This is a genomic window from Rhodoblastus acidophilus, assembly GCF_009720655.1.
GTDB lineage: Bacteria > Pseudomonadota > Alphaproteobacteria > Rhizobiales > Beijerinckiaceae > Rhodoblastus > Rhodoblastus acidophilus_A.
Genome location: NZ_WNKS01000010.1, coordinates 55,141 through 111,091, shown reverse-complemented (window position 1 = coordinate 111,091; position 55,951 = coordinate 55,141). Strand labels below are relative to the sequence as shown.

The following is a 55,951-nucleotide window of genomic DNA, read 5'->3' as shown; positions in this document are numbered from 1 at the left end:
CAATGAAGGTGTATGCTTCGCCGCCGTCGCCCCCTACCGCCTTCTGCACAAGTGCTTGCCGGAATTTCAAGCGATCCTTCGATCTGGCAAACCAAATGACATAATCACTTACGTTAGAAATGTATGTCTCAGTCGAACCTGAGGTTTTCTCGATTGTTAGCTGGGAAACAAAGTTTTCATCACCAAAAACCTCATCCATCAGCGCCCGAACGCGATGCACATTCTCGTCGCCGATCTGAACAAAAATCGAGCCGGAGTCCGTGAGCAGGTCGCGCGCCACGGTGAGACGGTCGCGCAAATACGTCAGGTAGGAATGGATGCCGTCGCGCCAGGTGTCGCGAAAGGCGCGGACCTGTTCCGGCTCGCGCGTGACATGGCTTTTATCCCCGTCCTTCACGTCGCGCGAGGTGGTGGACCACTGAAAATTGGAATTGAACTTGATGCCATAGGGGGGGTCGAAATAGATGCATTGCACTTTTCCGCGCAGCCCCTCGCGTTCCGCCAACGAGGCCATCACCGACAGCGAGTCACCGCAGATCATGCGGTTCGACCAATGCTGGTCGTGGGCATAGAATTCGGTGCGCGCCTCCAGATCAGACAGGCCGTTGAAATCGGCGAACAGGTCCACCGGCGCCGCCTCCTGCGCGCGCTGCACGGAGGCGCGCTTGAGGTCGTCGATCAGAACCTTGGGGTGGACCTTCTCCTGAATGTAGAGCGGCGGCGCCGAGACAATCAGATCGGACCAGTCGGCGACATCCTTGCCGCGCCAAACCAGTTGCGGATCAAGATCGCGATTGCGCCGCTCATAGGCGATGCGCAAAGGCGACTTGTCCTCCTCGCGCATGAGGCTCTCGAATTCCGCGGTCGGAATGTTCTTGCGCGTCGCCTTGTCGTGGACGAGGGTTTCGACCTGAAGGGGCGTCTTGGCCATCAGATGCTTCCCCGCTTGATCAGCCTTACCAGATAGGCGTAAGGCGCGGTTTCCTCGACCCGCACCTTGTCGCCAGGCACAGCATCGTTGTCGGCAAAAAATCGCTTGACCCAAGCGCGCTTGCGGAAAAATTGCTTCTTGCCGTCGATGTCGGTTTCCGCCGGCTCTGGACCTCCCCAATCGATGATCGCGCTCATTGGCGCCTGGTCGCGTTTGTTGCCGCCACCGATCAGGTTGGCAGGAAACCGTCCGATGAACCCGCTCATATAGAAGTGGCTGTTGTCGAGATTGGTCTGATTCAGTTCGGTGTCGCCGACCAGAGTGGATCGGGACGAGGCGGCAGGTGATCGGGGAGCCGGTGACTTCACCGCATTTTCCTTTTGGCCGATAGAGTGACCGGATGGAGATTGAACAGAGTCGTTTTCTTCGAGAGCGACGGCAGAGGTTATATCGCTCGACGGCGGCGAGGCGGCTTCGAACTGCCGGTTTATGGCCATGCCCACTAAATCATCCAGCAAAACCCAGGTAACCGCACCAAGCTTGTGCCGGTAAGGTACGGGCGGCGCTAGTCGCTTCACCTCACCGAACTTCCAAGGTGTAGTCCATTTTGCGCCCGCGCCGTCGGCTATGTGGCGTTCGGGTATGCCGTGCTTGTCGATCGTGGCCAGCATTTCATGCCGCGACAGCGTGGGGCCGCAATCATCGAGACGCGCCAGACCAACTACCTGTCCGCTACCCTTGCGGATCAGCCCGATCCAGCCCCGCTGGCTGGTGGCGCGGGAGCGCATCTCCCAAGTCTTCTTGCCCGCAAGGATCTGGTCAATCCAAGGCGTGTCGATGACAAGGCCCTTGGTGACCATCATGCATCGATCCTTGTCTGAAATTGCTTGACCAAGGTATCGAATTCCGACGCTATCTCAAATACCTCGGTAAACTCAGCAAAGGCCCAGCGGCCATATTTCTGCAGGTTGTTGACGCCAGGTACCCAATAGGCCCGCATCGTGTTGGCCTTCTCCTTGGCGTCTTCACCCCTGAAACCCTTGATCTCGATGATGAGGTTGAGCGGATCCTCTTGGCCGTCGTTGATCTGCACGACGAAGTCCGGCCGGTAACGGCGCGGGGTCGAGCCCATCAAATACGGGACTTCAAGCCCGAGACCCTGGTTCTTGACATAGGCCATGACCGCAGGATGGTCCTCGGCCACGCGGCAGAATTCCGCCTCCCAGTCGCTGTCGCAAACCACCCAATTGACGTGGCACCTGCCTGGATTGGTCTGCCAGCGCGTCCGCTTGGACGTGTTGAAGTTGACGTATGAGGTGGAGCCGACGGGATTGTAGGGATCGAGGATGGCCTTGACCGGATTGTCGCCGACCAGTGTCAGGGTGATGGCCGACTTGATCCGCTCGGCGGCCATGTCGGCGATTTCCTTGTAGCGCACCTGCGCCGGATACGTTCCGCCCGAGCACTTGAGATAGCCGCCATCGAGCCATTGGCGAACGATGCGCTTCATCTGGCCGAAGAGGTGCATCTTCGGCAACTCGCCCGGGTCACGGTACTTGTTCAGAAGCAAATGCGAGGTGAGGTCGTAAAGGATGGTGGAGGCGCGGGTGTCCTGCAGGTGCTCGACGGTGAGATTGACGCTTTCGCCGATGATGCCGCTGTTCTTGGTCACCGAAGGGCCGACGAGTTGCGGCGTTAGTTCGAGCACATGGTCCGGCCCGAAGGTCGCGGATATCTTTTCGCGAGGCAGCTCAACGCGATATCCTTCGACGCGCGGGAACCGGATTTCCAGCGCGTCGCGATCGGGCCGGACGGCATGGACACGGACCGTCTCGACTGGCGCCGAAGGCGGCGCGACGACAGGTTTGGCCGTGAAGTCGAAGGGAATGCCAAGCACGTCGGCATATTCGACCTTGAACAGGCCCGTTTCCTCATTGAGCCGGTAGGACTGGCGCCGCAAGGCACGACCGATGACTTGCTCGCAGAGCAGCTGCGTGCCGAAGGCGCGCACACCAAGGATGTGGGTCACGGTGTTCGCGTCCCAGCCCTCGGTCAGCATCGAAACCGAAACCACGCAGCGGATCTGTTCGCCAAGCTTTCCCTGCTTGCCGACGGTGTTCATCACCTCGCGCAACAGGTCGGAGGAGCTCAGGTTTCTGCCGGCTTCGGCGTCCTGCGTGCGTTCCACGATCTCGCGGCGGAAGCGTTCGATCTCGTCCGCGGCAAGTTCCTCAAAATCCTTGGCCAAGGCATCGCCCGACTCAAGCTGCATGGAGTCGATGAGGATGGTGTTGGGGCGACCGTACCGATTGCCGTACTCGTCGAAGTTGTGAAACAGCTCCAGGCGGCCGGGCACGAACTTTTCCGATCCATCGTCCGCTGGCTGGAAGAAGCCCGAGATGTATTTGTAGACCAGCTCCGACGTCGAGGTGTTGTTGCAGACCACGATGAAAACCGGCGGCACGCCAATCCCCGCCTCCCGCCAGAGGTCGTAGGTCTTGCGGTAATGCCCATACAGCGCCTCAAGCGCGGTCAGCAGTTCCGTCGGCAGGCTGAGCGGATCAAGCGCCTTGCCGCCGGAGCCGCGACCCTTCTTCGGCATCTTCTTGCCGATGTGATCCCACAGATTGCGAAAACGGGGCGTATCTCCGCCCGGCACGTCATCGGCGACGGGCACGCGCGGCAATTTGACGATGCCGCACTCGATTGCGTCCATCAGCGAGAAATCGCTCATGGTCCAAGGGAAAAGCGAGCCTTCGCGATAACCTGAGCCGCGCAGGAAGAACGGTGTCGCGGACAGGTCGTAGACCAGGGAAATGCCAAGATTGCGCTGGATGGCCTCAAGGCCGGTGATCCAGAGCCGCGCGGCTTCGTTGTTCTCCTTGGCCTCCTCCTTCTCGTCGCCCTTCAGGTCGTCGGCGGTTTCGCCGTCGGCATCCTGCACGCGTTCGCGATAACAATGATGGGCCTCGTCGTTGATGACGACAATGTTTTTCAAGCCCATCAGCTCGCCGATGACGCGCTGAAGCATCTGCCCTTCGGTCTCGGCGGTCTGAAGTTTTTCGCCGCGCCAGCCTTCCAAAGCGGAGCGCGTGCCCTTGGCGATGTCGATCCGTTCCCGGATCTTGAAGGCGTGGTAATTGGTGATGACGATCTTCGCCCGATCGATGTCAGCGAGCATGTCCGACGGCACGAGATCGCGGTGCTTGTAATAGCTTTCGGGGTCGTTGGGCAGCAAAACGCGCAGGCGTTCACGGATCGTGATGCCTGGCGCGACGATCAGGAATCCGCGCGAAAAAGTTTTGCTGTTCTTGTACCGGACAGCGTTGACGGTTTGCCATGCGATTAGCATGGCCATGACCGTCGTTTTGCCGGCGCCTGTTGCGAGTTTGAGCGCCAATCGAAGCAGTTCGGGGTTGGCTTCCCCGTTGGCGCCCTTGATGTGAGCCCAAAACTTCGCGCAGCGAGCGCCCATCTTCGGCGCAACTTCGGTCAACCAGATGGCCGTCTCCACCGCCTCTATCTGGCAGAAGAAGGGGCGAACGCCCTGGAATTCGTGGTGGCGCCAGTGTTTGAGCAGACGGGCCGACTCGGGCGTCACCATCCATTGGTCAGAATTGGGCAGGTTCCGCCATTGCTCAACGTAGGTCCGCACCTCGTTGATGATGGGCGTAGGGTTGTATTCCTGGCCATCAGCCGAGACGTCTTCGCCAGACGAAAAGGCCATTGATGCCTGCGCGGCGCTCTGGCGGCGCTTTTTCGGTTTGGGAACAGGCGTAATCAGATCCGAGCGACGCCTTGTCTCAGTGATCCTGTTGGTCGGTTGCCCGTCGTTGTCGAGTTCCCAATGCCGCCCAGGAAAACCGTAGGGGCTGTTTAAAATGGGGCTCTCGAAAAAGGACGCGGACATAGGCAACCACGCGAATCAAAGGGTTCATCGTTTGTGCCATGCTCGTTTTTTATGCGCCAGCGGCAATTGGACGTTTTCAAACGTCAAGTTTCCGCCTGGGAGTGCTTCGCCTCGATCCAGAGCTCGACCTCCTCCACCGTGAAATCCGGATTCATCCGCTCAATGTCCAGGCGAATGCTTGCCGATAGGAGGGCCGTCAGGTTGCTGTCGTCGTCTTGTTGTGCGATGCAGCGATCAATCATGATCTTCCGGACGATCTCTGTTTCGCTAGAAGCTGGCCGCGCAGCCGTGAGTGCGATCAAATCGCGCATTGCAATCCGAATGCCTGCCAAACACGCAGCGCTGACGGCGTGCGCCGACGCTTCGGCTTCGGCTTTGGCGCAAGTGAACGCGATGGCCAGCAGGGCGTCAAAGACATCCGAAAACTGGACGGCGCGCGTTCCGAGCCGCTCGAAAAATCCAACTTCGAGAGGCGAAAGCCGGAAGTCGTTGTTCCGAAGCGCATCAAGCTTGAGAAGCGGAATTGTATAGCTAATCAGTGGTTTCGGCATGAGATTGCTCCATTATGAAAACAATTAAGCCCGCGCGACCTACGTCGGCGGGCTGAATTGCAGATGGCTGTACGCGGTGGGGTCAGATCGGCGGGCGTCGCCCGAGTGGCAGCGGGGCCGTGCGTGATCAGGCGCATCCGTTGCCCTGGTCGCGCGCCAGCGCCGCCTCGAGGCCATCTTGGCTAGCTTTAAGGGCTTCTGGCGTCAGCCGATTGTGGAAGCTTTCGCGCAGAAGAAACAAGCGGTAAGTCGCCGCGACGTCACCCGCGCAATATCTGCCGATTGCAGCGAAATCGCCAGATGCCGCGAGATCGCCTACCCGCGCGCCGTTCATGCCGGCGACCTTGCCCTCGACGCCGAGAATGCGGCAGATCTCGTCGAGTTTGACTCTGTTGCGGTTGTTGAAGCTGGCGAAATCGTCACACAAGTCGATATGGTTTTCGCTGAACCGATGAAAATAGTTGCTTACGAGCGTCAAGTGCAGCCCTTGCAACCGATGAAGCATCGCGCGGCTACGAACGGCAGGAAGGTCGAAGCTTGAGCCGTTATATGTGACCAGAATCGGGCCGGTGAAGCTGACAAGCTCAAAGAAGCTCTCGAGAATCTGGCCTTCGGTCAGAATTCCGGCGTGAAACGTCCTGGTCTCCTGCACCTTCCACGCGCGATCATCATCGTAGACCGCCAACAGCGCAGAGATACAGACGAGAGCGTGATAGGGCGGAGGAGGAAATTCCTCGCCGATGATCGCCTTGGCGCCGACGACATCATTTTCATCAAGGCGGTGGGCGCGGGCGACGGCCGCGTGATCGAGGACGGTCTCGCAGTCGAATACGAGAATGGGCTTAGGCATTTTCGGGTCCTGATAGTGAAAAAGCCGGCGTGCGGCGCCGGCTAGGTGGAGTCTTTGGGAGCGGATAGGTGGACGCGCCAGTCCGCGGGAAGAAGGCGGCTCTATAATCAGTCCGCAGCGCATTGCTCGCGCAGGCGCCTGATCCAGTTCTCCGCCGCCTCGCGGTCGAAGTGCGGGAAGATGAGCCGCACGTCGGTATGAATCGACGCCAACAGCGCCCAATAGAGAGCGGATCGCCCGTTTTCGACGAGGTCGGCGACAAGAATTTTCTGTGTAAGCTCGAATTGGTTGCCGGCCTGGCGGGCGGCGAGCAGGGCAAGGGTGGCGTCAATAGTGCGCCGGACTCCGAGCCGACACTTGGCGCTGAACTTGTCTTTCTGGGCAGATACGATGCCCAGATGACCGGTGAGCGTGATCAAGCTCGTCAGCAGGTCCGACGTCGTCACGTCAGGCGCGCAACCGATCTCCTCGTAAACCTTTGCTATGCGAGGTGTGATATCCGGGCGTCCCCGAGTCGGCAGCGCTCCGACGCGTGCTATGATTATGCCCTTAGCCTTGTGCGGATATTCCATCGAATTTTCCTTCGTTGTGACCAAAAAAAGGCGCGCGGAAATGGTTTTCCGCGCGCGCCAGACGTGATTTGGATTGGATTGAGCACCCCGATCGAGGGGTCAGGTTCAGATCGGTTTGCGCTTCAGGCCGTAATGCGCGGCGATGATGCTCTCGACGATGCAGAGCGCCCGGTCGGCCCCCGAGTAAATCGAGAACGCGACGAGCTCCGTCGCAGGCATGCGCTTCCAGCCGGGATATTCAGTGTGGCGCAGCACCGCGTCGCGCGCGACACCAACCGCCGCGCAATGTGCGCTGCCTTCCGGCGTCATTGCCCATAGATCAATAGCGCCCGATCGCATCTGCGCATCGAACCGCGCGTCGAATTCCTCCGGCTCCATTTCTTTCGGCAGGCGGACGACCAGCCCGCGCGGCTCCACGCGCACCGGGCTGCATTCGGACAGACGCTGCATCGGGAAGATGTGGCTCGGGAACCACCGTGTGAAGCCGGGATCCTTACGCCAGTTGTCGCCTTCTCGCGCCACGGCGGCGTGTGCATCGGCGTTGAGCTGCAGCATGCGCCGTTCCAGACCGTCCGGCGGGCAAGTTGAAGCTTTGTAAATTGGCATGCCCAGCGGAATCGCTAGCACGCGGGCGAGCCCAGTGGTCGCGCCGAAATAGATGCGGCGCTCACGATCTGAATCACGCGCAACATCTTTGTATTCGTCTGTCAAGAAGATATTGCTCGGGCCGATCTGAAGGTCTACGGGGCCAATCTCAGGCCAATCGAACGGATAGTGCTTCGACTTGCGAGACTGGCGAGGCGAAGCCGCCTCTTCTTCATCTCTGTAATCATTCATTTTCTTTACCTTTTCCGGGGTCCTCCAATTTGGAAAACCCACAAAGACTTCATCCAATCCGAACCTTCCTGCCGATCACCAATCCCCAAGACTCGAGCCGCGTGCCTGTTCCACATGTCCGCATCAGATGAAGCCGTACCGGCGCGCCGGTTCGCCACGGGCCTGCACGATGCTTTCGGCATCGCGAATGTCCCCGGCCTCAATCCGCAGAGATCGGCGATCCGCGGCGAATCCGCTGGCTAGCAACAGCAGCTTCAACATCGCGCGGGGCGTATGCCGCGCGAGGATTTCGTAAGCAGCGAGATCAAGATCGCCTTCAAGGCCCGGCCGGTCGGCGGCGAATGCGCGAAAAACGCTGCGCGCCAATGTGATGCACTCATCGCCCTCCGGCGCATTGATGGAGAGAACCAGCGCGCGGTCGAGCACGGGCGTTGGAATGCCCCGCAGAGAATTGGCCGTCGCCAGGTAGATTATGTGCTCGGCCCGCAGCGTCAGTCCGATGAAAGCGTCTTTGAAAACGCGAGCGTTTTCCGGCTCGAACAGGCTCAGCCAAATTTCGTTTGGCGGGCTCTCGTCCCGACCCTGCCGCATCGCCTTTTCGATTTCGTCGATTACGACCACCGGAGCCGCGCAATCGTTTTCCAGCAGAGCGCAAGAGATTGATCCTTGACGGGCGGCGCGCCACGATCGGCTGTGCCCGATCAGTTCACCACAAATGTCATCGCACATGTTCATGGAGACGGAGACGGAGGGTGTGTCGAGCACGGTCGCCAACCGGCGAATGATGCGGGTCTTGCCGTAGCCGGGCGGACCGAGCAGTATCATCGGCGTCAAGCGCATCGGCGCCTTGGTTTGCATCGATGCGCAGGCCTCGCGCCGTATGACGTCAATGACCGCCGAGAAGGATGGCGACGTGTTCTTAAGGCTCTCGAGCCGCTCAACCATGGCGATGTCGCCCACGAGCAGTTCGCGGCGTGGACCCATGACGCCTTTGGCAAGGCCCTCCAACACGGCGAGACGACGAACTTCATCTTGTGCAAGGCCGAAATCCTGGTCGGCCGCGCCCTTGATCGACCGAATGAGCTCCTGAAGCTCAGTTTCATCGTAGAGCTCTATTGTATGGCGCGCATGGGGCGGCGTTGAGCTGACCGGACAAGCGTTCAGATCAGAGACACAATTTTTTTTCTTCACTTTTGGGGTTCCTGGAATTCAACACACATCAAATTCCGGGATGGCAGACGTCGAAAAAAGCGGCGCGTTGGCTTGATCGACCATCCTCCATGGGCGCCACAGGCACATACGATGCGAACGGCGAGAGCGCAGTGCTCTTAACGGCTTGTTCGATACTTTGGCGCGCGCATGGCTGGTTGGAGGCCGGTGAACCGCCCCTCGTGCCCGTATGGTCGGTACTGTCAACTCCTGGGGTGACGAATCTTCAACGGAGAACTTGCGTCCCGCGTTTGTGCGCGTGCGGAACTTCAAGTCCATGCCTTTTCAGTTCTTGCACTAATTTCAAGGTATCAATGACGAAACGAGCCTCGTTGGCGCGCAATGCATTGGCCATGGCCAAGAGCTCAGCGCGCTCGGTGGTCAACTTGGCTTTCGCGCGTTGTTTCTCCTGGTCCGACGGATTTTGAGCCGCATCTCTCAGGCCCTTCTTAATTACGTGGATGCGATTGCGGACTTCCCTAGCGTGCGGGCCGAGAAAGGTTTTTAATGCCGGTCCATAGTTGGCTAAAATTTGGCTTGAACCAAAAAGTAGGATCTGCGCGTAAACACCGGCGAGGGCACGCTGCTGTGCGGGGATCGCCGCAGCCGACCAAGGCGCTGGGAGACTCGCGACTGGCGAGGAGCCGCTCCGATCGGCGGCTGGCGATGGCCGCGGGAAGCCAGGATCAGCTGAATTGGTCGACGCGCGTTTCGGTATGACCACCGGATGATTGAGCACGGTGCGCGTCGCTGGCGGACTCTCGGGAGAAGGCGCGCGGAAAGGAGCGGTCGAAGGCCGTGTGGCCAGCGTTGAATCTGGCTTCAGTGGCGCGGCGGCGGCAACTACACCGGCGCGCTGCCGATCGAAAGCGTCTGCAGGGGATACAGGAACAGGAAAGGGCGCCATTGGCGCCGATGTCGCCGACGTTAGGGCACGCTTGCGATCCATGTCGCCCTGCGGCGGCGGCGTGGCAGGCATCGACGGCGCTTGAATGGGGGTCGGCCCGCCGCCGACGCCGTTTGCCTGCGTGACCGCGCGTTGAAGTTCGTGCGCGTGGGCTGCCGACTCCGAATCGAACATCGCCAGCATGCGCGACCGGAGGATCGGGCTGGCGTTATATTGTGCGAAGTCGAGGATTTGTTCCGCGAGGCCGGGTTTGCCGTTGTTCAGCATCGTGACCCATGCAGAATCGGGCGCCACGCCTTCGTCCACAGCTCTATAAAGGGCGCCGGCGAGAATTCGCAGATGCACGGGAATGGCCTCAGGATCGAGTTGCCGCGCTGCCTTCACGTCGTCGAAATAGCGCCTTATCTCCTCTCTGGACGTCAAAGCCGGCGCGCTGCGCGCTTGCGAAATGGCGCGCCTGGCCCGCCAACGTTCGACCCCGCGAACCATTGCAGTCGCCGCGACCGCTGCAATGCCGATTCCAACGCTCCCCGTCAGCAAGGCAACGGCAATCCCCGCGCCGCGCGCGACGGCAGGGGCGCGCCAAAAACGCAAGGTCCGGTAAGCGCGGCTTATCGTTTCCTGGCGCACACGGCGCGCCTCTTGCCGGGCTGTCCGGATCGCCTCGACTTGGGATTTGATCTTCGCGTCGACACGTGCCCTCTGGCGAGCCATGTCCGCTTCCCGTTGCTCGCGCGTGATCCGCCGAACGAGATCGATGTCGAACGCCGACAAAGCGTCCTGTTTCGCTGCCCGCAGCGACTCGTCATGTTCGGCGCCCGACTTTTCGACGGCGGCAGGGAGAACGTCCTTTCTCACGCGCGCGAGCGTGTCGGCTTCCGGAATGGCGCCCCTCACGTGGTCGAGATCCGACGGTTTGAGCCGCAGTGGCGCACCCGATTTCTTAGAAGCCGCGTTGAGAATGCGAACAAGTGAGTGGCTCGAACCGGTGTCGAGATCGACGACCATCACGGCCTTGTCGCCATGAGCCAGGCGGAGGCGGGCTTCAGCCAGTGAGCGGGCGCCCAGCCCATCGGCGCGCCAAGCCTTCAGGACACGGTCGCCGAATTCCGCGAGATCGAGATCATGGTCGTGCGCCTGTGCTTTGTCACTGACCTTCAACTGGTCATTGATTCTTTCCGGCGCGGTGAGTGCGGAGATAAGCCTTGCGAGATCCGGCCGTTCCCTTTCAAGCGACTTCCTCACGCTCGCAATGTGAGGACCGGGCACGACCGGATGGCCGAATTCCAGCTCCGCCTGGGTCGAAATCCGCTCATTCTTGATCTTTATGAACGAGCTCGGGATAAGACCGCCACGTCCGTGGTCATAACGCGGAAAGATGACGTGGATGTGCCCGGGTCGTCCGGTCTCGCCCGGCTTGAAGTGTTCTTTAACATGGCAGGGCTGACCAGATGAAACGCCATAGACCTCCCGGATGAGTTCGATCATCCGCTTTTCTTGCGAGAGAGTGAGAGGCAGCGCCGGCGATACGGAAATATGGACGAGGCTTTTCTCGATTTTTTGAGCCAATCCCATGGCGGCGAAGTCCGCTATCGCTTCGGTGGTGTCGAAAGCGCAGTCGAACGACAAATCTTCGCGAGTGCGGACCCGCTCGTTGGTGTCCACGCGTTCGAGATGACGGGCCAGCCCACCCGGCCCACGTATGGTCGCATTTACGATCATGGATCGATTTCGCAGCCAATGGCGGCGCGAACGGCGGCGGACGTCCGGGATATCTCCGCTTTTATCAACAAGAGCTCGTCATCGGCGCGGCCGCCAGCCGCGACGGTGGTATAGATTCTCTGCAGATTGCCGGAGAGGGAGCCCAGCACGCGCACGGCGAGGGCCAAATCGTCCGGCGCGCGCACTTGCGCTCGAGCGGGCGGCGACATGGGGAGACCGCTCGAAGTTTCGAGGAGGCGCCGCGCGTAGGAGGATATGGGCTCGTCGCCCGCCTCGGCGACGAGCCGCGCATGGACGGTAGGTGTCAGCCTCACGCGAAGAACCAGCGGATAAAGCACAGGACGAGGATTTTTGTTGCGCATCAGTGTTCGGCGCGGCAGCGCCGCCTTTTCACGGGGGTCCACGGGGGCGGAGCCCCCTGGCGAACTGTCGCGTCTACGCGACACGGCTCGTATTCTTCCGTGATCGATTGTCCTGCGGTAGCGCTATTTGTCTATTTCTTGAATGCAAATTCTTTATGCATGATGCAGCTTGGCGAAAATCTGATGTAACCTTATACCTACCCTTTAAAGATTGCGCGTGCCTAGGTTTGCTTTAAGGCCAATACAAGCGCCTGGTTGTTTGGGCAGGAGGAATGCAGGGCGCGCCAACGCGCTGCATTCGGGCAGACGCGTACTTGTCTCGGCCTGACGTTCGCGGGATTTGACCGCAATGCGCCAGAAGCAGAAACTCCGAGCCGCCTGAACCAATCGATAACTTTTGCAAAAAAGGGAAAATTCCTATTGCTTCGCCATCCACGACGCCCGTTTCTGGGTGCTGGCTATTTCGTCGGCCTTGACGAGGAAGTTGGCGACGGACAGATCCTGCCGCCATTGAGCCGAAGTCGATAGCGGGTCGGGGGCATACTGGGGCCGCCGGAGCATCTGGAACAGCAAGGTCCGAGAAGGCGTTGCGTTTTACGCTGCGGCGACGGCTGCGTCGCCGCAAGATGGCTCTAAGCCGGACTGGCATGGGGACATTGCAATTTCGCTGGTGGGATGAACCCATTCGCAATCTTCGGCGAAAGGCTCCGGCATGCCGACGAAATAGCCTTGTGCGTAATCGACGCGCTTCCAGCAAATCCGCGTTTTCGACAAATTCCGCAACAGTTTTCTTGCCGGTGGTGCGGGCAAGGTGGTGGATCATTTCAACCATTGCGCGATCGATCCGATCATGGAGCATGTCTTTGACGAAGCTGCCGTCAATTTTCAAATAATCCACAGGAAGGTGCTTGAGATAGCAAAACGACGACATTCCCGCGCCGAAGTCGTCCAGGGCGAATTGGGTAATTCTTTAAAAGTAAGGAGACGCTCTGTGGCCAAGAACTGGAACGAAATGACGCCAAGCGAACGGATCGACGCGCTCCGCGGAGAAATGGACGGATTGGCAAAAACGATAGCCGCTGCGCAGGACGATCTAACTGGGCTGTTGAACCGTTTCATCGACCTGCAGGCGCATCAGAATTCAACTTATGGTCTTGTTAAGAAAGTTGTTACATCTGTCGAACGGATCGAAGCCAACGGATGACCTTGGCCCTGGTTGTCGGAGAGTGGACCTACGCCTTCTCGCATTTACGCATTGGCGGCCCCGTCTATCAAATGCTTTCGGACAATTCCGTTATATCCAATGACGCAGAGCCGCCAGCGCTCTTCGTCGTCGAGGCCTATCTGGCCGTTTTGGAGGCGGCGCGCGCGACTCACCCAGAAAAGTTCGCCAAGGCGAAACAGGACGAGGCCGGTCACCGCAAGGCGTTCGAAAAGCGGTATGCTTTCTGGGAAACCGCCTCTCTCGCGGACGCCCAAAAGCGCCTACTGACCGGTCCCGTCTACGAAGAGGCGGAAAAGTTCTTCTCCCTTGCCGAAAAGGAGTTCTTCCCCGCGCTGGAGCGCGGAGACCGGGATGGCGCCGAAACTGCGTTCACGATGCTGTCCGACGCCTTTGATCGTCACCACGTGGCCGTCCTTGAACTCATCCGACTGATCGACGCCGATCATGCCGCAATAGAAAGCGATGCGGCTTCGATGGCCGCGCGCGTGCAATGGTTGGTGGGGGCAGTGGTCGCGTTCGCCGTCGCGCTCGTCGCAGTTGTAGGCTGGTCTGTGCGTCGCTCGATCCTGAGGCCGCTCGCAGCTCTCGAGAACAGCGTAGTTCGGCTGGGGGCGGGCGATACCGCATCGCCGGTAGCCGAGCAGGACCGCGCCGACGAACTTGGTCCGCTGGCGCGGGCGCTGGAAGGTTGGCGAGGGTCGCTGATCGCCGATGCGCAAAACCGTCGCGCGGACAAGGAACATTCGGCGCGTGCCCTGCACGTGAATCCGGAGACAGAACGGCGCATCGCCGAATTCCGCCAAAGCGTCAACGGCGTCCTGCAAAGTGTAGCCCAAGCGGTCGTCAGGACGGAAGGCACCGCCACCACGTTGAAAAGCAATGCGGAAAGCGGGAGGCACCTTGCGGGAGTTGTGAACTCTGCATCGCAACGCGCGGCCTCGTCAGAGTTCAGACGGTCGCGGCGGCGGCCGAGCAATTGTCGGCCAAGGTTCGCGAGGTCGGCGCTCAGGTGCGTTCGGCGGCGGAAACATCCGCGACCGCAGTGCGTAAGACTTACAGCCTACGCGACATCGTTCATCACATGGGGGCCGCTAGCGGCAAGATCGAAGGCGTGATCGCGCTGATCAACGACATCGCCAACAAGTCGAACTTGCTGGCCCTGAACGCCACCATATAAGCCGCAGGCGCCGGCAAGGCGCTTCGCAGTCGTCGCCAATGAAGTCAAGACCCTCGCCAATCAGACGGCATCGGCGACGGGCGACATCCGCGCCCAGGTGACGGCGGTTCAGAGCGCCTCTGATGAGGCGCGACGCGCGATCGGGGAAATCGAGGAAACCATCGAGCACGTGGACCAGTTTTCCAGCGCCATTTCGGCCGCCGTCGTGCAGCAGGGCGAGGCGACCGATGAAATCGCGCGCTCCATTGTCGTGGCCTCGCAAGGCTCAGAGCAGTTGGCGACGAGCGTCGGTCAGGTGCATCGTTCGACCGAAGACACGCAGATGTCGGCCGATGCTGTTGGCGAGGTGGCGCGAGATTTGGCGCGGCTCTCGGAATTGTTGAGCCGCAACATCGAGGGCTTTCTTTCAGGGATCGATATGAACATCGGCGAGCGGGCGGCCTAGCCAAGCAAGCCGCCGAGTTCCGATGCGCATCAGGGCAGCGCTCGCGACGCCCGCGCCACGCCTGGTTTGGCCATCTTGGTAAGCAACGACCAAGGTTGGCGACCGACGGCTTTAGGTCAACACGGGACGGTCACGGGCCTCGTCGGGAAGGTCCGGAATGAGCCGGACTTTGTCGATCAGGCCGTTTCGGATTCTGCTCGCGGTTCATCCAGACTCGGCAGGTGTCTGCGTTAACTGGATAAACACAGTCCATTTTATGAAGTTAATTCACCGGGCCCAATTGAGACGGTATTTTTATTTCTGACGCCCCCATAGCGTCACGGCGACCTTGACCGGAGCGCCCGATGACCCGCAGCCTGAACGACGAACACTCCAAGTGCCTCGATGCGGCCGCCATGTCATGCGTCCCGGACATCTTGCCTTCGGGTGGCTCGAGCATGCTGGATCGCCTATTTTGCGAGATCAAGAAGGCGCACCGGGAAGGCCGACGCGAGATTTCTTTGACCTGCGCGGTTCAGCTGGCGCGTGCGTGGATCGATCGGATTTACAAGCAGCTGGGCTGGAAGCGCATAGCACAAATCTTCCAGGCTGTTGGGTACGACCACGCGACAGAAAAAAATGTCAGGCAAGCTTTTGACGCCGAGGACAGCCAACTCGTTCAGGAGGTTGCCAACTCCGACGAGGGGGGCCGGTTTCTGAAGGCGGTTCAGGCGCTCATCGAGGGCGCGCAAGTTCCATGGGAATCGGCAGCCGGATCAGAAGCCACTGTCAGCGTCCTCGCTACGGCCCCCGCCAGAGCGCCGGGTCCGCGCGAGAGCAGCGAAGCCGCGCTGGCCGCCGATCTTGCCGTCTCGAAGGCGCCCGCCGACGCCGAACCCATCCTTTTTGATCTAGCCTCTCCCCCGTCCACCCCGGCGCGTGCGCCTGCTTTTCATAACGAGGAGAACGCCAGGCCGAGCGAACCCATTCCCGTCACCTACGGTCGGCTCAAGTAACGGCTTCGCCGCGATTTCGGGCTGCGCGAGCGACGTCGAACATCCCAAGACGCCCGATGGAGTTGTCCCATGCATCTAAAAATCGAACAATTCAAATATCTCTGGATATTGATATGTGCGCAGCGCGGCGGAATCGGAAAATCCTTCGCGACGCAACTGCTCCACAGCATGCTGATGATGCTCGGCCTGCGGATTACAGTTCTTGACGCCGACGTCGGTAATTCCAGCACTCTGACGCTCTATCCCGATGCGCGCTCCGTCGATTTGCAGTCACCGACGGCCAGGGGATATATCGTTCGCGCGATCAACGAATTGAAGGAACGTGTCGCAGATGCAGCCCTGATGGATGTTGGTGCAGGGAAGCAGCAACTCGTAATGGAACTTCTCCCCCGTGTTAGCACCTTAGCGAAGGCGGCCGGCGTCCGTATCGTGTGGGTCCACCCCGTCACAAGCTGCAATTTCGTTCAGACGGAAGCGGTTCGCGCGGTTGACATCGCGAAGCAGCACGGCATTGGGCTCGTGTGGGCGCGTCAACTCGGCCAAGGCCATGAAAAAGACGATTACCACTACTGGGAGAAGACCAGCGCGCGCGCGGCCGGCCTCGCTTACGCCGTCGAATGCGAAGTCCCCAATGCCTCCAGGTTTCTGGTCGATAATGCCGCCTCGCTTGGTCTGTCATTGGCGGATGTCGCTTTCGGCAATTTCGAAAAGCTCGCCCCCGACGATCGCGCGATCGCCGAGCAGCTCTTCAGTGCTGACGTTCGCTGCTTCGCGGCTGATTACATGGCGGAAGTCACAGAAACCCTGGGCGTTGCTGTGACAGAAGCGCTGTCACGTGCCGCTGCGCACCAGAAGTCGGGCGCCGACCAATGAGAAACCCTTTTCGCGACGAGGCGAATCGTCTTCGCCGCGAAGAAGGCGCGGTCGCCCGCCGGGCTTGGGGGCAAAGCGCCCCCGATCTGCGGTTGCCGACACGATATGCCGTCGGCCTTGCGGCCGGCGCTTGCCTTCTCGTCATCGTCCTATGCGTCGCCGGCTTGGCGATGCGCTTTCCGACGGTGATGGATCACTTGCGCGGCGGCCGGATCGCGGCACTTGATCGCCTGACGGCCGCTGGCATCAATGTTGAGGCGATCGAGCCGCTAGACCTGCGTTCCTTTCTCGCGACGAAACCAGAGGCGCGCGCGGCGCTGATAGAGATTGCGCGTATGTGGAGCCCAGCCGGTCAGCACGCCTTGGTCGATCTCTTCAAGCATTCAAACACGCCTGCCAAAAGCTTTGAGGCGCTGATCTGGCTTGCGCATCGGCTCGACAACGCGCCGGGTCGAACAAAGCTCACCTTCGCTGCAGCCGAGATCGACGAGGAGACCGCGAGCCGGCTGACGGCGAACATCGACTTCAGCGAATTCATTCGCGCACTTGGCATAATGTCGATGGAAGACGCCCGCCTGGTGGCGCGGGCCGGCTTTCCCGTCGTGCCAAAAAATGCTGCGCAGGCCGATCTTGTGCGCTCGGTTCTTGATCCAACTTTTCCAGCTACCACGGGCGCAAAGCTCCTGGATCTCGCCAAGGCAAGCCCCGAGCGCGCGGCCGCCGTCTCTCAATACCTGCGAGACGGCGCGATGCTTAAGAACTGCAAACCCGTCGCTTGCGCGCAGCAACCGCCTGCCGCATGCTATCTGGCGAACGGGCAATGCCCTGCGGGACATTATCCGACAATCGCCAGCATCCAATGCGCGCCCCTCCCACCCGGAATGAGTTTTGCGAAATGACCGCTGAATTCCCTACTCTCGAAGAACTTCGCCCATTGATCCACCACCAAATGGTGGTGCTCACGGGCTTCGGCATGTCGCCGGCGCGGGCGCTCGCCGTGGCGGCGGAAACGACTGTCACCGTTTACAACGATGCACTTGTCCTTGAAGCGATCGAACATGCTCGCCGCGCGATAGACGCACAGGGAACATGCGCCGAACTCGCTCCAAAATGAACCGATGTCGGTTTTCCTCGTGCCAGATCGCCCTCACCGAGAGATCCTCTCCGGTTGGAGCACGCCGCGCCCCGGCTGCCTACGCGAACATAACCGGTACGATTGCCCTTGACAGGCCGGCTTTTTAGCGGGTACTTTCTCTCTTATCCCCTAGATGAACCCCGCGTTCAAAAATCGAGGTATGGCCTTGGTTTTTGTGCATGCTTGTAACGCGGTGGAGTTCGATGAGTATCATCAAGGTTTTCAGCGAAAAACTGGTTGCGATCGTCGGCGTTGTGCGAACGTCGACGCGATTGCGGGCGCTCCATGTCCGGTTGGATCTTAAGCAAAGCGTGGGCGAACTCTTCGCAACGGCGCGCGCAGGGCTGAGGATCGACGCTCTCGACCGTGCGTCAGACGCCGCCACGGCGGAAGCGGCCTACATATCGGAGGGTCGCGTCATGACAGTCATGTCGGAAAACGCAAGACGCTCGGTCGGCAGATACAATATGCCTGCGGTATGGGCGATCCTTCCCGCTCTCGCGAAAAAGGAACCGCGCACGGGCGATAAATCGCCTGACCGCGCGCCCCGGGGCGCGCCTTCGGACGATGAAATCTTAAAAAAACTCAAAGACGCTCGCGCACTGTTCACATACCGAATGAGAATCGCATGGGGTGCCTATTACAAATGCACCGGAGCGACAGGAATGGCGGATCACGCTTTTTACTGGGCGGGCCTGAGCGAAGAGGTGGTCAAGGGGACTATGGAGCGCGGCTCGGTGCTGCAAAGCCGCGAGGAAGAGTTGTGCGAACCCGACTTGCTCCACCGCACAGATCGCCCGCTGCGCAAGCATTGGCTCAAGAATGGCGACGACGAAAGCCTGTTCATTCGAGCGCTTGAACTGACGGACGCGATCATTCAAATCAATAAGGCGATATGCGTTTACGAAGACTTGGTGTCCGGCCAACGCTGGATCAAGCGAACACTGCGGAAAGCGAAATTTCCTGGGGATCATACTGCAAGCAAGGCGTTGTTTTGCGACGAGGAAACGCAAACGGCCAACAGCACGTCCTTCGTCGACAAAATGAACATCGCCCTATACACTGGCGTAAACCCGGCGTTTGTCTGGCCTGACACAATAAATCTCGGCGACAAAGACCCGGAGATAGAACTTTTCCACGGTGCAACGCTCGTCGCGGAGTTGGCTGCGGGCAGGAGGCTTAAAGCGAACACGGCGGCTATGCGCCCGTTGATGTCTGAGCTTCTAAGTATGTATCGCGACCTTCAGACGCAACCGGAGCGCATTTCGGCGAAGACGAAGGCGCTAATGAGCGTCGACATAATGCTTCGCTCTGTTGTTCATTCGTCCCAACTGCCGGAGATCTTCAAAGCGATCCTTGAGCGCGAAGGGGTCATATCGATAACACCGATGGCCGGTATGGGCCCTCGCCCGTTGTCATCCCTCAACGCCGCCGGATACCCGCATATATATGCGGATGTTGATCGCGACGCGAACGGCATTGGCCTAAGCGGCGTCCAGAACGGCGACGATATTTACTGGGCGCGCGGCTTTTGGCGCGTCTGATCCGGGTCGTTGGATCTGGCGCCGTGAAAAAATGTTCCGGTACCAATTGGCAAGGGAGACCGGCCTTCGAAGTCGCATTCTGATCGCAGCCTCGACAGGAGGCGGCGGTGGGCAGAGATCGGCGGGAGGGGAGGAGCAACGCGGTCGAGTATTCCGCGGACGTCCGCCGCAGGCCTCGTCTTCCCAAGGGTTGTCGCTCGTCGCAGTCAAATGCTGATCTCATCGTTGAGCTATCCGCGCTTCCCATCGATCATGTCAACGGTCCCGAACTCGACGCGCTGGAAGGCGGGTTTCAGGAATGGGTGAATATCGCGCTCGAATCGTGGAAGCGCACATAATTTCGGCGACCGGGCCAGGTGGTGCGGCTCAAACGCAAATCGTTTGGCGATGGTCTGTCCGACTTCAGGAGGGGTATTATGCGACGTAGGCGTGAAGCAACATTATTGCCCGTTACTGGCCGCCTACGGGTCGTGCTATACATCAGGGTTTCGACCGACAAGCAGGCTGAAAACCTCTTGAGCCTGGAGGAACAGCAGCTCCAGATGCGCGCATGGGCCGCGCGCGAGAACTGGATTGTGATCGACGTCGTAATCGACGACGGCAATTCCGCATCAAACCTCAATCGCCGTGGATTTCGGTCGTTGCTCGACCGTGCTCGCACGTCGCCGCCGCCGTTCGACGCGATTCTGGTTCATAGCCTGAGCCGCGGCTTTCGGTCGGTCGGTGATCAGGAAACTTCCGTTGCGGAACTCGAAAGGAACGGTGTTCGGGTCATCTCGCAGACCGAAAACATCCACGATGAGACGAGTGGGCCACTCCTGCGCAAGATGCTGGGCGTCGTAAATGAAATGAAGGTTCATGACGCGCGAATCGGAACGATGCGCGGCATGACGGCGACCGCGAAGCTGGGGTTTTCGAATGGGGCCACCACCCCTTACGGCTGGCGCAGTGTCGATGCCGACAAAATCGGCGGGAAAATAAAGAGAAAATGGGAGATCGATCCCGTCGAGGCTGCCAACGTGCGTCTCATGTTCAAGCTGGCGTTGCGCGGCAATGGAGCGAGCGGGCCAATGGGGGTGAAAGCCATCGCCGAACATGTCAATGGTCTGGGAATTCGCTCGCGCGGCGGCGGTTTGTTCGGAACTGGAACGGTCCACGAGATTCTGACCCGTGAAGCGTATGCAGGTAACAGACGGTGGAATGTCGTCGATAAGTACGGTCGTGAAAACCCGAAAAACAAAGTCTTCACCATTTCGGTGCCGCAGATCATCGCCCAAGCGGATTATGACAGGGTACAGGAACTGCTCCAGTCTCGTCATCCCGCAATTCGTGCGCCGCGTCTGAGCGGCGGCCCCTCGCTATTTGGCGGCCTGATTCAGTGTTCTCAATGTGGCGGCGCCATGACCGCCGGCACGGGGACCTCACGAACTGGAACCCAGTACACGTATTACGAATGTCAGAACAAGCGGAAGAAGGGCGTTCTGGCCTGCGCGGGCATGCGCATCTCGCGTCCGGTCGCAGAAGAAAAAGTCATGACCGCAATCATCGGCGAACTCGTAACGTTCGATCGGGTCTACGCGATGCTGTCGGCCCTTCGCGAACGGCGGCTGAAAGCCCAAACATCCGAGCACACGCGAATCGCCGCCTTGCAACGGGAAGCCATGGAAGCGCAAACGGCGCTCGATCAGCTGTATCGATTGGTGGAAAAGCAGATCGTTTCGCCGGACGAGCCTTCGCTCAAGGATCGAATGGCGAAACTCGTCGAGCGGCGCGATCTTGCGGTTTTGTCCCGGGACCGAGCCCTCGCCGCCAGCTCGGCTCCGCTCGATGTTGATCCGGCGGCAATCGAGACGATGACGCAAGACTTGCGCGAAAAGCTCTGCACCGGCGACGTCTCAGCCCGCAAGGCGTGGCTCACCGCGGTGGTCGATCGAATCATCGTATCGGAGGCGAAAATCCACGTCGTCGGCCGAAAATCAAATTTTCAACCGCCGATCAAACCAGGGCGATCGAATACGCCCCCGGTTCGCATTTCTGTTCAGGAATGGTGCCGGATGAGGGGATCGAACCCCCGACCTTTGGTTTACAAAACCACTGCACTACCGCTGTGCTAATCCGGCGACGCGATCACCCCTTACCGCATCGGGGAGGTATTTGCAAAAGTTTCCCAAAAGTCTCCCAATTTGGGAGGGAAAATCCATAAATCATTGAGATATAAGTGTAATAAGTTGACAGGCAAAGGCTTGCAAAGCCGATGTGCTATCTCCGTGCGACGCCGGCGAAGGTTCCTCTGCCAACAAACCCGCGCGACCCACGCAACCCGCACGCGGCGCTTACGACGATTCGGCGAGCGCGCGCCGCGCCAGTGTCAGCGCCACGGCGCACGCATTGGAAACGTTGAGGCTCTTGACCGCGCCGGGCATGTCGAGCCGAGCCAGGATATCGCATTTTTCTCGTGTCAGCCGCCGCAACCCCTTGCCTTCGGCGCCAAGCAGCAGCACGGCGGGGCGCGACAGAACCGTATCCTCCAGGCTGGCCGGCCCCTCCGAATCCAGCCCCACGCGCAAAAACCCGGCTTCGCCCAACTGGTCCAGGGCGCGGGCGAGATTGACCACCTCGACGAGCGGAACGTGCTCCAGCCCCCCCGACGCCGTTTTGGCCAGAATGCCGGAAAACTCGGGCGCATGGCGCTCGGTGACGATCACGGCGTCCACGGCGAAGGCGGCGGCCGTGCGCAGAATCGCGCCGACATTGTGCGGGTCGGTGATCTGGTCGAGCGCCAGCACGAGACCGGAGTTTATCGCGATGTCGGCGATGTCGAGGGCGGGCAGGGGCCGCGCTTCCAGCAGCACGCCCTGGTGCACGGCGTCGGAGCCAAGACGCGCGTCCAACACCTCGGGCGCGACGACATGCGTCGTCACGTCGGACGCTGCGATCTCCGGCTGCAACTTTTCCGCCGCCGCCGGGGTGGCGAACAGGTCGAGCGCCTTGCGTTTCTTGGCGCGCAAAACTTCCCGGACCGCGTGGTACCCAAAAATGATTGTCAGTTCGGCGGAGGGACGGCGGAAAGCGACGTCTCCCGCTGGCCGCGCCGCCGGCCGCCCGCCTTTCGCCGCGGGCGCCGGTTTGCCGCGCGCGGTTTTCGCGCCGAACGGGGGTTTGCTGGATTTTCTCATGACCGTCTCCAGCTTCGTCCTGTCACGCGGCGCCGGATTTGGCAAGAAACGGCCGTGTTTTTTGCAGTTGACAGACTCGGCCGAACTCGCGATAAGGCCCCCACGATGGGCCGCCGCAACGGCCTTTTTCGTCGCCAGATCAGTCTGGCGTGCTGATGAAAATCGGCAATGGGAGAGTGTCCCGAGCGGCAAAGGGGGGGGACTGTAAATCCCCTGGCTATGCCTTCGTAGGTTCGAGTCCTACCTCTCCCACCATTTCACCCTTATGCGACAGGGACATCACAAGCTCTTTGCCGGCGGCTCAGGCTGTCGCTCGGGCCAAGGACCGCCCCTCCGCGTGCGGCGCAGGACATAGGACGTGGGCGTAAAAATCAAGCCGAAGACGGTCGCGCCCAACATGCCGAAGAACACCGCCGTTCCCAGGGCTTGGCGCAGTTCGGCGCCGGCGCCGGTCGCCAGTATCAGCGGCGGCGCGCCGCGAACGAAGACCAGAGCGTCATAGCCCCTGGACAGGCCGTTGAACCTCCAGTTGAAGGCCGCGCGCGGGCTGCTTCGGCAGCAGCAGCAGCAGCGCGCACAGGGCTGGGGACAGGGTGAGCGAGACGGTCAGCGGAAAGGGGCGCGCTGGCGTTCACGACAAAAGATTGGCGCGGCATGGCTCGGGCGGGCGCATGATTGATCACGGCGTCGTCTGTGCGCGGAGCAACGCCGCAGCATGCTCACTCGGCTGCGATTGCGCGCCGGAGGACGCCGAGCAGGTCAGGCGCCACGGCGGCGAGGCGCTCGGCCTCGACCACCTGAACGTGGCAGCCTTGTCCGCGCAGGCGTAAAAGTTCGGCGTCGTCGTCAACCTCGCGGCGCAGGCCCTTGACATAGAGGCCCCTGACGCACTTGCGCTCGTTGTGTCCGCACGTCTGGCAGGTCGGACATTCCGCGAGTCTGTCCGCTTCGAGAGCTGCGGCGGTTTTCTGCGCGCTGGCGAAATCCATCAGCGCAAGCATAAGGTCGTGAGCGGACGACGCCTGGACGTGCAGTTTCTGGCGGCGTTCGGATTGGCTCGGCTCAAGTTCGCGCAGCATGGCGATATAGACCATTCATGCGGCGCGTCGCGCCGCCACCGTGTTGATCAAAGTTCCAGCATTCTAATCCGAGGCTATTATTACTCCTTTAGCGCGAAACGGACAATCGTACAGATCTTCATTTTGTGCGAGCGGATGGGCCTTTTTTCGCGGCGTCTGACGCGGGGACGCGTAGAAATACCCAGGGAATTCCTCGCATTGTCTACCGCGCGGGCCTTCGTTAGGGTTCCGCTCGACCGAAGGGATAAACGGATGACACGCGAAGACGCGGCGTCCGCCACAGCGGCGAAGGGGAGAACGACGATGGGGCCAATCGACGAACTGGTCAGCATACTCATGGCCGTCGGCTCCGCGCGCGAGGCGGCAACGCCGCCCCCCACTTGGCGCCCGGCCTGACGCGCCGCGCCCGCCGGGCGCCCTAGAGCTTTTTCTCGTTTCATGGAAACATGAAAAAGTTCTAGATTCTTGTTTTGACGCATTTTCTTCACGCGAACCGGCATCCACTTCGCTTGAAAATGCTCTAGACCTGTCGTTCGCTGGTTTCTCTCGAGTAGGAACGCCGATGGCGTGTTATCAGTTCTTTCTGCGTAAACCCGACGGCTCCATCAACTTCAAGAGCGCGCAAATCTGTTCCGACCTTTCCGCCGCATGGGGCGTCATCGGCGACATGGCCCGCGACGCGGGCGAACAGGCCTCCGGCAGCATCTTCGTCAAGAATGACCAGGGCGAGGTGGTGATCCTCGTCGGCGTCGCGTCGGCGCGCGTGCTGACCGGGCAGAAGCCAGCTCCGCGTTCGCGGCGCTGGACGGCGTAAGCTAGGCGTTTTGCGGGATGGACGCCCGCGGTCCAACGCGGGCGCGTCCGTCCCAGGACATCCCTATCCGTGCGCCGCCGCCAGCCGCACCAGTTCGGCGAGGTTGCGGGCGCCGGTCTTGCGCATGATCGACGCGCGATGCGATTCGACCGTCCTTTCGCTGATCTCCAGCTCCTGGCCGATGATCCTGTTGGACTTGCCGGCGAGAACGCCGTTGAGCACCTCCTGCTCCCTCCGGCTGAGCATGGCCAGGGTTGGCGCCGTCGCATCGCCATGGGCGCGCTCGGCCCGCTGGACCGCTGTGGCTACGGCCTCGACCAGCCGCTCGGCGGAGAACGGCTTTTCAATGAAATCGATCGCGCCCTTCTTCATCGCGTGAACGGCGAGGGCGATATCGCGGTGGCCGGACACGACGACGACCGGCAAGTTGAGGCTGCTCTGCTGGAGTTGCGTCAGCACTTCAATGCCGCTGGCGTCGGGCATGTGCAGGTCGGTGACGACGCAGCCCTTGCCCGCGCGGTCGCCGGAATCGAAGAAGGCGCGGGCGGAATTGTAGCTGCGCGTCCTGTATCCCGCGCCTTCGAGCAGAAGCTCCATCGCGTGGCGGACGTCTGCTTCGTCGTCGATGATGTGCACCGTGGCCTGTTCGGTCATTGTCATCGCCTCGCTTCCAAGGCGCCATGCCGGCCGGAACGTCGAGGTCTCCGTCGTGTCCGAAGTCATGTCTTCCAACTCTTTCGTGAAATGTCGGCGGACGCCGAGACGACCAAACGCGGGGGCGGGGCAAAAGTTTCGCTCAAGGCGCGCTGCGGTTTATACGGATTTTTTGTGCGAAATTGCGGTTCTCTGAAGGTTCAGCTTAGCAAAAAAACGCCTGAAGCTTGGCTATACGATATTGTTGTTCGTTTTACATGTTGATTCGCTGCCTCTCTTGCCTTAATGACAGGATAGATAAGGCAGATTCGACGCTTTTAAGCGCTTTTCCGCGCGATCCTAATTATTGCCAAGTTCCGATTCGGGCGCCGATGGATATTGCGACGGCGAGGCTTATTCTGAATAGGATGTGGTGGAGCTGTCGCTATATGATTGTCCATGTGATCGACGACGATGAGGTCATTCGCGAAACGCTCGGGATCCTCCTGCGCGGCGAGGGATTCGAGACGCAGACATACGCCAGCGCGGCGGAGTTTCTTGCCAAAGTCGACGCCAAGACGCGAGGATGCGTCGTCACCGACGTGCGGCTGCCCGGCGTCAGCGGAATCGATCTCATCGTCAGCCTGCGGCAGCGCGGCCTCACCTTGCCGGTCATCGTCATCACCGCTCACGCCAATCTCGCCCTCGCCGTCGAGGCCATGAAGAAGGGCGCGTCGGACTTCATCGAAAAGCCCTGCTCGGCGGGCGCGCTGCTCGCGGCCGTTCGCGGCGCCTGCAAAATGGTCGGGGAGGTGGCGGAGCCGCCCGATCTCGCCGCGACGCGCGAAAACCTCGCCAAGCTCACCGCGCGCGAGAAAGAAGTTCTCATCAAGCTGATCAGCGGCTTGCCCAACAAGCTCATCGCCTATGACATGGGCTTGAGCGTCCGCACCGTCGACAGCCACCGCGCCGCCGTGAAGAAGAAGATGGGCGGCGGCAGTCTGGCCGAACTCGTGCGCAAATGCCTCGCCATCGGTTTGCTCGGCGCCAAGCCGCCGGGTCGGGAGGGCGAGGGAACAGGGGAGGAGACGCGCGCGCGTCATTAGAGCGTTTTCGAGCGAAGTGGATGCCGGTTCGCGTGAAGAAAACGCGTAGAAACAAAAGACTGGAGCCGTTCGGCGAACGGGCTCTAAGCAGGATTTCCGAAAAGTGGTCACCGGTTTTCGGATGAAAATTCTGCGAAAACAAAAGAACCTAAGCAAACATTCGTTGGGCGACCAACGAATGTTTGCTTAGGGCATGGTGCGCGAAAGCAAATCCCCATCGACTTGAGGTCGGCGCCGATCCGGCCGGAAAGGTCTTTTTCCGTGAACGCGCAGGCGCAGGCGTTCGTCATGACGCCCTCTGGCTTGAAGGGTCCGGACAAAATCACCGGCGCAGTCCTGCCCAAGGCGAGGCGCCGCCTTGTCCGCGGCGGCCAATGTCGGCGCGACCTGTTCATCGTCAAGGCGCGCGGCGTCGAGCTGTTCGACCACGCGGGAGCGGCGACATGAGCGACGAGCTCGACACGGCGCGCTGGCGCCTGCGGCTTTATATCGCTGGCGGCTCGCCGCGCTCCATCGCCGCCCTGGCCAATCTGAAGCGGGTCTGCGAGGAGCATCTTCGCGGTCCCTGCGAACTCGAGGTGATCGACCTGGTGAAGGCTCCGGAGCGCGCCCAGGCGGACGAGATCGTCGCCATCCCGACGCTGGTGCGCCGCCTGCCGCCGCCGATCACGAAAATCATTGGCGATCTCTCTTCGAAGGACAGGGTGATCGTCGCGCTGGATATCGAAACCATGGCCTGACGGAGGTTTTCTTGCACGCGGCGGAGCCGGAAGGGAAGCGCTACGAGTTGCTGCTGTTCGTCAGTGGGGCCACGCCGCGTTCGCTGCGCGCCGTCGCCGCCGTTCGAAAGCTTTGCGACCAGGTCCTTTCGGGCCTCTATACGCTCGATGTGATCGATGCTTTCCGCGACCCCGTCGCGGCCCGCCATCACCGGATCGTCGCTCTGCCCACCCTGCTGCGGCTTGAGCCGACGCCCAGACTGCTCCTGGTGGGCGACATGAGCGACCCCAGGCCGCTCGCCGCCGGGCTGGGGCTGGACCGATGAGCGAAGAGCGCGTCGCCCCGGGCGCAGGGCGGGCGCTTCCCGCGACCGCCGTTGAAGCGGTCGAGACGCTCGAGGCGCTGGTGATGGGCGAGGCCGACGGCCTGGTGGTCGAGACGGCGGAAGGGCCGCGCGTCTTCATCCTGCGCGACGCCAGCGAGCCCTACCGGCAGCTGATCGAGCGCATGTCGCAGGCCGCTCTGATCCTCAACGACGGGATCGTGGTCTATTGCAATGGCGCGCTGGCGCGCGCGCTCGGCCGGGAGCTTGTGATCGGCGCGCGTTTCGCGGACCTGGTCGCCGACGCGGACAGCAAGCGGTTCGAAGCGTTCCTGCGCGCCGGCGCGGCGGGGTCGCAATCCTGCGAGGCGGCGCTGGCCAAGGCGGACGGCCGCCTGTTGCCGACGCGCATGACCGCCGCGCCGCTGTCCTTTGACGGACTGGACTGCGTCGCCTTGGTGGTCACGCCGCTCGAAGACATCGAGTCCTGGCGCGCGGCGCGGGCCGAACGTGTCGAAAGCGAACGGCGCCTCACCTTCGCGCTCGGCAATTCTCCGGTGGTGATGTTCGAGCAAGACTTGGACCTGCGCTACACGCGCATCTTCAATCCCAAGCTCGGCTATCGCGTCGAAGACGTGCTCGGCCGGACCGAAGCCGAACTGTCGGACCCCTCGTGCGCGGCGCGCCTCGACCAGATCAAGCGCGACGTCATCGCCTCGGGGAAACCCGTTCGCGCCGAAGCCCAGACCGGAAAGCCCGGCGGGCCGCTCGAAACCTACGACCTCTATGTGGAGCCGCGCCGCGACGCGTCCGGCGCCATTGTCGGCGTCGTTTGCGTGGCCACCGACATCACCGAGCGCAACAAGGCGGAAGAGGCGCTTCGGGAAAGCGAAGCCCGCTTCCGCGCGCTCACCGAAGCCTCGGCCAGCATTATCTACCGGATGAGCCCGGACTGGCGAGAGATGCGCCAGTTGACGGCCGAGGGCTTTCTCGCCAGCGTCGAGACGGCGGGCGAGTCCTGGCGCGACACGTTCATTCCCCCTGACGAACGGCCGCGCCTCGACGCGGCGATCGCCGAGTCCATCCGGCGCAAGAGCCTTTTCGAGCTGGAGCATCGCGTCCTGCGCGCCGACGGTGGCGTCGGCTGGATCTTGTCGCGCGCGACCCCGCTGCTCGACGAGCGCGGCGAGATCAGGGAATGGTTCGGCGCCGCCGCCGACGTTACCGCCCGCAAGGAGGCGGAAGAGGTTTTGCGCGAGAGCGAGTCTCGCAAGGAATTCCTGCTGGCGCTCGCCGACGCCTTCAAGACGCTGGACAGTTCGGACGAGATCGTCGCCCTGACATCCGAGAAACTCGGGCGCCGGCTCGACGCCGACCAGGTGATCTTTGTCGAAGTCAGCGATGGCGACGACCATGAAGACCATGTCGTCGTCACACGCGCGTGGAACGGCGGCGCCATGGCCAGCAATGTCGGCGTCCACCGCCTCGCGGATTTCGGGCAGGCGCGCCAAGAGTTGCGCGCCGACCGAACCGTCGTCGTTCATGACGTCGCCGCGGACCCGCGCCTGCGCGAGGCGCAGGTCCAGGCGCGATACCGGGCCGCCGGCGTCGGCGCCTTCATCAGCGTCCCGATCGTCAGCAACGGACGACTCGCCTGGGTTCTTTCCGTGCATGAACGCGACGCCCGGCGCTGGAGCGCGTCCGAAATCGCGCTTGTCGAGGAGGTGGCGGAGCGCGCCTGGGTCTGGGCGGAGCGCGCGCGCGCCGAGCAGGCGTTGCGCGAGGGCGAGCACAGAATCGCGGAGGCGCAGGCCCGCGCGGGGATCGGCACGTTCTGGTGGGACCTGAGCAGCGGCCGCACCACCTTCAACCCCACCTACTACGAGCTTTACGGCGTTTCCCCGGTTCCGCACGGCTACGACGACTTCCTCGGACTCATTCACCCCCTGGATCGCGGCGCGGTCGACGCCGCGATCCAGGCGGCGATTGCCGGTGGGCGGCTCTATGAGATGGAGTTTCGCCTGCGCCGCCCCAGCGACGACGCCGAGGTCTGGATCTTCACCAAGGGCGAGGCGAATTTCGACGAGGCCGGGCGGCCGCTGGTGTTGACCGGCATCGTCCAGGACATCACCGCCCGCAAGCGCGCGGAGCTGGCGTTGCGCGAAAGCGAAGAACGCTACCGCATGCTTCACGAAGGGCTGCGCGATGGCTATTGCAAGGTGACGATGGAGGGCGCGCTCGCCGAGTTCAACGCGGTCTACTGCCAGATGCTCGGCTATGCGCCGGAAGAGTTGCGAAAACTAACCTATCTGGATGTGACCCCCCAGCGCTGGCGCGCTTTCGAGGACGAAATCGTGCGGACCCAAATCCTGCCGCGCGGCTTTTCGGACCTCTATGAGAAGGAATACATCCGCAAGGATGGCACGGTTTTCCCCGTTGAGCTGCGCACCATTCTGATGCGCGACGCGCGGGGCGAGCCCTGCGCCATGTGGGCGATCGTGCGCGACATTTCGATTCGAAAACAGTCCGAGAGCGCGCTGGCCGCCGCCAAGGCCGAAGCGGAGCGCGCCAATCTCGACAAGTCTCGTTTCCTCGCCGCCGCCAGCCACGACCTGCGCCAGCCCGTGCAATCGCTGATGCTGCTGCTGCCTTTGCTCGAACGCCAGGTCCAGCCGACCGCCAAAGCCGCGCAGGTGCTCGGCCTGATGAGCAAGGCGCTCGGCGGTCTCAACGTGCTCTTGACGGCGGTCCTCGACGTGTCGCGGCTCGACGCCGGAGGCATCGAACCCTCGCCGGAGATCGTGTCTCTGCGCGGATTGTGCGAGCGCCTCGCGGCGGAATACGCGCCCAAGGCCGAGGCTGTGGGTCTGGAGCTTCGCGTGCGCGCGCTCGACCTGTTCGCGCGCACCGACCCCGCCTTGCTGGAGCGCGTGCTTCGAAATTTCCTCGAGAACGCCCTGCGCTACACCAGGACGGGCGGCGCGCTGCTGGTCATGCGCCGGCGGGGAAGCAAGGTGCGCATCGACGTGATCGACACCGGCGTCGGCATCCCCGCGGACAGACAGACGGACATATTTAAAGAATTCACCCAGCTCGACAATCCCGGCCGCGACCTTTCGCGGGGCCTGGGCCTGGGTCTGGCCATCGTCGCCCGCGTCTCGAGCCTGCTGGATCTGAATGTCGCCGTCGCGTCGCGCCCGGGGCGCGGTTCGCGCTTCTCCATCACCCTGCCCGTGGTGGAGCCGGCGGCGCAAAAGCCCGCGATGCACGACGAGTCGGAGTGGCGCGGCGGCGCCGTGCTGGTGATCGAGGACAACCAGATCCTGCGCCTCGCCATCGAAACCATTTTGCGGGAGAGCGGCTACGAGACCTTGGCCGCCGCCAGCGGCGAGGAGGCGATCGATCTCGCGGGACGGGGGCGGGTGGACGCCATTGTCACCGACTACCGGCTGGGCGCCGGCCTCAATGGCGTCGAGGCGGCGCGCGAAATCGAGCGCCGCCTTGGGCGGAAGACGCCGAAACTGCTGCTCACCGGCGAAACCGCCAACCAGCGGCTCGACGAGACCGACCTTTCGGATTTCGAGTTTCTCTACAAGCCGATCAGCGTCGAGAAATTGCAGGCGAAGCTCGCGCTGATGCTTGAGCCGGTGCGCGCGCGTTGAAGGTTTGTCGCGACTGCCCAAAATTGTGGCAAAATCGCAACGCCCGTCACGAAATCGTCACAATCACCGCACAGCTCAAGCAGGATTTGGTAAACAGGCGCTGGTGCGCCAGCCCCTCCGGGACAAGGCGTCCTTTGGAGGGGAAGATGGTTTTCAACAAGACACTTACGGCTGTCGCGCTTTGCGCGGCCGCGCTGTGCGCCGCCAATCCGGCGCATGCCGGCTCGGAACTCCTGCCCGGCATCACCACCGGCATCGCGCTGGGCGCGCCTCTGCCCCAGGGCGTGTTCGTCATCCAACTGCCGAGCTATGGCTACACCGCAGCGAACCCCGGCGTGAACGTCGGCGCGATCGTGCCGGCCTGGGTGGTTTGGTCAACCCCTTGGGACATTCTCGGCGGCCACCTGATGTTCGACTTCGCCTCGCCCATGCCGAATGTCGCCGTCCATGGCGTCGGCTCCTGGGGCGGCTTCGCCAATCCCATCCTCGACGCCCAGTTGAAATGGAACCTGGGCGGCGGCTGGTTCGGCGGCGTTCAGGCCGGCGTCTATTTTCCGGTCAAGGACGACCTGACGCCGCTCGGTCTCGCTCGCAATTTCGCTTCGTTCCAGGGGGTCGGCGCGGTCAGCTATCTCGCCGACGGCTACAATCTCTCAGCCACGCTGCTCTACGGCACGGGCCAGAAAGGCAGCTGGGCCAATCAGGGCAGCTGGGGCGTGAACTGGATCAACCTCGACCTCACCGCGACGAAAAAATTCGGCAAGATCGAGGCCGGCGCGGTCGCCTATGGGTCTTGGGATCTCGACACGCCCTACACCGACGGTCCGACGCCCTACGGCAAGCAGAGCCAGTTCGCGCTCGGCGGTCTGCTCGGCTATGACTTCGGCGGCGTCAATATCGCGCTGAAACTGACCCGCACGGTGCAGCAGGTCAACTATGGCGGCTACGAGACCCGCGGCTGGGCCAACATCATCCTTCCGATCTGGGTGGCGCAGGCGCCGGCGGCGGTCGCCGCCAAGTACTGAGCTTTATTCCCGCAGTCCGTTTTGCCGCGGGTTGCAAATCGCGCCGGTGACGGGATCGAGCAGGTCGGTGGGGGCGGCATAGCCCCCCAACACCTGTGCGCCATTGGCGGGAACGCAGAAGCGAACCGACGCCATGTTTTCGCCCGTTTCGCGCGCGCGTTCCACGCTGGGCGCGCCTCGACTGTGGGGTTGAGCGAGGCTCGCGCTTGCGCCGAGAAGAAGGGCGGCGAGCGCGGCGCCAGCGCAAGGGATGGTGATGCGCAACATCGAAGGTCTCCTTGCCATTGCTTGCGCAACGACCGGAGAGCCCAAAAGTTCAGTCACGCTTGAACAGCAGCGCCAAAACCTTGCTCTGCGCCGCGCGGTCGGGGGCGACGCTGGCGAGGGTCGCCTCGGGTCCGGACACGGCGAAACCGGCGCCGTTCAGCTGCGCCACGATCGTCTCGACGGAGCGCCCGGTGAGCGGCGCAACGGTTGAAAGCGGCGCGTTGAGCACGGCGTTCATGGCGAGAACCGGCGGCGGTCCGCCCGCCTTGCCGCCGAGCGGCGCGAAGGAGGCGAGCAGGGCGATGGCGAACACGGCGATCATCGCCTGGCCTGGCCGGCTCGAAAAGAAATAGCGCTTGAACGCGCCCCAGTTGACGAAGGCGTGCAGGGCGACGCCGCCGACAAAAATCCAGCCGAGCCATTCATGGGCGAGCTTGTTGAGGCCGCTGTCGGCATGGAAGAACATCAGGACGCCGGTGACAGCCATCAGGCCGAAGGCGCCGATGGTGATGGACGTGGCCCAGTCGCGGGAAATTTTCATCACACACACTCCAGTTGTTTGGTTGCGCGTCTTTTACGCGCGCAACCTGACGGGGTGCTGAACGCAAAGGTCAGGCGTCGAGCTTTTCGTGCGCGCCGGCGCGGCCGCGCACCCAATAGCCGGACGCTTTGAGCCAGGCTTTCGGATGGCCTCGGTCTTCGAGCATGTAGTCGCGCAGGCGCCGCGCCGCGCCGGCCTCGGCGGCGATCCAGACGTAAGCGTCGCCTTCCGGCGTCGCCCAGGCGTTCAGCGCCCGCCGCAACAGTGTGGCGTCGTCGGCGTGCGCGCCCCGGCGAAACGCCCAGACCGGGGTCCAGTCTGCCATTGTCGCAAAGGTTTGCGCATGCTCCGGCCCGTCAACGACCACCACCGTGGTCACGGGAATTTTTTCGCGCGAAAAACTTTCCAGGCGGCGGCCGATGGCGGGCAGGGCGGTTTCGTCGCCCACCAGCAGATATGCGTCGAAATCGTCGGCGACCACCATGGAGCCGCGAGGGCCGCCGATGGCGAGCGTGTCGCCGGGCTGCGCGGCGAGCGCCCAGGCCGTCGCCGGTCCCGCGTCATGCAGCGCGAAGTCAATGGTCAGGATTTTGCGCGCCTCGTCGAAGGCGCGCGGGGTGTAGTCGCGCATGACCTCGCCCGGCCCATGCGGGTCGGGCAGGAACAGTTTGATATGGTCGTCTGGCGCGCAGCTGCAAAAATCCGCGAGGTCGGGCGACGCGAAGGTGAAGCGCAGCATGGACGGCGTCAGCTGGGTACGCGTCTCGACCGTCAGCAGCCGCCGTTTCGGCTCGTAGCGCACGCGATCGATCCGGTGTCGGGTTCGGGGGCGAAACAGCAAGGTCACAGCCTCTCGATTTTCCGCGCGGCCTCGTCGATGATCTCGGCGACGTCGAGCAGTTGCGCCTTGTTTCCGGCGTCGAGCGCCTTCTGCTGCAACACCGCTTTCAAATTGGTCATGGCGCGGAACACCGGGCCCATGTCCATGGCCTCGCCGCGCTTGCGCAACGCTTCAAGCCGCGCCAGCGCCGCTTCCGCCTCCGCCCGGCTCTTGTCCAACTCGGCCTGACCTTCGTCGGTGATGGCGTAGAGTTTCTTCGCGCCGCTGGCCTGCGCCGCGACGAGCCCGGTTTCCTCCAGCAGGGTGAGGGTCGGATAGATCACGCCGGCGCTCGGGGCATAGGCGCCTCCGGTGCGGGCTTCCAACTCGCGGATGATGTCATAGCCGTGGCGGGGCTCCTGCTCGATCAAGAGCAGCATGACCATGCGCAATTCGCCGCCCTCGAACATTCTTTTGCGCTCGCGCCCGCCACCATGGCCGCCGCCTGGTCCGCCGCGCCCGAACGGGCCGCGTCCGCCGCCGCGATTTCCAAAGCCGCCGCCGCGCATGGCGTGCAGGCCGCCGAAGCGCTCCATCCATCCGCCACGGTCCTGACCGGCAAAACCTTCAAATCCCCGATTCTTGAACATTCGCATTGTGTGTCTCCTTATCTGCGATGGGTCTAAGATATATCTTAAACGCGTCTTGTCAATATCCTCATGCGAGATTTTCAGCCTTGCTGAAACCTGTTAGGGCTTGCGGGCAAAAAGAGGTTCTGGATTGCCGCCCCTTCTCGATCTCGTTCAGGTCGGCGCGCCGGTGTTCATCGTCACGGCGGTCGGCTACCTGTGGCGGCGCCGGGCGCTGCCGTTCAGCCAGAGTTTCGTCACCCAGTTCGTGTCTCTGGTCGGCGCGCCGGCTCTGGTGTTCGTCACGCTGCTCAACAGCCAATTCGCCTTGCCGGACATCGCGCGGATGGGCGGAGCGACGCTGCTGTGCCTGCTGCTGTTCACGGCGGTCGCCGTCCCCGCGCTGAAAATTTTGGGCTACGAGCAGCGCGTCTATCTGCCCTCGCTGATTTTTCCCAATATCGGCAACATGGGTTTGCCCATTTGCCTCTATGCCTTCGGCGAACGCGGGCTGGCGCTGGCGATGATCTATTTCGCCATCACCTCCATCGGCCAATTCACCTTCGGCCCCGCCATCGCGCGCGGACGCATCACGCTCGGCGCCGTTTTGCGCGCGCCGTTCCTTTACGCGGCGGTGGCGGCGGTCGCCTGCTCGCAGGCGGAAGTCCCCTTTCCCGACTGGATCTTGAAGACGTTGAAACTCATTGGCGACGTCACCATTCCGCTGATGCTGCTGGGCCTGGGCTGCGCTTTGGCGGAGTTCGGCGCGCGCGCCTGGCCGCGCCAGACAGCTTTTTCTCTGGCGCGCATCGGTCTCGGCTTTTGCGGCGGCCTCGCGGTCGCGACGCTGTTCGGTTTTTCGGGCGCCGAGCGCGGCGTGCTCATCATCGAAAGTTCGATGCCGGTGGCCGTGTTCAATTATTTCTTCGCGCGCGAATATGGCGCCCATCAGGAGGAGGTGGCGGGCATGGTCCTGATCTCGACCGTGCTCAGCTATGTCCTGTTGCCGGGAGTCTTGTTGATTGCGCTTTGAGACCTGAAAATAGCCCCTCATCCTGAGGAGCTTGCGTCAGCAAGCGTCTCGAAGGGCGAGGGCGGGCCACGCCGCAATCGTTCGCTGGCCCTCGCGGACCGCCCTCGTGTTTCGAGACGGCCCTTTGGGCCTCCTCAGCATGAGGGCTAATGAACTGAAGGAGGTAACGCCATGCTCACCCTCGACGTCGCGCAAAATATTGTCGCCGCCGCGCTCGCGTTCGCCCGCGAGAAAAACCTGAAGCCGATGGCGTTTGTCGTCCTGGACGCGCGCGGCGCCCTGCGCGCGGCGGCGAGCGAGGACGGGACCAGCATTGCGCGCTGGAAGGTCGCGTATGGCAAGGCCCACGGCGCCGTCAGCATGGGGGTTTCTTCGCGCGCGCTCAACGCCATGGCGCTCGACCGCCCTTACTTTGTCGGCGCGCTGCCCTCCATCCTGCCGGAGGGCGTGATTCCCGTTCCTGGCGGCGTGCTGATCAAGGATGCCTCCGGCGCGGTGATCGGCGCCGCCGGCGCTTCCGGCGACACCTCCGACAATGACGAAGCCGCGCTGTTCGCCGCGATTGAGTCGGTCGGCTTGAGCGCCTGACCCCTTCGGTCAACCGCTGACGGAAATCGCGCGAAACAACCAAGCTCAGCCGGAACAAATCCTCCCGCAAAACGCTTATCGTAGCCGGAAAATCGGTTATGATGCCGCAAACAGCTGCGAAAAAAAACAGCGGCGGCGGGGGGAAATACATGCTGGCGATGCCCGAACCAGACCGGGTGGTGCTCGACCGTCGCGCCGAAATTGTCGCGGCGCTCAAAGAATTTGTGCCCGGCGAAGGCGTGATCGACACCGAGTGCGAGCGCCGCGCCTATGAATGCGACGCGCTCACCGCCTACCGGCAAACCCCGATGGTCGTGGTTTTGCCGGAGGACACGCGACAGGTCGTCGCCGTGCTGCGCTATTGCAAGGAAAACGGGATCAAGGTGGTGCCGCGCGGGGCCGGGACTTCGCTTTCGGGCGGGGCGCTGCCGCTTGAGGACGGTGTGCTGTTGGGCATGGGCAAGTTCAAGCGCATTCTCGACATCGATGCGCCAAACCGCTGCGCGGTGGTCCAGCCCGGCGTGACGAATCTGGCCATTTCGCACGCCGTGCAAGGGCAGGGGCTCTATTATGCGCCGGACCCGTCGAGCCAGATCGCTTGCACCATCGGCGGCAATGTCGCGGAAAATTCCGGCGGCGTGCATTGCCTCAAATACGGCCTCACCACCAACAATGTGATCGGCGTCGAATTCGTCACCATCGACGGCGAGGTGATCCGCCTCGGCGGCAAGTTTTTGGATGCCGGCGGCTATGACCTGCTCGGCGTGTTGGTCGGTTCCGAGGGTCTTTTGGGCGTGGTCACGGAAGTCACGGTGCGGGTGCTGCCAACCCCGCCCGGCGCCCGCGCGCTGCTGATCGGCTTTCCCTCCGTCCAGGGCGCCGGCGATTGCGTCGCCGCCGTGATCGGCGCCGGGATCATCCCCGGCGGCATGGAAATCATGGACAGGCTCGCCATCGAAGCGGCGGAAGCTTTTGTCCATGCCGGCTACCCGCTCGACGCCGAGGCGCTGTTGATCGTCGAACTCGACGGTTGCGGAGCGGAAGTCGATCATCTGATCGCGGCGGTCGAAAAGATCGCGTCGGACCATGGCGCGACCACGGTCCGCGCCAGCCAGACCGAGGAGGAGCGCCTGCTGTTTTGGGCGGGGCGCAAGGCGGCCTTTCCCGCCGTGGGCCGCATCTCGCCTGATTATCTGTGCATGGACGGCACCATTCCGCGCCGGGAAATTGGCGCGGTGCTGCTGCGCATGAAACAGCTTGAGGAAAAGTATGGATTGCGCGTCGCCAACGTCTTTCATGCCGGCGACGGCAATTTGCATCCGCTGATCCTCTATGACGCCAACAAGCCGGGCGAACTCGACCGTGCGGAAAAATTCGGACAGGACATTTTGCGACTGTGCGTGGAGGTTGGCGGCGTGCTCACCGGCGAGCACGGGGTGGGCGTGGAAAAACGCGATTTGATGGACGTCATGTTCGATGAGGTCGATCTGGAGCAGCAGCAGCGGTTGAAATGCGCCTTCGACGAGACGAGCCTGCTCAATCCCGGAAAAGTGTTTCCGCAATTGTGCCGCTGCGCCGAACTCGGCCGGATGCATGTGCGCGGCGGAAAGCTGCCGTTCCCCGATCTCCCGCGTTTTTGAGGTGAGCCGATGACGCTTCATCGTCCATCGAGCGCCCAGGAGGTCGCGGTGATCGTCGCGGCGGCGGCCGCCGAAAAGCGCACGCTCGAAATTTTTGCCGGCGCCAGCAAGCGCGGTTTTGGTCGCCCCGTGCGCGCCGACGCCAAGCTCGACCTTTCGAAACTGGCCGGCATCGTCAATTACGAGGCGCCCGAACTGGTCTTGACCGCGCGTCCCGCGACGCCGCTGGCGGAGCTTGAACACGTGTTGCGCGAGAAGGGCCAGATGCTCGCCTTCGCTCCTCCCAAATGGCTGAGCCTGCTCGGGATCGAGGGAACGCCGACGTTGGGCGGCGCGCTGGCCTGCAATCTTTCCGGGCCGCGCCGCGTGCGCGCCGGCGCCGCGCGCGATTTCATCCTCGGCTTCTCCGCCGTCAACGGACGCGGCGAAATTTTCAAGGCCGGCGGCAAGGTGGTGAAAAACGTCACCGGCTTTGACCTAAGCAAGCTGATGGTCGGCTCGTTTGGCACGCTGTCGATTCTGACCGAAGTCACGCTCAAAGTCATGCCGCGCCCGGAGAGCGAATGCACGCTGCTGCTGCAGGGTCTCACCGACGCCAAGGCGATCGACGTCATGGCGCGCGCGCTCAACACGCCGCACGAAATTTTGAGCGCCGCGCACTTGCCCGAGGGCGCCGCGCGCCGCTCCTGCGTCGGCGTTGGCCCCGTGACCGCGCTGCGATTGGAAGGCCCAGCGCCTTCGGTCGCCTCCCGCGCGGCCGAGGTTGAAAAAGTGTTTGGCGCCGCAGCTCGTCTCGACGCGGAAGCTTCAGCGCGATTCTGGGACGAGGTCGCGGAGGTGCGCGCGTTGCTACCGGAGGGCGTGGTCTGGCGCCTCTGCCCGACCCCAAGCTTTTCCGCGCGCCTTGTCGAAACGATCCGCCAAATCCTTCCCGGCGCCGAAGCGTTTTATGACTGGGCCGGGGGCCTCGTCTGGCTGAGCCTTCCCGAAGCGGGTTCGGACGCCGGCGCGGGTTTTGTGCGCGCCGCCTTGCAGGACGGTCACGCCACGCTGATGGTCGCGCCGGACTCCTTGCGCGAAACCGTGGACGTTTTCCAACCCGTTCCGCGCGCGCTCGCCGCGCTGGAGGCGCGGGTCAAACAAAACTTAGATCCGCTTGGACTGTTCAACCCGGGGCGCATGCGAAAGGGTTTTTGAGATGCAGACCAGCTTTTCGCTTACCCAGCTCGCCGACCCCGGCATCGCCACGGCGGACCAAATTCTTCGGGCGTGCGTCCATTGCGGTTTCTGCAACGCGACCTGTCCGACTTACGTTCTGATTGGCGACGAACTCGACAGTCCGCGCGGGCGCATCTATCTCATCAAGGACATGCTGGAGAACGACCGCCCCGCCGACAAGGAAGTGGTCAAGCATATCGACCGTTGCCTGTCCTGCCTGTCGTGTATGACCACGTGCCCGTCGGGCGTGAACTACATGCATTTGGTCGACCACGCCCGCCACCACATTGAAAAAACGTACAAAAGACCCTGGTTCGACCGGCTGTTCCGCTGGATGCTCGGCGTCACGCTGCCGCGCCCGGCGTTGTTCCGGCTGGCGCTTCAGGGCGCTGCGATCGCAAAAACCTTTCCGCGACTTGTGCCGGGAAGACTGAGCCACGTCCTCGCCATGGCGCCGAGGCCGAGTTCCGATTTCGCCAGCGACCGTCCCGGCGTCATCACGCCGCCCGTCTCAAAAATCCGGCGGGTGGCGCTGCTCACCGGCTGCGCGCAAAAAGTTCTGTCGCCGGAGATCAACGCCGCCACGCTGCGGCTGCTGACGCGCCACGGCTGTGAGGTTGTCATCCCTGAAAGCGCGGGCTGTTGCGGCGCAATCAACCATCATCTCGGCCAGGATGACGGTCTCGCTTTGGCGCGAAGGAACATCTTGGCGTGGAGCCGCGAAATCGAAGGCGCCGGGCTCGACGCGATCATCATCAACGCCTCCGGCTGCGGGACGATGGTGAAGGACTATGGCTTCATGTTCCACGACGACCCGGAGCTGAGCGACAAGGCGGCAAAGGTCTCCGCGCTCGCCCGCGACGTCACCGAATTCGTCGCCGAGATCGGCCTTCAGGCGCCGGTCGCGCCGGGCGGAACGCGCGTCGCTTATCACAGCGCCTGCTCGCTGCAACACGGCCAAAAAATCACGCGCCTGCCGAGAGAGTTGCTGAAGCAATCGGGTTTTGTCGTGCTCGATCCGCCGGAGGGCCATCTCTGCTGCGGCTCGGCGGGAACCTATAATTTGTTGCAGCCCGAAATCGCGGAAAAACTGCGCGACCGCAAGGCCAAGAATCTCGAAGGGTTGGCGCCAGACGTGATCGCCGCCGGCAACATTGGCTGCATCACCCAGATAGCCTCCGGCACAAAACTTCCGGTCGTGCACACGGTCGAACTGCTCGACTGGGCGACGGGCGGCCCCAGGCCGGCCGCTCTGGTGGAGGCGGCGCAGGCTTGCTAAACGACGTTTTCGAAATGAGGGAAACATGACAGAGGTCTCAGTCGCGCCGGTCTTCAAACGGTTTGTCGATGACGAAGTCTTGCCGGGAACCGGCCTCTCGCCCGAAAAATTTTGGAGCGCGTTCGAAGAACTGCTCACACGCTTCGCGCCTGAAAATCGCCGCCTGCTGGAAAAGCGCGACGCGATCCAGGCGTGCATCGACCAGTGGCACACAGAACGGCGCGGCAAGGATTTTGATGCCGCCGCCTACAAAACGTTCCTCCGGGAGATCGGCTATCTCGTGCCGGAAGGCCCGGATTTCGAGGTCGGAACCGACAACGCCGATCCCGAGATCACCCGCGTCGCGGGGCCGCAACTCGTCGTGCCCATCAGCAACGCCCGCTATGCGCTGAACGCCGCCAACGCGCGTTGGGGCAGCCTTTATGACGCACTCTATGGCACGGACGCGATCAGCCCGCCCGACCCGAACGCGAGAGGCTACGACCCGGTACGCGGCGCGGCGGTGGTGCATTGGGCGCGCGACTTTTTGGATGTGATCGCGCCGCTTCAAGGGGATTCCTGGAAGGACGCGCGCGGCTTTGCGGTCGAAAACGGTTTTTTACGCGTCAATGTGAAGGACGGCGTGACCACACTCGCCGACACGAACCGTTTCGCCGGCTTTGTCGGCGACCCGCAAGATCCGTCGCGCATTCTGCTGGACCATAACGGACTGCACGCCGAGATCGTCATCGACCGCAATACGGTGGTCGGCCGCGACGATCCCGCCGGCATCAGCGATGTCATTCTCGAAGCGGCGCTCACCACGATCCAGGATTGCGAGGATTCCGTCGCCGCCGTCGATCCCGACGACAAGGTTTTGGTCTATCGCAACTGGCTCGGCCTGATGAAGGGCGAGTTGTCCGCTACGTTCGAAAAGCGCGGCGGGACCGAGACCCGCACGCTGCATCCCGACCATGAGTATTTTGCGCCGGACGGACAAAAATTCACGCTGCCGGGCCGCGCGCTGCTGCTGATCCGCAACGTCGGCCATCTCATGACCACGGACCTTTCGACCATCGATGGCCACGAGGCGCCGGAAGGTTTGATCGACGTTCTGGTGACCTCGACCATCGCGCTGCACGACCTGCGCGGCAACGGCAAACTGCGCAACAGCCGCGCCGGCTCGATCTATATCGTCAAGCCGAAGATGCACGGGCCGGAGGAGGTGGCTTTCGCCAACAGCGTGTTCGCCTTTGTCGAGGAAAAGCTCGGCCTCGCGCCCAATACGATCAAGATGGGCATCATGGACGAAGAGCGCCGCACCTCGACCAATCTCAAGGAAGCGATCCGCGCGGCGAAGGACCGGGTGTTTTTCATTAACACCGGCTTTTTGGATCGCACCGGCGACGAAATGCACACGTCGATGGTCGCCGGCCCCTTCATTCGCAAGAACGACATGAAGGGAACGAAATGGATCGCGGCTTACGAGAACAATAATGTCGATGTCGGCTTGCGCGCCGGTTTTAGAGGCAAGGCGCAAGTCGGAAAAGGCATGTGGGCCATGCCCGACCTGATGGCCGACATGCTCAAGATCAAGATCGGCCATCCTAACGCCGGCGCCAACACCGCCTGGGTGCCGTCGCCCACGGCCGCCACCCTGCACGCCTCGCACTACCATCGCGTCAACGTCGCCGCGCGTCAGGAAGAGATTTCGAAGAGGGAGCCGGCGACACTGGGTGACTTGCTGACCATCCCGCTCGCCGACCGTCCCAACTGGTCGGCCGAGGAAATCCAGCAGGAACTCGACAACAATGCGCAGGGCATTTTGGGCTATGTCGTGCGCTGGATCGACCAGGGGGTGGGCTGCTCGAAAGTGCCCGATATCCACGATGTCGGTCTGATGGAGGACCGCGCCACCCTGCGCATTTCCTCGCAGCACATGGCCAACTGGCTGATGCACGGCGTGTGTGACAGCGACCAGGTTTTGGCGACCTTCCAGCGCATGGCCAGGGTGGTGGACGAGCAGAACAAGGGCGATCCGAACTATCGGCCGATGGCGCCGGATTTCGGCGCTTCCGTCGCCTTCCAGACCGCCTGCGCGCTGGTGCTCGAAGGCGCGAAACAGCCCAACGGCTATACCGAGCCCCTGCTGCACGCGGGGCGGCGCAGGTTGAAGGCGCAGGCGATGTGAAGGGGAGCGCGTCGCGCGCGGCTAACGTCATGCGCGGGCTAGGAGAAGATGCGGTTCGCCTTCTTCATCTCGTTCCGAACCTCCCCGGTGACGGTCACGGCATGCTTTTCGGCGAACCGCGCGTTCTGTGCAGGAAGAGTGAAGGCATCGCATCAATGAAAGGAGGATGGACGCCATCATTCGCTCCGCCGCGAAAAAGTTCCAGTAAACTTTTTTTAACCACATTCCCCCTTTAGAGAGCCCGCGTCAGCCGCAGCCCCGAGTTTTTTCGAATCGGCGCGGGCGCGCCTGGCGCCGGACTCCCCTTTTCTCAGCACCAGAGGCTCCCAGCAGCATGAAGTCTGTCTCTTTCACCCTTGCCGTCTTGCTCTTGTCATCACCCGCCGTCGCCGGCGGCTCCTATGACGGCAAATGGGCAGTCCAGCTTGTTACGGAAAAGGGCGATTGCGATCGCTCGCTGTCCTGGGATGTCGGCGTCGCCGCCGACCGGATCGCGGACGGCGGCGTGTTCGTGAAGACATCGGGCGTGGTGGACCCGCATGGTCGCGTCACCCTCACGGTCATGCAGGGCTCCGATCGCGTCTCGGCGAGCGGCAAGCTGAGCGGCGCCGCCGGGTCGGGCGCCTGGACCTCGCCGACGCGCGCCTGTTCCGGCCGTTGGCTCGCCAGCAAACGCGCCTAGAACATTTTCACGTTCCATGGAAACGTGAAAATGTTCTAGCTTTTTGTTTTGACGCGTTTTCTTCACGCGAACCGGCATCCGCTTCGCTTGAAAACGCTCTACGCGTTCAAGCGCTCCGGTCAAACGGGACGCGCGCGCCGCGCGGCGGGATGGGACCGCTGGATGATCAAGGATCAGGATTGGTCGCGCGCCTGAAGACGGCATGCATGCGTGGCCAACGCATGCATGCGCAGCCATCGGCTGGCTCTTACGACATCAAATGCGCGGGCGGCTGCGGATTGTTCGCCGGATTGGAATCGTACTTGTTGACCTTGACCACCAGCGGCCCGCCGACCAGCGGCTTGAGATCGGCTTCCAGCGCTTCCGCAGCATCTCGCGCGTAAACCTCGTCGCCGTTCACATAAAATGTGACGATTTTCTTGTGCTTGGCGGCCTTGGCCGGATCGTCGATGGTGACCTTGGTCCATTTGTAGAGCGGGCTCTGCGTCTCGCCGGCGGCCTCGGCCTCCGAACAAAACTCGGCGAAGGCCTCGTACTGGTTGCGGATTTGCGCGTTATGCCGCTCGGCGACGGTGATGAGCGCCTCCAGCTCCGGCGCCGCGCCGCCTTCGCAAATCAATTCAGCCGCGCGGTCCGTCAGGGTGGCGCGGATTTGAAACTGCCATTCCTCGCTCATCGATGTCTCCAGTTCGAGCTGACCTATATAAAATCATTGGCGCCCCCGGCGGCAAGAGCTTACGCCCGCCCGTGCCGCCGCTTCGCGCCTTCCAGATGCCCTTGACCTGCGCCCGAGCAATCTGTGCTGGATTTGAGACGACAACCAAGCGCGTTTGTGGCTGGCCGGAAGATGCGTCCTTTCTCGTCCCCGATGGCGTGCGCGCGTTGTTCGAAAGACATGCGCGGCTGGGAACGATATGTCGGCACGTCTGCGCCCGCCGCCGATCTCATGCTAAGGTTCGGTTTTACGCGCGAGGCCGTGCCGCCGCCGCGCGGCGGCAGTTGGAGAAGGCGCCATGAATCCGTTGCAACAGCTCGAAACCTGCGGGCAATCGCCCTGGCTCGACAACCTCAAGCGCAGTTTTGTCGCGCAGGGCGGACTGCAAGAGATGATGACGCGCGACGGGATCAAGGGGGTGACCTCCAATCCGTCGATCTTCGAAAAAGCCATCGGCCAGTCGGATGAATATAATGGCGCCATTCGCGAGTTTCTGGCGCAGGGCGACCGTGACGCTGGCGCGATCTACGAACATCTGGCCATCGCCGACATTCGCGCCGCCGCCGACGTGCTGGCCTCCGTGTACAGCGAAACACATGGCCGCGACGGTTACGTCAGCCTGGAATGCTCGCCTTTGCTCGCCGACGACACGGAGGCTACGGTCGCGGAGGCGCAGCGGCTGTGGAAGACCGTCGACCGGCCCAATCTTATGGTCAAGGTTCCCGCGACATTTGCCGGCTTGCCCGCCATCAAACGCCTGATCGCGTCCGGCGTGAACATCAACATCACGCTGCTGTTCGCCGTCGATGTCTATGAGCAGGTGGCGCAGGCCTATATCGAGGGCCTGGAGGAATTTGCGAAAAACGGCGGCGACGTTTCGCGCGTCGCCAGCGTCGCCAGCTTTTTCGTCAGCCGCATCGACACCGAAGTGGACAAGCGGCTTGAGCCTGGCGATCCCCTGCGCGGCAAGGCGGCCATCGCCAACGCCAAGCTTGCGTATGAACGCTACGAAAGCCTGTTCGCCGAGACGCGCTGGCAGGCTCTGGCGCAGGCTGGCGCGCGCACGCAGCGGCTGTTGTGGGCCTCAACCGGCGTGAAAAATCCCGAATACCGGGACACGATCTATGTCGAGGAGCTGATCGGCCCGGATACGGTGAACACCCTGCCGCCCGCCGCCATGGACGCTTTTCGAGAACACGGCGCGGTGCGTCCGAACGCCATTCGCGAGGATGTCGAAGGCGCCAGGATCGTCATGTCCGAGCTTGAGCGGCGCGGCGTGTCGCTCGACGAGATCACCAGAGCTTTGGTCGTCGACGGGGTGAAACTTTTCGCCGACGCCTTCGAAAAACTCCATGCCGCCTTGGAAAGGCAACGCTTGGCGCATGTCGGCTGAAGCGGCTTGAGGCCGAGCGCCAGAGCCGCCGCGACGCACCGGGGCGGGCCACAAACTTATCCGTAACCGATACGAACCGCGTCGGCCTTTCGGGCGTTACCCGTGCCGGAGGTTTTTATGCGGATCGGCATGGTCGGACTGGGGCGGATGGGCGGGGCCATGGCCCGCCGCCTGATGAAGGCGGGCCACGAATGCGTCGTCCACGACCGCGACGCTTCCGCACGCGCCGCGCTGGTCGGCGAGGGCGCGACGGACGCCGGTTCGCTGGCGCAACTGGCGCAACAGCTGGAGCCGCCCCGCACCGTCTGGCTAATGCTGCCCGCTGGACCGGCGACGCAGCAAGCCGTTGATGACCTTGCCGCGCTGCTTGCGCCCGGCGACATCATCGTGGACGGCGGCAACACCTTCTACAAGGACGACATTTTTCGCGCGCGCCAACTTGCCGAGAAGGGCGTCGCCTATGTCGATTGCGGAACCTCCGGCGGAGTGTGGGGCCTTGAGCGCGGCTATTGCCTGATGATCGGCGGCCCCGAGGCGGCGATCAAACATCTCGATCCGATCTTTGCCGCCCTGGCCCCTGGCCCCGGCGATGTCCCGCACACGCCCGGCCGCGAAAGCGGCGACCCGCGCGCCGAGCGCGGCTACATTCACGCGGGCCCCTCGGGCGCCGGCCATTTCGTCAAGATGGTGCACAACGGCATCGAATACGGCCTGATGCAGGCCTATGCCGAAGGTTTTGATATTTTGCGCAACCGCGACGCGGCAGACCTTCCGGCGCACGAACGCTTTGACCTCAACCTTGCCGACATCGCCGAGGTCTGGCGGCGCGGCAGCGTGGTTTCCTCCTGGCTGCTCGACCTCGGCGCGGCGGCGCTCGCCAAGGACCCGCATCTCGAAAATTTTTCGGGCGTGGTTGAGGATTCCGGCGAGGGGCGCTGGACCATCGAGGCCGCCATCGAGGAAGCCGTCCCCGCGAACGTCCTCTCCGCTGCGCTCTACGCGCGCTTCCGCTCGCGGCGTGCGCATGGGTTCGGCGAAAAACTGCTGTCGGCGCTGCGCTTCGGCTTCGGCCGCCATTTCGAAGGCGGGCGCGAGGCGGTCGAGGCGGTGGCCGAGGTCGAATCCGGCAAGGAGAGCTGAATGGAGGACCTGACCTGCAAGGCGCGCATGGTCGCCTCACCGCCGCGTCGCCCGCCGACGCCGGCGGACCCTTGCGCGCTGGTTCTGTTCGGCGCCACCGGCGATCTTACCCATCGGCTGGTGATCCCGGCGCTCTACAACCTTTCGCGGACAAACGCGCTGCCGGAGTCCTTTGCCCTCATCGGCGTGGCGCGGGGGCGGACGACGACACAAGCCTGGCGCGACGACCTGCGCGCCTCCCTGGAAAAATACATTCGCGGCGCCATTGATGAGAACGCATGGCGGCGCCTCGCCGAGCGGATGACTTTTCTTCCCGGCGACCTCGCCGACGCCGGTTTCTACGAGACGCTGCGCGGCGAACTCGACGCCAGGACGGCGACGCAAGGCAACGCCATTTTCTATCTCGCCATCGCCGCGCAACTTTTTGATGTCGTGACCCAAAACCTCAGCGCGGCGCATCTGCTCGACCAGCCCCAAGACGAAGACGGAGTCCGCAAACATTGGCGCCGGCTGGTGATCGAAAAGCCGTTCGGCCACGATCTCGCCTCGGCCCGCGCCCTCAACGCGCAGCTGCAAAAAATCGTCAGTGAAGACCAGATTTTTCGCATCGACCATTTCCTTGGCAAGGACACGGTGCGCAGCATTATGGCGTTCCGTTTCGGCAACGGTTTGTTCGAGCCGATCTGGAATCGCGACCGCATCGATCACATTCAAATCACCGCCGCCGAGACGGTGGGCGTGGAGACGCGCGGAAAATTTTATGAGCAGACCGGCGCGCTGCGCGACATGCTGCCCAATCATCTGCTCACGCTGCTGTCGATGGTGGCGATGGAGCCTCCGGTGCGTTTTGACGCCGCGCACATGCTCTCAAAGAGGGCCGAAGTGCTCGCCGCCATCCCTGAGGTCGAGCCGGGCTGCGCCGTTCGCGGCCAGTATGGCGCCGGCGACGTCTTGGGCCGACCGAAGAAGCGCTACCGCGACGAGGCGAATGTCGCGCAAAATTCCGGCATTGAAACTTATGTCGCCATGCGGCTCGAAATCGAAAATTGGCGCTGGGCGGGCGTGCCCTTCTACCTGCGCACGGGAAAACACCTTTCGAAACGCCTGACCGAACTCGCTATCCGCTTCAAGCCGGCGCCGTCCACGCCGTTTCGCGACGCCGTCGAAGGGATGCGGCCCAACTGGCTGCATCTGCGCATCGCGCCGGACGAAGGCATTTCGCTGCAATTCGAGATCAAGCGGCCGGGGCCGGCGATGGACCTCGCCTCGGTGCGCATGGATTTCCGCTACGACGACTGGTTCCCGAAAGAACCCAACATCGGCTACGAAACCCTGATCCATGACGTGATGACCGGCGACCAGACCCTGTTCATGCGCGCCGACATGGTGGAGCAGACCTGGCGCATCGTGCAACCGGTTCTCGACGCCTGGGCGGCAAGCGCCGACCTGCCGGCCTACGTCTCGGGCGGCGCTGGCCCCGCCGAAGCCGACGCGCTGCTGGCGCGCGAAGGACGGCGCTGGCTGCCCATAGAAGCGGCGTGACCATGCCTGAAGGCGCGGGGGAGTCGGGATACACGCTCGAAGTGCTGGGCGATGCAAAAACCGTGGCGACGCGGGCGGCGCAATGGCTGCTTTCCCTGGCCTTGGGAACCGAGGGCGCGTTCGCCCTCGCCCTTGCGGGCGGCGAAACGCCGCGCCCGCTCTACGAGCAATTTGCGGCGCCGCCCTTTCGCGATGAATTTCCCTGGGCGCGCGCGCATATTTTTTGGGGCGACGAACGTTTTGTTGCGCACGACGACCCCCGCAGCAATTATCGATCGGCGCGCGAAACCTTTTTGGCGCGCGTTCCCATTCCCGTCCAAAACATCCATCCGGTCGACACGCGCGCGGAGGATGCGGAAGCCGCGGCGCAGGCTTACCAGCGCGAACTCCTGGCGTTTCATGGCGTCGCGCTGCTCACCGCGGCGCGGCCGCTGTTCGACGTCACGCTGCTCGGTCTCGGCGAAGACGGCCATATGGCCTCGCTGTTCCCTGGCGACGCCGCGCTTTGCGAGCGCCAAAGCTGGACGGCGGCGACGAAAGACCCGACCGGACTCGCCCGGATCACCCTGACTTATCCGGCGATCGAGAGCAGCCGCCGCGTGGCGTTTCTGATCACCGGCGCCGAAAAGAGCGCGGTTCTCGCGCGCCTCCTCAGCGGCGACCGCACGCTGCCGGCGGCGCATCTGCGTCCGGTCGGCGAACTTTTTCTGTTCGTCGACGCGGACGCCGCGCAGGCGCTGGGTTGATCAGGTCAGATCGTAGTCTTCGCCTCCGCGCAGCACCACATAAATCGCCGGGATGACCAGCACCGTCAGCGCCGTGGAAGAAGCGAGGCCGAACAGCAGCGAGAGCGCCAGCCCCTGGAAAATCGGGTCGCTGAGGATGGTCACCGCGCCGATCATCGCCGCGAGCGCGGTGAGCAGGATCGGCTTGAAGCGGATCGCGCCGGCTTCCAGCAGCAGGTGTTTCAGCCCTTGCGAAGAATCGCCGTGGCGGACGAAATCCACCAGCAGGATGGAATTGCGCACGATGATGCCGGCCAGCGCGATGAACCCGATCATGGAGGTCGCGGTGAAGGCCGCGTGAAACAGCCAGTGGCCGAACATGATGCCGATGAAGGTCAGCGGAACCGGCGTCAGGATCACCAACGGCAGCTTGAAGCTCTTGAACTGCGCCACCACCAGAATGTAGATCCCCACCAGCGCCGCCAGGAAGGCGCCGCCCATGTCGCGGAACGTCACCCAGGTGACTTCCCATTCGCCGTCCCACAACAGTTTCGGCTTGCTCTCGTCGAGCGGCTGGCCGTGCAGGATGATCTCCGGCTTGGGAGTCCCTTCCGACCATTGCATCTTGTCCAGCTCCGCGGAGACCGCGAGCTGGCCGTAGAGCGGCGCCTCATAGGCGCCGGCCAGTTCCGCCATCACCATTTCCGCCGGGCGACTGTTGTGACGGAAAATGGGGAAGGACGACAGCTCGGTCGTCACGCGGGTGACGTCGCCGAGTTCGACGATGGAGCGGCTGCCCGGCAGGCTGTTGGCGGGCACGGGGGTGGTCAACGCCAGTTCATTCAGCTCGCGATGGTTTTTCGCCAGCGCCAGCCGGATCGGCAGCGGCTGGCGGCCGCCGCGATGCGAATAGCCGACGACATCGCCGCCATAGAGTCGGCGCAGCGTGTCGAACACGTCGCTCTGTTGCACGCCGAAGAACTCCAGCGAATCCTGGTCGATCTCGACGCGCTGGCGCGGCGCGCGCACGCCGAAGGTGTCATCGACGTCGACGATGAACGAGGAGGACTCGAAGGCTTTGCGAATCTGCGCCGCCACCGCGCGGCGCGTGTCCGCATCCGGGCCATAGACTTCCGCGAGCAGGGTGGACAGCACCGGCGGACCCGGCGGCGGTTCGACCACTTTTAGGGAACCGCGCGGCGGAAGGTCGATTCCCCTCAACTTTTCGCGCACTTCGAGAGCGATCTCGTGGCTAGCGCGCTTGCGCTTGTCCTTGGGCGACAGGTTGATCTGCACGTCGCCCGACTGGGGCGTGGAGCGCATGTAGTAATGGCGTACGAGGCCGTTGAAGTTGAAGGGCGCCGCCGTTCCCGCATAAGTCTCGAACGACTGGATTTCCGGGACGTCCTTGAGCCGCCGCACCGCGTCGGCCAGGATGCGGTTGGTTTCCTCCACCGAGGTTGCCGCCGGCAGGTCGGCGACGATGGCCAGCTCCGGCTTGTTGTCGAACGGCAGCAGTTTGACCGTCACCGCCTTGAAATAGAACAGGCTGAGCGAGGCGAGGGTGGCGATGCCGACCGCCGTCAGGAATTTTTTCGATGACTTGCGGCTGCGCAGCACCGGCGCCGCGACGCGCCGGTAGAACGCGCCCATCCGGCCGCCGCCGGCGGCCTCGCCGTGCAGCGGCGCCTTGCCCGCGATCTTGAGCATCAGCCAGGGGGTGATGATCACGGCGGCGAAGAAGGAAAAAATCATCGCGGCCGAGGCGTTGGACGGGATCGGGCTCATGTAGGGGCCCATCAGGCCGGACACGAACAGCATCGGCAGCAGCGCCGCGACCACGGTGAGCGTGGCGACAATGGTCGGGTTGCCGACCTCGTTCACGCCGTCAATCGCCGCTTGCATCCGCGTGCGGCCGTCGCGCATCGCCCAGTGCCGCGCGATGTTTTCAATGACGACAATGGCGTCGTCGACCAGAATGCCGATCGAAAAAATCAGGGCGAACAGGCTGACGCGGTTGAGCGTGTAGCCCATGATCCATGCCGAAAACAGGGTCAGCAGGATGGTGGTGGGAATGACCACGGCGACGACGATGGCCTCGCGCCAGCCGATGGCGACGGCGACGAGCAGCACGATGGAAACGGTGGCGAGGCCAAGATGGAACAGAAGCTCGTTGGCCTTTTCATTGGCCGTCTCGCCGTAATTGCGCGTGACCTTCACCTCGATGTCGGCGGGGACAGTCGCCCCCTTGAGATGTTCGAGCTGTTCGACGATGCGTTCGGAAATCACCACGGCGTTGGCGCCGGCGCGCTTGGCCAGCGCGATGGTGACGGCCGGCGTCGTGCGCAAGCCGTCCTCAGTGCGGGCCACATGGGTGACGCGCGTCTCGTTGGGGGCGTCAACAAAAGTGACCTTCGCCACGTCGCGCAGATAGACCGGGCGGCCGTCGCGCGTGGTGATGAGCAAATTACCGATTTCGGGCAGGGTTTGCAGCGTGCGCCCGGCCAGCGTCTCCACTTGCAAGCCCGACTGGCGCACGAGGCCTAACTCCATCGCGCTGTTGGCGCCTTGCGCCTTGGCGGCGAGTTGTTGCAGCGTCACGCCGTAGCGCGCGAGGCCCGCCGGGTCGGGCTCGATGCGGATTTCCTGCGCCTGGTCGCCAACGAGATAGCTGAGGCCCACATCTTCCAGCTTCGCCAGCTCCGTGCGCAATTCGCGCGCGACATCGGTCAGCGCGCCCGCCGTCCAGCGGTCCGCCGCTTCGGGTTTCGGCGTCAGCGTCAGCGTGACGATGGCGACATCGTCAATGCCGCGCCCGACGATCAGCGGCTCTGGCACGCCCGCGGGAATCTTGTCCATGTTGGCGCGGATTTTTTCATGCACGCGCAGGATGGCGGCGTCCGTCGACGTGCCCACCAGAAAGCGCGCGGTGATGATCGCCTTGTCGTCATAGGTCTTGGAATAGACGTGCTCGACGGCGTTGATGCCCTTGACGATGGTTTCGAGCGGCTCCGTGACCAGTTTTACGGCGTCCTCGGCGCGCAGACCGTTGGCCTGCACCATGATGTCGACCATGGGCACCGAGATTTGCGGCTCCTCCTCGCGCGGCAGGTTGACGAGCGCGAGCAGACCGAGCGCCAGCGCGGCGATCAGCAGCAGGGGGGTGAGCGGCGAGGCGATAAAGGTTTTGGTCAGCGCGCCCGCGAGGCCGAGGCCCTTCTTTTGGCTCATGTCAGTCATGGCGTCACGATCCGGTCGCCGGCCTTCAGGCCCGAAAGAATTTCAATTTTTTGGGGGTCGTCCGTGTCGGTGAACACAACAGCGACGTCGAGCGGGCCGTCCGCGCGCGCCAGTTTCACGTAATCGACGCCCGAGCGTGTGGTGATGGCGGCGCGGGGAATGAACAGCGCGGTGCGCTCGCCCACAGGCGCGAACACGCGCACGCGCTCGCCGACAAAATAATTGTCGATGTTCTCGACCTCGGCGTCGGCGATGACGCGGCCGTTGTCGAGTTCGGGATAGATGCGCACAATTTTTCCTTGCCGAGACGGACCGCCGGCCACGCGCGGCGCGACCTTCACCGGCGCGCCCAATTGCAGCAGCGGCGCGTGGCGCTCAGGCAGGGCGAGACGCAGATAGAGCGTTCCAGAGGCGACGCGCGCGATCGGCTCGCCGGGCTGGACCACGGCGCCGGGAACGACGGCGATGGTCAGCAAACGACCGTCCTTGGGCGCCAGGATCTCGCCCTCGCGGGTCTGCTGCGCGACCACGGCGCGCTGCGCCTTCATTGAATCGAGCTGGTGGGCGAGCACGTCGGCGTTGGTCTTCGCCTGGTCGAAGGCGGCTCGGGTGGTAAATCCGCTCTTCAACAGATCCTGGGCGCGCTTGAGCGCCACCTCGGCGTTCTCCACCTGCGAGACCAGCGCGCTGATCTGGCCGTCGAGCGATTGCGCCTGAAGGGCGAGTTTCTGGTCCGCGACCACGGCGATTACGTCGCCCGCCTTGACCTGCGCGCCCTCGTCGACATTGCGCTGGACGATGGTGCCGCCGATTCGCGTGCGCGCCGGAACGATTTCGCGGCTCTCGGCCTGGCCGAAGATCGCCTTCATGTTGGGGACCGTCTGCTGGCTCACCGTGATTTCCCCGGCCCAGGCCGGAAGGGCGGCGAGCAGCAGGGGAAGCGCGGCGGATCGGAGGAGACTGTGCATGGGGGCTGCCTTTACAAATATTCGTATATATGAGAATACAGGCGCATGGTTGTCAAGCGCGACACACTTCCCGTCGAGGCGGCGAGCGAATTCTTAAAAAATTTCGCCAATCCGACGCGCCTGCGTCTGCTCTGCGCGTTGGCTCACGGCGAATCCTCCGTGAGCGAGCTGGCGGAGGCCGCCGGCGCGCCCCTGGCGCAAGCTTCGCAGCAGCTCGCCCATTTGCGCCACGACCGGCTCGTGGTCGCGCGCCGCAACGGCCAAACCGTCACCTACCGGCTCGCCAACGAGAACGTGAGCCGGTTCATCGAGGCGCTGGCCTCGTCCTTTTGCCCCTCTCGAACCCAAGGAGTTTCAGATGACCCTGACCCCGCCGCTGAAAAAAGGTTTTAAGGCCCTGCTCGCGGAAGCGAATGCCGAGGTCGCGACGATTTCCGTAGATGAGGCGCTGCCGCTGGTCGGCGATCCTTCCGTCCTGTTCGTCGACGTGCGTGAGGGCGCCGAAGTCGCGACCGGCGCCATCCCGGGCGCCTTTTCCGCGCCGCGCGGTTTTCTGGAATTTTTCGCCGATCCCGAATGCCCGATGCACAAGCCCGAACTGGCCGCCGCCCGGCGCATGATCGTCTATTGCGCCAGCGGCGGTCGCTCGACGCTCGCGGCGAAGACCCTGTTCGATATGGGTTTTACCGATGTGCAAAACCTTGTTGGCGGCATCTCCGCCTGGAAGGCCGCTGGCGGCCCGGTGACCGCGTAAGGAGAATGCTATGTTTGGATGGCTGTTTGGCGCCGGCGGAAACGTCAAGACGTTCAACCCTGGCGAGTTGCGCGATCTCCTGCGCGAGAACACGCATGTGCTGGTCGATGTCCGCGAGGACAACGAATGGGCCGGCGGCCGCATTCCCGGCGCGATCCACGCGCCGCTGTCGCGCTTCGACCAGGCGGCGGCGAAATTGCCGAAGGACAAGCCGATCATTTTTTACTGCGCCTCGGGCATGCGTTCGAAAAATGCGCTGCGCCGCGCGGAAAAAATGGGGTTGAACGCCGAAGGGCATTTGGGTGGCGGCATTTCGCACTGGGCGCGCTACGATTACCCTGTTGTCAGGTGAGTCGATGAGCGATCTCAAAACCCGGTTTCGTGAGATGGCGCGCGGCGCGCAGACGCTGGGCCTTGGTTATATCGGCGTCGCCAACGGGCTGTTTTCGGCGCTGCGCGGCTTAGGTTCGGCGCGCGTGGAGGCGCTGGCGCATGCCGCTTGCATGGATGAAGGCTATGTGCGGCGCTGGTGCGACGCTGCTTACGCCTTCGGCCTGCTGGAGGCGGACGGCGACAATTTCCGCCTGTCCGAAATGGGGGCGGCGCTCGACCCGGAGAGCGAGGACACGCTGATGCCCGTGGCGGGCCACGCCATGATGAGCATGCACATGGCGGAGCGCGCGGCCTCGTTCATGCGCGACGGCGCCCGTCCCGGCGAGGCCGTGATGTTCGAGCGCGAAACGCTCGGCCCGCTGTTCGGCCCGATGCTGGAGGGATCGTTCTCGCGGCTGTTCCGAAAAATGATCGCGCCAAACCTGCCTGTCTTTGCCGAGGTGGCGGAGCGCGGCGGTCTCGTCGTCGATCTCGGCTGCGGCAACGGCTGGTATTTGCGAGCGCTGCTGCGCGACCGGCCGCTTCTGCGCGGCCTTGGCGTCGACGGGTTTGAAGGAAATATTGTGCAGGCCCGCGCTTTGGCGGAGCAGGCCGGCATGAGCGACCGGCTCAGTTTTGTGCAGAGCGATCTGCACGCGTTCGAGCTGGACGAAAAGGCCGATCTGATCGCCATGAACCGCGCTTTGCACCATGTCTGGGAGGCGGGCGCGCAGACATTCATCGCGCGGCTGCGCGACGCGCTGAAACCGGGCGGCGTCGTGGCGATCTGGGAGCCGGACTGGCCCGAGGATCGCGCGCAATTGCGCACGCCCGCGCGCCAAGGGTTTGCCTTCCAGAACCTGACGGAGCACGTGCAGGGCAACCACCTTTTGCGCGCGGTGGAGATCGCGCAGGCGTTTGAAGACGCCGGCATGGGCGTGGAGATTTTCAGGTTCGCCGAGGGGCAGGAAGCGGTGATCGTCGCGCGCAAGGCGGGATGAGGCGCTGGCGCCGTGGACCGCCCCCGCCCTTCGAGACGCCCGCTAAAGCGGGCTCCTCAGGGTGAGGGCTACTTGTTGGAACTTGCACGACCATCCAGCCCTCATCCTGAGGAGGCGCGTCCGCGCCGTCTCGACGGGCGATGGCGGGGCCAAGGATTTTGTTACGGTCCCGCCTCGACCGTGAACACCACCGGTACAGATCCGGCATTTTCGAAAATCAGCTCGCCGTTGATCTTGTCTCCCGCGACCAGCGGTTTTTTCAGGTTGCGCATCAGGATGTGATAGCCGCCCGGCGCAAAGCTGAAGCTGCGCTCCGCGGGAATGTCGATGTTGTAGAGCCGGCGCAGGTTGGGGACATCCTGAAGGATGCGGATGCCCGCGATTTCCGTGCTCAGCGCCGCGTCCGTCTTCACGCCGACAAGATGATCCATTTCGGCGGAATGATTGAAGATTTTGACATAGGCGCGACCGACCACCGCCTTGGGCGGCGTCGGCTGCGCCCAGGGATGGTCGAGCACGATTTCCGCCTGCGCGGCGCCCGTGGCCAGCAGGAACGCCGCAACAGCGAGCGCGCGCATCACTGTGCGGCCAAGGTTTTTTTCAGGGTGAAGGCGCCGCGCATGTCGCCTTCCCTAAAACCCAGCGCCTGGTCCTGCGGGTAAAGCGCCTTGATCTTCTGCTGCAATTCCGGCGCGACGTTCTCGCCGTGACAGGTGAGGCAGACCTCGCCGGTCGGAATGGCCTTCACGAACCGGAACACTTTTTGACCATTCTCGTCGACCACCTCGGCGCTGGCGAGGTCGGCGGCCTTTTCGCCCTTGGCGATGCGGGCGACAAACGACTCCATGATCTTGCGCTCGTAGGCGTCGGGGGCGGAGGCGGCATTGCGCGGCTTCAGGCTGGTGCGCGCCACCGACCAGCCGCTGTCTCCAGAAATCTCGGCGGCGATGACCGGCGCCTGCTTGTTGCAGACCTCCAGCGCGCCTTCCGCGCCGCCCGTCTCGATGGCGGAGCCCAGCGCCGCCTTGAGTTTGCCGCCATAGGCCTGGACGAGTTCGACCGCCTTGGCTTTGAGTTCGGGGCTGGGCGCTTCGGCCCAGGCGGGCGCGACGACGGCCAGAGTTGCGGCGGCGATCCAAATACGCATAAGCGTCTCCATTCCTTGCGGCGACGCCCTGCGATGAGCGCGGGCGCCGGCTGGCGGCAATGATTATCATAAAAATATGAATGTGTGAATGTATCGCGACTATCGTCCGCGCACTTGCGTCACGACGCGCTTGAAACCTTCGTAGTCGAGGGGTTGCGCAATCTTGTAGGGGCCGATCAGGAAAACCGGCGTGCCCGGCAGGCCGAGCGCCTCCGCCTGTTCGCGATTGCGCTGCAACAGCGCGACGATTTCGGCGTCGTGGGAGTCGAGGTCGGCTTGCAGGCGGGCGAGGTCGATTCCCGCGG

At 62.9% G+C, this 55,951-nt stretch carries 55 protein-coding genes, 2 tRNA genes and 2 pseudogenes (2 of these 59 running past the window's edge); 32 read left to right on the top strand and 27 right to left on the bottom strand.

The genetic code is table 11. The annotated features are described in order from the left end of the window. The 11 genes and pseudogenes from GJ654_RS12485 to GJ654_RS21480 form a co-directional block, all read right to left on the bottom strand. Positions 1–844: the 5' portion of a site-specific DNA-methyltransferase gene (locus GJ654_RS12485; protein ID WP_246664729.1), read on the bottom strand. Its footprint begins 1,874 nt before the window's first position; the window shows 844 of its 2,718 coding nt (coding positions 1–844); it begins with the start codon at positions 842–844; its stop codon lies beyond the left edge, outside the window. Positions 845–930: 86 nt separating this feature from the next. Then, complete coding sequence (locus tag GJ654_RS12480; protein WP_155446477.1) at positions 931–1,794, bottom strand: ASCH domain-containing protein; 864 nt, start codon at positions 1,792–1,794, stop codon at positions 931–933. Then, positions 1,791–4,841 carry a BPTD_3080 family restriction endonuclease gene (locus GJ654_RS12475; RefSeq protein WP_155446476.1) on the bottom strand — a complete coding sequence of 1,017 codons (3,051 nt, stop codon included), beginning with the start codon at positions 4,839–4,841 and terminating at the stop codon, positions 1,791–1,793. Before GJ654_RS12475 ends, GJ654_RS12480 begins: the two co-directional genes overlap by 4 nt. Positions 4,842–4,924: 83 nt before the next feature. Next, positions 4,925–5,392, bottom strand: coding sequence for a hypothetical protein (locus tag GJ654_RS12470; protein ID WP_155446475.1), 468 nt, complete (start codon positions 5,390–5,392; stop codon positions 4,925–4,927). Positions 5,393–5,519: 127 nt separating this feature from the next. Beyond that, complete coding sequence (locus tag GJ654_RS12465) at positions 5,520–6,242, bottom strand: ribonuclease H-like domain-containing protein (protein WP_196305539.1); 723 nt, start codon at positions 6,240–6,242, stop codon at positions 5,520–5,522. Between the two features lie 107 nt (positions 6,243–6,349). Next, the gene (locus GJ654_RS12460; protein WP_155446473.1) at positions 6,350–6,814 is read right to left on the bottom strand and encodes a hypothetical protein; all 465 of its coding nucleotides are present in this window, start codon (positions 6,812–6,814) and stop codon (positions 6,350–6,352) included. A gap of 105 nt (positions 6,815–6,919) precedes the next feature. Continuing rightward, positions 6,920–7,708 (bottom strand): hypothetical protein, encoded by a 789-nt coding sequence (locus GJ654_RS12455; RefSeq protein WP_155446472.1) that lies wholly within the window; start codon positions 7,706–7,708, stop codon positions 6,920–6,922. Positions 7,709–7,774: 66 nt separating this feature from the next. Next, positions 7,775–8,842, bottom strand: a complete 1,068-nt coding sequence (locus GJ654_RS12450; protein ID WP_155446471.1) for an AAA family ATPase — start codon at positions 8,840–8,842, stop codon at positions 7,775–7,777. Between the two features lie 244 nt (positions 8,843–9,086). After that, the gene (locus GJ654_RS12445) at positions 9,087–11,489 is read right to left on the bottom strand and encodes a hypothetical protein (protein ID WP_155446470.1); all 2,403 of its coding nucleotides are present in this window, start codon (positions 11,487–11,489) and stop codon (positions 9,087–9,089) included. Then, complete coding sequence (locus GJ654_RS12440) at positions 11,486–11,803, bottom strand: hypothetical protein (protein ID WP_155446469.1); 318 nt, start codon at positions 11,801–11,803, stop codon at positions 11,486–11,488. Before GJ654_RS12440 ends, GJ654_RS12445 begins: the two co-directional genes overlap by 4 nt. 642 nt (positions 11,804–12,445) lie before the next feature. Continuing rightward, positions 12,446–12,812, bottom strand: a pseudogene (locus tag GJ654_RS21480) (EAL domain-containing protein); the annotation flags it as partial. A gap of 30 nt (positions 12,813–12,842) precedes the next feature. Between GJ654_RS21480 and GJ654_RS21475 the strand changes: the two are divergent. From GJ654_RS21475 to GJ654_RS21690, 9 genes and pseudogenes are all read left to right on the top strand, one after another. After that, positions 12,843–13,055 carry a hypothetical protein gene (locus tag GJ654_RS21475; protein ID WP_155446468.1) on the top strand — a complete coding sequence of 71 codons (213 nt, stop codon included), beginning with the start codon at positions 12,843–12,845 and terminating at the stop codon, positions 13,053–13,055. Further along, positions 13,052–14,191: a HAMP domain-containing protein gene (locus GJ654_RS12425; protein ID WP_155446467.1), complete on the top strand. Its 1,140-nt coding sequence runs from the start codon at positions 13,052–13,054 to the stop codon at positions 14,189–14,191. Before GJ654_RS21475 ends, GJ654_RS12425 begins: the two co-directional genes overlap by 4 nt. 159 nt (positions 14,192–14,350) lie before the next feature. Then, complete coding sequence (locus GJ654_RS12420; RefSeq protein ID WP_155446466.1) at positions 14,351–14,698, top strand: hypothetical protein; 348 nt, start codon at positions 14,351–14,353, stop codon at positions 14,696–14,698. Between the two features lie 344 nt (positions 14,699–15,042). Continuing rightward, positions 15,043–15,693, top strand: coding sequence for a hypothetical protein (locus GJ654_RS12415; protein WP_155446465.1), 651 nt, complete (start codon positions 15,043–15,045; stop codon positions 15,691–15,693). Between the two features lie 69 nt (positions 15,694–15,762). After that, positions 15,763–16,566 carry a hypothetical protein gene (locus GJ654_RS12410; RefSeq protein WP_155446464.1) on the top strand — a complete coding sequence of 268 codons (804 nt, stop codon included), beginning with the start codon at positions 15,763–15,765 and terminating at the stop codon, positions 16,564–16,566. Next, the gene (locus tag GJ654_RS12405; protein ID WP_155446463.1) at positions 16,563–17,465 is read left to right on the top strand and encodes a hypothetical protein; all 903 of its coding nucleotides are present in this window, start codon (positions 16,563–16,565) and stop codon (positions 17,463–17,465) included. The genes GJ654_RS12410 and GJ654_RS12405 overlap by 4 nt, the downstream gene beginning before the upstream one ends. Beyond that, positions 17,462–17,680 carry a hypothetical protein gene (locus GJ654_RS12400; RefSeq protein ID WP_155446462.1) on the top strand — a complete coding sequence of 73 codons (219 nt, stop codon included), beginning with the start codon at positions 17,462–17,464 and terminating at the stop codon, positions 17,678–17,680. The genes GJ654_RS12405 and GJ654_RS12400 overlap by 4 nt, the downstream gene beginning before the upstream one ends. Positions 17,681–17,904: 224 nt before the next feature. Then, the gene (locus GJ654_RS12395) at positions 17,905–19,245 is read left to right on the top strand and encodes a hypothetical protein (protein ID WP_155446461.1); all 1,341 of its coding nucleotides are present in this window, start codon (positions 17,905–17,907) and stop codon (positions 19,243–19,245) included. Positions 19,246–19,661: 416 nt separating this feature from the next. Continuing rightward, positions 19,662–20,729 (top strand): annotated as a pseudogene (locus GJ654_RS21690) (recombinase family protein); the annotation flags it as partial. Here the strand turns inward: GJ654_RS21690 and GJ654_RS21240 are convergent. From GJ654_RS21240 to rlmB, 3 genes are all read right to left on the bottom strand, one after another. Continuing rightward, entirely contained in the window at positions 20,667–21,107 is a 441-nt protein-coding gene (locus tag GJ654_RS21240) for a hypothetical protein (protein WP_246664727.1), read from the bottom strand. The pseudogene GJ654_RS21690 and the gene GJ654_RS21240 overlap by 63 nt on opposite strands. 183 nt (positions 21,108–21,290) lie before the next feature. Then, a tRNA-Thr gene (locus tag GJ654_RS12380) sits at positions 21,291–21,365 on the bottom strand. Positions 21,366–21,578: 213 nt separating this feature from the next. Continuing rightward, positions 21,579–22,421 carry a 23S rRNA (guanosine(2251)-2'-O)-methyltransferase RlmB gene (rlmB, locus tag GJ654_RS12375; protein ID WP_155446460.1) on the bottom strand — a complete coding sequence of 281 codons (843 nt, stop codon included), beginning with the start codon at positions 22,419–22,421 and terminating at the stop codon, positions 21,579–21,581. A 170-nt stretch (positions 22,422–22,591) separates the two neighbouring features. Between rlmB and GJ654_RS12370 the strand changes: the two genes are divergently transcribed. Then, positions 22,592–22,676 (top strand) — tRNA-Tyr (locus GJ654_RS12370). Positions 22,677–22,700: 24 nt separating this feature from the next. Here GJ654_RS12370 and GJ654_RS12365 read toward each other — a convergent pair. Continuing rightward, positions 22,701–22,856, bottom strand: a complete 156-nt coding sequence (locus tag GJ654_RS12365; RefSeq protein WP_425540387.1) for a hypothetical protein — start codon at positions 22,854–22,856, stop codon at positions 22,701–22,703. 284 nt (positions 22,857–23,140) lie between these two features. Next, the gene (locus tag GJ654_RS12360) at positions 23,141–23,515 is read right to left on the bottom strand and encodes a hypothetical protein (protein ID WP_155446459.1); all 375 of its coding nucleotides are present in this window, start codon (positions 23,513–23,515) and stop codon (positions 23,141–23,143) included. 547 nt (positions 23,516–24,062) lie between these two features. Between GJ654_RS12360 and GJ654_RS12355 the strand changes: the two genes are divergently transcribed. After that, a complete protein-coding gene (locus tag GJ654_RS12355; RefSeq protein ID WP_155446458.1) occupies positions 24,063–24,314 on the top strand; it encodes a hypothetical protein in 252 nt (83 codons plus the stop codon). Positions 24,315–24,377: 63 nt separating this feature from the next. Here the strand turns inward: GJ654_RS12355 and GJ654_RS12350 are convergent, their stop codons facing one another. Then, complete coding sequence (locus GJ654_RS12350) at positions 24,378–24,968, bottom strand: response regulator transcription factor (protein WP_196305538.1); 591 nt, start codon at positions 24,966–24,968, stop codon at positions 24,378–24,380. A 428-nt stretch (positions 24,969–25,396) separates the two neighbouring features. Here GJ654_RS12350 and GJ654_RS12345 point away from each other — a divergent pair, with 428 nt between their 5' ends. The 6 genes from GJ654_RS12345 (at position 25,397) to GJ654_RS12320 (ending at position 31,782) form a co-directional block, all read left to right on the top strand. Further along, positions 25,397–26,053 (top strand): response regulator transcription factor, encoded by a 657-nt coding sequence (locus tag GJ654_RS12345; protein WP_155446456.1) that lies wholly within the window; start codon positions 25,397–25,399, stop codon positions 26,051–26,053. 288 nt (positions 26,054–26,341) lie between these two features. Then, positions 26,342–26,500 (top strand): hypothetical protein, encoded by a 159-nt coding sequence (locus GJ654_RS12340; RefSeq protein ID WP_155446455.1) that lies wholly within the window; start codon positions 26,342–26,344, stop codon positions 26,498–26,500. After that, entirely contained in the window at positions 26,497–26,793 is a 297-nt protein-coding gene (locus GJ654_RS12335; RefSeq protein ID WP_155446454.1) for a circadian clock KaiB family protein, read from the top strand. The genes GJ654_RS12340 and GJ654_RS12335 overlap by 4 nt, the downstream gene beginning before the upstream one ends. 11 nt (positions 26,794–26,804) lie before the next feature. Beyond that, a complete protein-coding gene (locus GJ654_RS12330; RefSeq protein ID WP_196305537.1) occupies positions 26,805–27,098 on the top strand; it encodes a circadian clock KaiB family protein in 294 nt (97 codons plus the stop codon). Beyond that, positions 27,095–30,757: a PAS domain S-box protein gene (locus tag GJ654_RS12325; protein ID WP_155446453.1), complete on the top strand. Its 3,663-nt coding sequence runs from the start codon at positions 27,095–27,097 to the stop codon at positions 30,755–30,757. The genes GJ654_RS12330 and GJ654_RS12325 overlap by 4 nt, the downstream gene beginning before the upstream one ends. A 146-nt stretch (positions 30,758–30,903) precedes the next feature. Next, positions 30,904–31,782 carry a transporter gene (locus GJ654_RS12320; RefSeq protein WP_155446452.1) on the top strand — a complete coding sequence of 293 codons (879 nt, stop codon included), beginning with the start codon at positions 30,904–30,906 and terminating at the stop codon, positions 31,780–31,782. A 3-nt stretch (positions 31,783–31,785) separates the two neighbouring features. On the opposite strand, the gene GJ654_RS12315 is transcribed toward GJ654_RS12320, so the two are convergent. The 4 genes from GJ654_RS12315 to GJ654_RS12300 form a co-directional block, all read right to left on the bottom strand. Beyond that, positions 31,786–32,049 (bottom strand): hypothetical protein, encoded by a 264-nt coding sequence (locus GJ654_RS12315; RefSeq protein ID WP_155446451.1) that lies wholly within the window; start codon positions 32,047–32,049, stop codon positions 31,786–31,788. Between the two features lie 49 nt (positions 32,050–32,098). Further along, the gene (locus GJ654_RS12310) at positions 32,099–32,590 is read right to left on the bottom strand and encodes a DUF4405 domain-containing protein (protein ID WP_155446450.1); all 492 of its coding nucleotides are present in this window, start codon (positions 32,588–32,590) and stop codon (positions 32,099–32,101) included. 70 nt (positions 32,591–32,660) lie between these two features. After that, complete coding sequence (locus GJ654_RS12305; protein WP_264586241.1) at positions 32,661–33,401, bottom strand: siderophore-interacting protein; 741 nt, start codon at positions 33,399–33,401, stop codon at positions 32,661–32,663. 32 nt (positions 33,402–33,433) lie between these two features. Further along, on the bottom strand, positions 33,434–34,066 hold the full coding sequence (locus GJ654_RS12300) for a PadR family transcriptional regulator (protein WP_246664725.1): 633 nt from the start codon (positions 34,064–34,066) through the stop codon (positions 33,434–33,436). A 124-nt stretch (positions 34,067–34,190) separates the two neighbouring features. On the opposite strand from GJ654_RS12300, the gene GJ654_RS12295 reads away from it, so the two are divergent. The 7 genes from GJ654_RS12295 (at position 34,191) to GJ654_RS12265 (ending at position 42,649) form a co-directional block, all read left to right on the top strand. Beyond that, positions 34,191–35,072, top strand: a complete 882-nt coding sequence (locus GJ654_RS12295; RefSeq protein WP_155446449.1) for an AEC family transporter — start codon at positions 34,191–34,193, stop codon at positions 35,070–35,072. Between the two features lie 171 nt (positions 35,073–35,243). Beyond that, on the top strand, positions 35,244–35,660 hold the full coding sequence (locus GJ654_RS12290; protein WP_155446448.1) for a GlcG/HbpS family heme-binding protein: 417 nt from the start codon (positions 35,244–35,246) through the stop codon (positions 35,658–35,660). Between the two features lie 101 nt (positions 35,661–35,761). Next, positions 35,762–37,300 carry an FAD-linked oxidase C-terminal domain-containing protein gene (locus GJ654_RS12285; RefSeq protein ID WP_425540386.1) on the top strand — a complete coding sequence of 513 codons (1,539 nt, stop codon included), beginning with the start codon at positions 35,762–35,764 and terminating at the stop codon, positions 37,298–37,300. A gap of 9 nt (positions 37,301–37,309) precedes the next feature. Continuing rightward, the gene (gene glcE / locus GJ654_RS12280) at positions 37,310–38,497 is read left to right on the top strand and encodes a glycolate oxidase subunit GlcE (RefSeq protein ID WP_155446447.1); all 1,188 of its coding nucleotides are present in this window, start codon (positions 37,310–37,312) and stop codon (positions 38,495–38,497) included. Between the two features lies 1 nt (position 38,498). After that, the gene (glcF, locus tag GJ654_RS12275; protein WP_155446446.1) at positions 38,499–39,797 is read left to right on the top strand and encodes a glycolate oxidase subunit GlcF; all 1,299 of its coding nucleotides are present in this window, start codon (positions 38,499–38,501) and stop codon (positions 39,795–39,797) included. 25 nt (positions 39,798–39,822) lie between these two features. Next, entirely contained in the window at positions 39,823–41,967 is a 2,145-nt protein-coding gene (locus GJ654_RS12270) for a malate synthase G (RefSeq protein WP_155446445.1), read from the top strand. A gap of 334 nt (positions 41,968–42,301) precedes the next feature. Then, the gene (locus GJ654_RS12265; RefSeq protein ID WP_155446444.1) at positions 42,302–42,649 is read left to right on the top strand and encodes a hypothetical protein; all 348 of its coding nucleotides are present in this window, start codon (positions 42,302–42,304) and stop codon (positions 42,647–42,649) included. A 247-nt stretch (positions 42,650–42,896) separates the two neighbouring features. On the opposite strand, the gene GJ654_RS12260 is transcribed toward GJ654_RS12265, so the two are convergent. Beyond that, positions 42,897–43,325 carry a hypothetical protein gene (locus GJ654_RS12260; protein WP_155446443.1) on the bottom strand — a complete coding sequence of 143 codons (429 nt, stop codon included), beginning with the start codon at positions 43,323–43,325 and terminating at the stop codon, positions 42,897–42,899. Between the two features lie 337 nt (positions 43,326–43,662). Between GJ654_RS12260 and tal the strand changes: the two genes are divergently transcribed. The 4 genes from tal to pgl all read left to right on the top strand — a co-directional run bounded on the left by tal (position 43,663) and on the right by pgl (position 48,185). Then, on the top strand, positions 43,663–44,757 hold the full coding sequence (gene tal, locus GJ654_RS12255) for a transaldolase (RefSeq protein WP_155446442.1): 1,095 nt from the start codon (positions 43,663–43,665) through the stop codon (positions 44,755–44,757). 117 nt (positions 44,758–44,874) lie between these two features. Continuing rightward, entirely contained in the window at positions 44,875–45,897 is a 1,023-nt protein-coding gene (gnd, locus tag GJ654_RS12250; protein WP_155446494.1) for a phosphogluconate dehydrogenase (NAD(+)-dependent, decarboxylating), read from the top strand. Continuing rightward, a complete protein-coding gene (gene zwf / locus GJ654_RS12245) occupies positions 45,898–47,439 on the top strand; it encodes a glucose-6-phosphate dehydrogenase (protein ID WP_246664724.1) in 1,542 nt (513 codons plus the stop codon). Positions 47,440–47,441: 2 nt separating this feature from the next. Next, on the top strand, positions 47,442–48,185 hold the full coding sequence (gene pgl / locus GJ654_RS12240; protein ID WP_155446492.1) for a 6-phosphogluconolactonase: 744 nt from the start codon (positions 47,442–47,444) through the stop codon (positions 48,183–48,185). On the opposite strand, the gene GJ654_RS12235 is transcribed toward pgl, so the two are convergent. Together GJ654_RS12235 and GJ654_RS12230 are read right to left on the bottom strand one after the other, a co-directional pair. Further along, positions 48,186–51,395 (bottom strand): efflux RND transporter permease subunit, encoded by a 3,210-nt coding sequence (locus GJ654_RS12235; RefSeq protein ID WP_425540385.1) that lies wholly within the window; start codon positions 51,393–51,395, stop codon positions 48,186–48,188. Between the two features lie 5 nt (positions 51,396–51,400). Further along, the gene (locus GJ654_RS12230) at positions 51,401–52,372 is read right to left on the bottom strand and encodes an efflux RND transporter periplasmic adaptor subunit (protein WP_155446440.1); all 972 of its coding nucleotides are present in this window, start codon (positions 52,370–52,372) and stop codon (positions 51,401–51,403) included. A gap of 45 nt (positions 52,373–52,417) precedes the next feature. Between GJ654_RS12230 and GJ654_RS12225 the strand changes: the two genes are divergently transcribed. Genes GJ654_RS12225 through GJ654_RS12210 form a run of 4 tightly spaced genes read left to right on the top strand, consistent with a single transcriptional unit; the run spans position 52,418 to position 54,499 of the window. Then, positions 52,418–52,765 (top strand): ArsR/SmtB family transcription factor, encoded by a 348-nt coding sequence (locus GJ654_RS12225; protein WP_155446439.1) that lies wholly within the window; start codon positions 52,418–52,420, stop codon positions 52,763–52,765. Next, on the top strand, positions 52,731–53,126 hold the full coding sequence (locus GJ654_RS12220; RefSeq protein ID WP_155446438.1) for a rhodanese-like domain-containing protein: 396 nt from the start codon (positions 52,731–52,733) through the stop codon (positions 53,124–53,126). The genes GJ654_RS12225 and GJ654_RS12220 overlap by 35 nt, the downstream gene beginning before the upstream one ends. Before the next feature lie 10 nt (positions 53,127–53,136). Further along, a complete protein-coding gene (locus GJ654_RS12215) occupies positions 53,137–53,478 on the top strand; it encodes a rhodanese-like domain-containing protein (RefSeq protein ID WP_155446437.1) in 342 nt (113 codons plus the stop codon). Positions 53,479–53,482: 4 nt separating this feature from the next. Continuing rightward, positions 53,483–54,499, top strand: a complete 1,017-nt coding sequence (locus tag GJ654_RS12210; RefSeq protein WP_155446436.1) for a class I SAM-dependent methyltransferase — start codon at positions 53,483–53,485, stop codon at positions 54,497–54,499. A 161-nt stretch (positions 54,500–54,660) separates the two neighbouring features. Here GJ654_RS12210 and GJ654_RS12205 read toward each other — a convergent pair whose 3' ends face one another. The 3 genes from GJ654_RS12205 to GJ654_RS12195 form a co-directional block, all read right to left on the bottom strand. Beyond that, positions 54,661–55,077, bottom strand: coding sequence for a copper chaperone PCu(A)C (locus tag GJ654_RS12205; RefSeq protein WP_155446435.1), 417 nt, complete (start codon positions 55,075–55,077; stop codon positions 54,661–54,663). Further along, on the bottom strand, positions 55,077–55,646 hold the full coding sequence (locus GJ654_RS12200; protein WP_246664723.1) for a Tll0287-like domain-containing protein: 570 nt from the start codon (positions 55,644–55,646) through the stop codon (positions 55,077–55,079). Before GJ654_RS12200 ends, GJ654_RS12205 begins: the two co-directional genes overlap by 1 nt. Positions 55,647–55,745: 99 nt before the next feature. Further along, on the bottom strand, positions 55,746–55,951 hold the 3' portion of the coding sequence (locus GJ654_RS12195) for a DsbA family protein (protein ID WP_155446433.1). It continues 412 nt past the right edge of the window; only the last 206 of its 618 coding nucleotides appear in the window; its start codon lies beyond the right edge, outside the window — the gene reads right to left on this strand; its stop codon occupies positions 55,746–55,748.

Bases quoted from the DNA above. Each gene is read 5' to 3' on its own strand.
- GJ654_RS12480 (WP_155446477.1), bottom strand. From the start codon at position 1,794: ATGATGGTCACCAAGGGCCTTGTCATCGACACGCCTTGGATTGACCAG.
- GJ654_RS12475 (WP_155446476.1), bottom strand. From the start codon at position 4,841: ATGTCCGCGTCCTTTTTCGAGAGCCCCATTTTAAACAGCCCCTACGGT.
- GJ654_RS12470 (WP_155446475.1), bottom strand. From the start codon at position 5,392: ATGCCGAAACCACTGATTAGCTATACAATTCCGCTTCTCAAGCTTGAT.
- GJ654_RS12465 (WP_196305539.1), bottom strand. From the start codon at position 6,242: ATGCCTAAGCCCATTCTCGTATTCGACTGCGAGACCGTCCTCGATCAC.
- GJ654_RS12460 (WP_155446473.1), bottom strand. From the start codon at position 6,814: ATGGAATATCCGCACAAGGCTAAGGGCATAATCATAGCACGCGTCGGA.
- GJ654_RS12445 (WP_155446470.1), bottom strand. From the start codon at position 11,489: ATGATCGTAAATGCGACCATACGTGGGCCGGGTGGGCTGGCCCGTCAT.
- GJ654_RS12425 (WP_155446467.1), top strand. From the start codon at position 13,052: ATGACCTTGGCCCTGGTTGTCGGAGAGTGGACCTACGCCTTCTCGCAT.
- GJ654_RS12415 (WP_155446465.1), top strand. From the start codon at position 15,043: ATGACCCGCAGCCTGAACGACGAACACTCCAAGTGCCTCGATGCGGCC.
- GJ654_RS12410 (WP_155446464.1), top strand. From the start codon at position 15,763: ATGCATCTAAAAATCGAACAATTCAAATATCTCTGGATATTGATATGT.
- GJ654_RS12405 (WP_155446463.1), top strand. From the start codon at position 16,563: ATGAGAAACCCTTTTCGCGACGAGGCGAATCGTCTTCGCCGCGAAGAA.
- GJ654_RS12400 (WP_155446462.1), top strand. From the start codon at position 17,462: ATGACCGCTGAATTCCCTACTCTCGAAGAACTTCGCCCATTGATCCAC.
- GJ654_RS12395 (WP_155446461.1), top strand. From the start codon at position 17,905: ATGAGTATCATCAAGGTTTTCAGCGAAAAACTGGTTGCGATCGTCGGC.
- rlmB (WP_155446460.1), bottom strand. From the start codon at position 22,421: ATGAGAAAATCCAGCAAACCCCCGTTCGGCGCGAAAACCGCGCGCGGC.
- GJ654_RS12360 (WP_155446459.1), bottom strand. From the start codon at position 23,515: ATGGTCTATATCGCCATGCTGCGCGAACTTGAGCCGAGCCAATCCGAA.
- GJ654_RS12355 (WP_155446458.1), top strand. From the start codon at position 24,063: ATGGCGTGTTATCAGTTCTTTCTGCGTAAACCCGACGGCTCCATCAAC.
- GJ654_RS12350 (WP_196305538.1), bottom strand. From the start codon at position 24,968: ATGACCGAACAGGCCACGGTGCACATCATCGACGACGAAGCAGACGTC.
- GJ654_RS12345 (WP_155446456.1), top strand. From the start codon at position 25,397: ATGATTGTCCATGTGATCGACGACGATGAGGTCATTCGCGAAACGCTC.
- GJ654_RS12340 (WP_155446455.1), top strand. From the start codon at position 26,342: ATGACGCCCTCTGGCTTGAAGGGTCCGGACAAAATCACCGGCGCAGTC.
- GJ654_RS12335 (WP_155446454.1), top strand. From the start codon at position 26,497: ATGAGCGACGAGCTCGACACGGCGCGCTGGCGCCTGCGGCTTTATATC.
- GJ654_RS12325 (WP_155446453.1), top strand. From the start codon at position 27,095: ATGAGCGAAGAGCGCGTCGCCCCGGGCGCAGGGCGGGCGCTTCCCGCG.
- GJ654_RS12320 (WP_155446452.1), top strand. From the start codon at position 30,904: ATGGTTTTCAACAAGACACTTACGGCTGTCGCGCTTTGCGCGGCCGCG.
- GJ654_RS12315 (WP_155446451.1), bottom strand. From the start codon at position 32,049: ATGTTGCGCATCACCATCCCTTGCGCTGGCGCCGCGCTCGCCGCCCTT.
- GJ654_RS12310 (WP_155446450.1), bottom strand. From the start codon at position 32,590: ATGAAAATTTCCCGCGACTGGGCCACGTCCATCACCATCGGCGCCTTC.
- GJ654_RS12300 (WP_246664725.1), bottom strand. From the start codon at position 34,066: ATGCGAATGTTCAAGAATCGGGGATTTGAAGGTTTTGCCGGTCAGGAC.
- GJ654_RS12290 (WP_155446448.1), top strand. From the start codon at position 35,244: ATGCTCACCCTCGACGTCGCGCAAAATATTGTCGCCGCCGCGCTCGCG.
- GJ654_RS12285 (WP_425540386.1), top strand. From the start codon at position 35,762: ATGCCGCAAACAGCTGCGAAAAAAAACAGCGGCGGCGGGGGGAAATAC.
- glcE (WP_155446447.1), top strand. From the start codon at position 37,310: ATGACGCTTCATCGTCCATCGAGCGCCCAGGAGGTCGCGGTGATCGTC.
- glcF (WP_155446446.1), top strand. From the start codon at position 38,499: ATGCAGACCAGCTTTTCGCTTACCCAGCTCGCCGACCCCGGCATCGCC.
- GJ654_RS12270 (WP_155446445.1), top strand. From the start codon at position 39,823: ATGACAGAGGTCTCAGTCGCGCCGGTCTTCAAACGGTTTGTCGATGAC.
- GJ654_RS12265 (WP_155446444.1), top strand. From the start codon at position 42,302: ATGAAGTCTGTCTCTTTCACCCTTGCCGTCTTGCTCTTGTCATCACCC.
- GJ654_RS12260 (WP_155446443.1), bottom strand. From the start codon at position 43,325: ATGAGCGAGGAATGGCAGTTTCAAATCCGCGCCACCCTGACGGACCGC.
- tal (WP_155446442.1), top strand. From the start codon at position 43,663: ATGAATCCGTTGCAACAGCTCGAAACCTGCGGGCAATCGCCCTGGCTC.
- gnd (WP_155446494.1), top strand. From the start codon at position 44,875: ATGCGGATCGGCATGGTCGGACTGGGGCGGATGGGCGGGGCCATGGCC.
- zwf (WP_246664724.1), top strand. From the start codon at position 45,898: ATGGAGGACCTGACCTGCAAGGCGCGCATGGTCGCCTCACCGCCGCGT.
- pgl (WP_155446492.1), top strand. From the start codon at position 47,442: ATGCCTGAAGGCGCGGGGGAGTCGGGATACACGCTCGAAGTGCTGGGC.
- GJ654_RS12235 (WP_425540385.1), bottom strand. From the start codon at position 51,395: ATGAGCCAAAAGAAGGGCCTCGGCCTCGCGGGCGCGCTGACCAAAACC.
- GJ654_RS12230 (WP_155446440.1), bottom strand. From the start codon at position 52,372: ATGCACAGTCTCCTCCGATCCGCCGCGCTTCCCCTGCTGCTCGCCGCC.
- GJ654_RS12225 (WP_155446439.1), top strand. From the start codon at position 52,418: ATGGTTGTCAAGCGCGACACACTTCCCGTCGAGGCGGCGAGCGAATTC.
- GJ654_RS12220 (WP_155446438.1), top strand. From the start codon at position 52,731: ATGACCCTGACCCCGCCGCTGAAAAAAGGTTTTAAGGCCCTGCTCGCG.
- GJ654_RS12215 (WP_155446437.1), top strand. From the start codon at position 53,137: ATGTTTGGATGGCTGTTTGGCGCCGGCGGAAACGTCAAGACGTTCAAC.
- GJ654_RS12210 (WP_155446436.1), top strand. From the start codon at position 53,483: ATGAGCGATCTCAAAACCCGGTTTCGTGAGATGGCGCGCGGCGCGCAG.
- GJ654_RS12205 (WP_155446435.1), bottom strand. From the start codon at position 55,077: ATGCGCGCGCTCGCTGTTGCGGCGTTCCTGCTGGCCACGGGCGCCGCG.
- GJ654_RS12200 (WP_246664723.1), bottom strand. From the start codon at position 55,646: ATGCGTATTTGGATCGCCGCCGCAACTCTGGCCGTCGTCGCGCCCGCC.